This window comes from Mammaliicoccus sp. C-M13 (genome assembly GCF_022386845.1).
Classification (GTDB): Bacteria; Bacillota; Bacilli; order Staphylococcales; family Staphylococcaceae; genus Mammaliicoccus; species Mammaliicoccus lentus.
In genome coordinates this window covers 1-57,671 of the sequence record NZ_JAJNHQ010000006.1, presented here as the reverse complement: position 1 = coordinate 57,671, position 57,671 = coordinate 1, and the positions used below count along the sequence as shown (strand labels likewise).

The following is a 57,671-nucleotide window of genomic DNA, read 5'->3' as shown; positions in this document are numbered from 1 at the left end:
GATAATAGCTCCAGCTAACCAAGGAGCCACTTCAACAAGTGAGTTATAACCGTTTGCGATCCCATGTGCGACAACTGTTGAAATCGGTCCAATTACTAATAATGTTAAAGGTACCATGATGATAATAGCTAAAAATGGTACAAATAATGGTTTTATAACATCATTTATCACTTTATTTAAGTATTTTTCTAAATAAGATAAAATCCAAACTAATAGTAATGGTGGTAATACTGATGACGTATATGATGTTTCAGTCAAAGGCATTCCGAAAAATCTAACTGTTTCTCCGTCACCAATTCTATCAATAATACCTGTTAATTCTGGTGTAACTAATGCTGCTGAACAAGCAACAGCAATATATGTATTTACGTTAAAATGTTTAGACGCCGTAATGGCAATAAATATAGGCAAGAACGTAAATGGTGCCCATGAGATAAAGTTAAATACTTCGTACGTTCCAGTCTTTTCAAATGCTGGAATAATTAAATTAATTAAAATAAGTAAACCTTGAAGAATACCTGCTGCTGCGAGTATATAAATAAACGGTGCAAACACCGCAGACATCGTTGCAATAACTCTGTTTAAAACACTACCCTTATTTTCTGTATCTTTTTCTTCGTTACTTGATTTCCCAGTTAAAGCTTCAAAATATTTATAAACTTCTCCAACGTTATTCCCGATTACAATTTGAAACTGTCCATTATTTTCAACAACAGTAACCACACCGTCTATTTTTTTAACTTTTTCTTTAGCCGACGGATCAGAACGTTGTAATACTATTCTTAAGCGTGTGGCACAGTGCGTGCTCTTTACAATATTACCTTCGCCACCTATAGCATCTAAGATTTCTTGAGCGATTTTTTCATTTTTATTAGCCATGATTGACACCTCGATTATTTTTTAATCAACTCTGTATACACTTACATTATAATTATACCGGTACAATTTGTAAAGTACCATACAAATTTAGTTGGTGTATTTACTTATACAAATGCTATAATTATAGGTAATATAATAAAAGTGGGGATTAATATGCTTAAATACGAACAGATTGCTTCTCGCATCTCATCGCTTATTGAAGATGGACATTACGAAGCTGGGGATAAATTACCGAGCGTCGAAATATTAAAAACAGAATATGATGTAAGTAAAAGTACAATCATTAATGCACTGAAAAATCTAGAAAAAGAAGGCATGATTTATCAAGCTAGAGGAAGCGGCATTTATGTAAGAAATCCAAAGAGAGACGGGTATTTAAACCTGTTTACAGCTGACGGCTTTTCTGATGATTTAAAAGAACATGATGTTACAAGTAAAATCTTAAAAGTCACTGAAGTAAAGCCAGAATCTTATATACAAAATCAGCTAAAAATACCCGAAAATGAAACGGTATATTACGTAGAACGTATAAGATACGTGGATGGAAAAGTATTCTGTATAGAAACTTCATATTTCAATAAAAATGTAGTGCTATATATGAATGAGGAAATTGCAACTGGGTCTATTTTTCATTACATCGAAAATAATCTTAAAGTAAAAGTAGGATTTACAGATATTTATTTTAAAGTAGACAAACTCTCTAAAGACCAAGCAGAAAAATTAGAATTAAGCGAAGGAGAACCATCATTAGAATACACTCAAATATTCTACACAAGCACAGGTGTACCATTCGACTATTCTGACATCACATTCCACTACGAAAACTCAAGATTCTATATACCATCAATAAAATAAAAGTATATTTGCATGAAAAAAGGCTGTGACATAAATAAATGTCTCAGCCTTTTCTCTGATCTTGAATTATTTTTCTGTTGGATTAATGACATCTAGAAATTTGAATTGTCCGTCTTCATATTCAAACTCTAATATGCAACAATTACTAAACTTTATTCTTTGTACTGATTTTATTGGCAACCAGTCTTGTATGAACATAAACATCGCACCACCATGACTTACTGCTAGGATTGTTTCTGCGTCATCAGTGTTCATAACGTTTAATAATGTTTTGCTCATTCTTTTTTGTACATCTACACTTGATTCTCCACCGTATGCTACGAAAAAGTCTCCATATGATGTTTCTCCTTCTTTATGTGGTGGGTTTAACATTTCATTTTCCGCTTCGAATAAGCCGAAGTTCCATTCTTTAAGACCTTTCAATCTCGTGTATGGTCTATTTGGACAAATAATTTCTAGTGTATCTGAAGCTCTTTCTTGAGTAGATGAATATAACGATTGAAATTGAATGTTCTCTTTATCAAAATACTCTTTCGCCATCGTGGCTTGTTCTATTCCTAATTCAGTTAATGGCGAATCACTAGCACCTTGAATTTTATGTTTTTCGTTAAAAAGCGTTTGTCCATGTCGCATTATGTATAATTTTTTTCTCATTTACTACCATCCCTTTGTTTTGTGTTATTTATACCATATGTTAATTAAATTATAACTAAAGTCAAAAGTTTTACATAATTTTATTAATATAATATCGGACGAATCATATTAACCCCTATAAATAAGTAATTAAAATCAACTTTCATGAAATAATATTTAAATAAGTGTAATATCACTGTTTTTCATAAATTAATTCTATTGCTAAAAAAATCTTTTCGAGTATACTATTTATAGTTAGTTTAATTTTTATTACGGGAAGGAAAGATTTTATATGTCACAAGTATTATTTATAACAGCTCATCCACACGATGACACAGTGTCATTCTCAATGGCTACAGCTAAAGCTTTTATTGAAAGTTACAAAGTATCAAATCCAAATGATGAAGTTGTTCACATTGATTTATATAATGAATATATTCCTCAAATTGATGCGGATGTATTTGCTGGTTGGGGGAAACTACAATCGGGTCAAGAATTTGAAGCTTTATCAGAAGGCGAACAAGGGAAAGTTAAACGTCTAGAAGAATTAAGTAACCAGTTCGTGAATGCAGATAAATATGTATTCGTAACACCTTTCTGGAACTTCTCATTCCCTCCAGTAATGAAAGCATATTTAGATTCTGTTTCAGTAGCAGGTAAAACATTTAAATATACTGCTGAAGGTCCTGTTGGTTTATTACCAGATAAAAAAGCATTACATATCCAAGCACGTGGAGGATATTATTCAGAAGGTCCTGCAGCAGAGTTAGAAATGGGTGATCGTTATATCAAACAAATGATGGGCTTCTATGGTATTACTGACGTTGATAGCCTAATCGTTGAAGGACATAATGCTGAACCTAACAAAGCTGAAGAAATTAAAGCTGATGGTATCAAACGTGCTAAAGCTTTAGGTGAAACATTCTAATATAAATAAAATCTCTCTCTCCGTCAGTCTTCTAACTTTCAGATTGGGAGATTTTATTTATATTGTCATTATCTTTGTACGTTTTATAATGAAAGTATACAATTGATGTAAAGTATCATGAATCATATATAAGGGGATGAATGAAATGGATACATCATTTAATACAACTAAGGAATTTGCTAAAGCATTAGACACTGCAGATGTGTTGCATTACTTACGTGATCGTTTTTACATACAACCTAACGAAATTTATATGGATGGAAACTCATTAGGTTTAGCTTCTAAAGATGCGGAAGAAGCCTTGCTCAATGTTCTAGAAGTATGGAAAAAGGAAGGTATCAAAATTTGGAATACAGATGATAGCAAATACTATCATTATTCTAAACATATCGCTTCTTATATGGCGCCTTTAATCGGTGTCGACGCTAATGAAGTTGTTATTGTTGGTAGTACAACTTCTAATATTCACCAAGCGATTAGCACTTTTTATAAACCAACTAAAGATAAATATAAAATATTAGTAGATGACTTAAATTTCCCTACTGACCGTTATGCAGTTGATAGCCAAGTGAAGTTAAAAGGACTTAATCCTGAAGACGCAGTTAAAGTTGTGGAAAGCAGTGATGGTTCTTATATCGATGAAAATGCTTTAATCGACGCTATGACTGACGATGTTGCTCTCATTTTATTACCTACTGTACTTTATCGTAGTGCTCAAGTTTTAGACATGGAAAAAATCACGATGGCAGCAAAAGAACGTAATATTATTATCGGATGGGATTTATGTCATGCAATTGGTGCAATTGATATGGATTTAACACGAGTAGATGCCGACTTTGGTGTTTGGTGTACATACAAATACTTATCAGCTGGTCCAGGCTCAACAGCAGCTTTATATATTAATAAAAAGCATTTCTCAAAAATACCTGGTCTTGCAGGTTGGTTTGGAAATAAAGATGAAACTCAATTCCAGCTTAAACATGAATTTGAACATCAACAAGATGCTTCAGGTTGGCAAATAGGTACACCAAACTTATTCTCCATGGCACCTATTGAGGGTGTTTTGAAAATATTCAATGAAGTTGGCATGCATGATATTCGAACTAAATCGCTACATATCACTTCATATCTTATGTATTTAATAGATGAGAAGTTAACTCAATATGGATATGCAGTTGGAAATTTAAGAGAAGATTATTTACGTGGCGGTCATGTATGCCTTGTACATGATGAAGCTTATCGTATTAGTTTAGCTTTAAAAGACAAAGGCGTGATTCCTGATTTTAGAGAACCTAACGTCATTCGCCTAGCGCCTACTGCACTATATACAAGTTATGAAGAAGTATTAACAGTCGTTGATATTCTAGAAGAAATAGCACAGAAGCAATTATATGAACAATATAGTAATAAGCGCGGGTTAGTCGTATAACAATTTCTATTAATATAAGGAGCAACTGTTTATGTACAAAAAATACGGCGAGATCGTCCGATTTATCATAGTTGGCGGCATTAATACAGTTAACTATTATTGGATTTATTTATTGTTATTAAAAATACTACAATTCAATTATTTATTGAGTCATATTACAGCATTTATATTAAGCTTTATAATTTCATTTTATTTAAATTGTTATTTCGTATATCATGTTGAGCCAACAGTTAAGAAATTTTTACAATTCCCTTTAACTCAAATAGTAAATATGGGATTACAAACTTTATTGTTATACATTTTTGTACAATGGCTACATGTAAGTGAAATATTCGCACCATTCATAGGTCTCGTCATAACTGTTCCTGTAACTTTTATCATTTCAAAATGGATACTAGTAGAAAGAACATAAAATAATTCTTGTATGAGCAAATAAACTAAGAATCGTACTACTTATTGGATTCACTAACAATTTTGTGAAGTGCTGACGCCCAAGGAAATAGTATGCGTGAGAGACTACAGTCTCGAGCTATACCTTAGGCATGCATGCACGAATAAAATCTTTAACTTTCATAAAAAATAAGGCTGGGACATAAATACATGTCTCAGCCTCATTTATGATAATGGCAGTAGCTGACTGGATTGAAAATGCGCTTATATCAAGCTTTTTCCAACCCTAGTCATCCTTGCCGGGGTGGGACTACGAAATCTATTTATTAAAATGAGATTTCTGTCCCACTCCCATTTATTTTGAGTCAGGATTTATAATCCAAACTTGTTAACTTATAGCAACAGCAGTACAAATATTGGTACAACTGCTACGACCACTACACCAACTAATACGAGAGAAATACTGGCCATTGATTCTTCTACTTCTCCTAGTTCTTTCGCAGCAGCAACACCTAATGTATGTCCACTTGTTCCTAATGCTAAACCACGTGCAATTGGATTTGTTATGTTGAATAGTTTCAGCAATTTATTACCTAATGCCATAATAATAACTGCATTTAAAATAACTGCAAGTGATGTTAATTCTTTAATGCCTGAAATACCTTCAGATACTGGTAAAGCAATCGCTGTTGTTGCAGCTTGTGGTAACATTGAAGCGATAATATCATCACCGAATTGGAAAGCTTTCGCAACAATATAGATGATAACTAATGCTGAGACTGTACCTACTGCTATACCTCCCATAATATGATGCCAATGTTTCTTTAATACTTCACGCTTTTTATATAAAGGAATCGCAAAACAAATTGTTGCAGGTTCAAGGAAGAAGTTAATAATATCTCCCCCGATTTTATAATTTTCGTATGGTATGCCTGTAACTTTTAAAAATAGAATGCCTACTACCATACTGAAGAATAAAGGTGCGAATAGGAAAAATCCATTTGTTTTTTTAAATAATAGTGTTCCTAATAAAAATACGACAACTGATAAACCTATTCCGAAATATGGTGTATTTACGCCTAAATGTTCCATCATGCGTAATCACCTGCCACTCTTTTACGTTTAATATTTTTAGTTTGTTTAGCAGTTTTTTCACTTGGTTTCATAATAAGTTGTGAAAATATTCCTGTACAAACAAGTAATAAAATCGTGGAAATGATTATTAATAAAATAATTAAAATTGGACTTGAACTTAAAACACCCAGTGAATTAATAACGGAAATACCTGCTGGTACGAATAAAAACCCTATATTATTCGTTAACGCTGTACCAACCGCTTCTACTTGTTCTAATTTCACAATTCCCGTAGTAAGTGCAACAAACATCAATACTAACCCGATTACTGATGCTGGCATTGGTATAGGCATAAAGCTTTCTATAATATGTGATATCAATAATATGATTGATATCGTTAATACTTGTTGAAAGAAGTTATTAACTTGTTTCATAACGACAACCTCCTGTATTTATCTCTTAAGGTTATCTTAATATGAAAACCATTAAATAAAGCGTTTTCATTCCGAGATGCAATATTTAATATGTGAGTTACAATAAGTTGATGTCCAAATTACACCAATCCAATTTCCGCTTTAAACAACTTCATATATGATCGGCTTACTTGTAATTTTATACCATCTGTTAACGTCACTTGGTATGTGGAATTAAACCAATGTTCTACTGACTGAATATGCTTTTTATTGATAATACTAGCACGGTGGATACGGATAAATTTGGCATGGCTCAGTTTCTTTTCATAATAACTGAGTGGTTCGTTTGTTTCATATTTTGTTTCTGTCGTGTTAATTGTTGTAACACCTTGATTGACGGATATCGCTATAATATCTTCTATATTTAAAATGTAAATACGATCATTAATTTCAATAGGTAACACTTCAGTTCCGTCATGATTGGATTGTTCAACTACTGATTGTTGTTCACTACTAGTTAATTTATTTACAGCTTGTTCAATACGTGCTTTTTCAAAAGGCTTTAATATATAATCAGTAGCTTCTAATTCAAATGCCTGTACAGCAAAAGTATCATGGGCTGTTGCAAATATAATATGTGGAACATGTTTCATTTTATTAATTTTTTTAGCTAAATCTAGTCCGCTTTCTTCCATTAAATTAATATCTAAAAATATCACATCAAAATCATTTGATAATAAATGCTCTAATGTTTCTTCAACATTTTCTGCTTCTTTAATATCACTAAATGACCCAATTTGATTAAGTAAATATTTTAATTCATTACGTGCTAATGGTTCATCATCTACAATTAATGCTTGCATTACATATCCTCCTCTATATGTTTATACGGTATTTCAGTTTGGACTTCGGTGCCTAAATGACTAGTATGAATGCTAAGTTCTGCTGTTGGACCAAATAAACCGATTAGCCTTCTATTTAAATTTTCAAGTGCACTACCTGTTCCCGACTGTGATTCTACAATTACTTTACCGATTGTCCCCAACTTTTCTTCAGGAATGCCTTGACCATTATCTTTCACTGATAATTTAATTTTATGTTGTTCACTCGTGACTTCTACCCATATTCGATTGTCATCTTTTCTATTTGTAAAAGCATGCTTAATTGCATTCTCTACAAGAATTTGAATTACGAATGGTGGTATAAGTGCTGATTCATATTGCTCAGGAATATCACATTCAATAATAAAATGATCTGGATACCTTGCTTGTTCCAATGCAATATACGCTCTAACTTGCTCAAGTTCTTTAGAAATTGTAATTGTGTTATTTCTAGTACCTTGCAAATTAGAACGGAAAAACTGACTCATTTGTAATAATAGTTGTCTTGCTTTTTCATGATCAATTCTAACTAATGCAGAAATTGTATTCATAGCATTAAAGAAGAAATGTGGATTCACTTGTGCTTGTAAAGACTTGATTTCAGCGTCTTGAAGTAACTGTCTTTGTGTTTCAACAGCACCAAGCTCTAATTGGCTCGAGAATATTTTCGCTAATCCTTCAGCTAAACGTTTCTCAACGAATGTTAAATCATGATAATCAGTAAAATAAAGTTTAAGTGTTCCTACGATATCTCCTTGTATATATAGAGGTATTACGATTGCCGCTTCCAGTGGACAGTTAGGATGTTGGCACCCTATCTCTTTACTAGAATATACTTCTTTTTGTTGACCGGTATCAATTACGGCTTTAGACAAATCTGTAATGATTGTTTTATCTGGAGTGTGGTGATCACTAGCAATCCCTACATGCGCTAAAATATGTGTTTTATTTGTAATAGCTACAGCTGAAACTTTCATTAAATCTTTAATCACTTTAGCAGATTCGTTTGCTGAAGACTCTGTTAACCCCTCTTTAAAGTAAGGCAAGGTTTGATTGACGAGTTTCAATACATCTTGCGTTTGAATAGCTCTCATTTGCTCTTCTTGTTTTACAGTTGAAACAATAATGGACATAAATATTGCTGTTCCCAGTCCATTAATAATAATCATAGGTAATGCTATCAATTGAACAAGTTCTAGTGCATCTGCTTTTTGTGAGGAAAACACAAGAATACATATCATTTGAATAACTTCTGTAGATGCACCGATTAAAGCACTTTGTTTCACAGATAAATACCCTTTAGATTTCATCGCTCTTTGGCCGAAATAACCAGCCACTAAACCAATAACTATAGATGAAATTAAATAAGTGTATGCATCTGCTCCGCCAATGTAAACTCTAAATATACCTGATAATACACCTACAAATAAACCGACGAATGGTCCGCCGATCATACCTGCCACACCTATCGTTAATACACGTGTATTCGCCAGTGAAACTTCTGGTCCTAGATGAAGGTAAATCATGCTTGAAACCACTTCACCATTATTAATAGCTACACCTGTAAAGTTAGATAACAAGGCAAATGAAGAAAATACTATGATAAGTCTCCATTTAACGTACCATTGTTCACGCTCTCCCATCATATTTTTAAAATATGATGTATTCATTAAGATGTAAGCGACAAGTATAATGAGCCCTACTCTTTCTAGTAATAATACAAATAAATTTAACATAATAGCACCCTATATTTTTATTTTTAATTTAGTTTCTCATCCTCAAACATTTTACCATATGTCATTCATCTCAATCATATAAAGAGAAAATGTTATAATATGATATACAAGACATTTAAGATTCAAGGGGGATTTAGTGATGGATTTACAAAATGCTTTACCGAATGAAATAAGAGGTTTAATAAGACGTGGTGAATTAGAAATGCCTACTAGCGGGATGGCTAAAGGTTATGTACAAGCAAATGTCGTCATTTTACCATCAAAGTACGCCTATGACTTTTTGAAGTTTTGTTTTAGAAATCCTAAGACATGTCCGTTATTAGATGTTTCAGAAGAAGGTTCAACTTCATTTAAAAAATACGGTAAAGATGCTGATATTAGAACTGATGTAGGGTTATATAGAATGTATAAAGATGGTGTGTTAGTTGATACATATCAAGATATTAGGAACTTATATACAGAAGATATGGTGAGTTTCTTAATAGGATGTAGCTTTACGTTCGAACACGCTTTAATAGAAGCAGGCATTCCAATGAGACACATCGTAGAAAAACATAATGTACCCATGTATATTACAAATATTCCGGCGTCAACAAGCGGTGTTTTCAAAGGTAATATAACTGTGAGTATGCGACCAATGACAATGGCAGATGCGATTAAAGCAACAGAAATCACAACGCAATTTAAAGATGTTCACGGCACACCTATTCACATAGGAAAGCCTAGTGAAATTGAGATACAAGATATCAACACCCCAGACTTTGGTGACCCTGTAACAATTAAAAATAATGAGGTCCCTGTATTTTGGGGATGTGGCGTTACACCTCAATCTGTCGCACTTCAAGCTAAACCAGAAATTATGATTACACATGCCCCAGGACATATGTTTATAACTGATATTAAAGACAGCGAAATGAGCAATTCATAAATTTTTTTGAAATAAGAAGGGAGCGGAACTACCAGCCTGAGACCTTTATTTATGCCCCACATTGGTAGTACCACTCCGGCAATTGTTATTGTTTTTACAATTCTGTTCTAAGTTCCCAAAGTTCTGGAAAGAAGCTATGATCTATAACACGTTTTAAATAATTTACACCAGAGCTGCCACCAGTTCCTACTTTAAATCCTATAATTCTCTGCACAGTTTTCATATGACGGAATCGCCATTGACTATATCTATCCTCAACATCCGTTAATTTCTCTAGTAATTCATATAACTCAAAATATGTTTCTGCATTTAAATATATTTCTTTAAACGCTTCTTTCACTGATTCATTAGAAACATGATTGTCTGTCACTTTCCTATTTAATACTGATTCATCAATCTTAAAACCAGCCCTGTTTATAGCTTTAATCGTTTCATCGTATATACTTGGTTTTTCAAGCTGCGTTTTTAACAAATTATATATGTTAGCATCTTTTTCATATATTTTAAGCGCATGTGTCGTTTTATACCCGAGGCTATATTCAAGCATTCTATTTTGGTAAGATTGGAATCCTGAAGAACTACCTAAATCATCTCTAAACGTTAAATAATCACTCGGTGTCATCGTAGATAATACTTCCCATACTTGAATGAGTTGTTTTTGTATATTTCCTACTCGTGCTAACTTTTTAAACGCTTGTTTAAATTGATCATTTTTAACGTCATCACATGCAGAATTAATTTCATGAATTATGAGATTCATCCATAATTCTGAAACTTGATGAACGATAATAAACAATTTTTCGTCATGACTATCTGTTAATGTATGTTGTGCTGATAAAACTTTATCTAAACCTAAATATTCACTATAAGTCATATCTTCTGTAAAATCTGTCTTTACACTTTCCCCTTTGATTGAATCATCTTGAAAATTATTCATCCCTATTCCCCTTTCTTTTCAATAACTGCTCTAATCGGCGAACCATCTGCTCCCATTAAATTAAGTGGTAAACCTATAAAATGATAATAGCCAGCTGATACTTCTTCTAATAATAAATTTTCAATATTGATAATATCGTATTTATTAAAAGCGTGATGATTATCTAATTTTTTAGAATCTATATCATCTACTGAAGGAACATCTATACCAAACACTTTAATACCAATACTTGATAAATAAGCAATTGCATCTTCCGTTAGTACAGGTACATTTTCAGGAAAAATATTTGATTTCGCTTCATGTTTTGTTTTAATCATGATAATAGTCCCTTTAATGTCAAACTGTTCAAGTATTTCCCGAGAAATTAAATTCTCTTCAAAAACTTCTATCAATGTTGCCTCGCCTATTAATCGATTTACATCAATTTGATCTATCGTTATACCTTCATCATCAAAATGAAATGGTGCATCCATATGTGTTCCAATATGAGTACTTGTAGAAATACTCCCTATATTTACCGAGCCCGTTTCTGATTTAGTAGCAGACAATTCAAAATTAAAAGGCTCATCCCCCGGCCAGTGTGCAATTTCGTTTGATAGTTTTTGCGTAATATCAATCCACATACATATACTCCTTTACTTTGTAATCGCTAACATTATTTTATGATATAACTTCATTGTACATCAATTTAAGCAGAAGTTTTTGTTTTAAACATAAAAGGGTACAATTATATTGAGGTGAAATTTATGTCTTATATTCGTGTGCATGGTGCAAAACAAAATAATTTAAAAAACATAAATGTCGATATTCCTAAACATAAATTAACAGTGTTTACTGGTCGTTCAGGTTCAGGTAAGTCTTCTCTAGTCTTTAGCACATTAGCTGCTGAGTCTGAAAGGCTATTAAATGAAACATATTCAAGTTATATACAAAATCAATTAACACAATATGAAAAACCTGATGTTGATCAAATAGAACACTTGCCAGTAGCAATGGTCATTAATCAAAAAAGATTAGGCGGTAATTCTCGTTCAACAGTCGGTACTATATCAGATATTTATGCTTCTGTTAGATTGTTATGGTCAAGAATTGGTGAGCCATTTGTTGGCTATTCAAGTGTATTTTCATTCAATAACCCGAGTGGTATGTGTCCCACTTGCCAAGGACTAGGATATGTTGAAGATATAGATTTAAATGAACTACTGGATTATGACAAGTCATTAAATGAAGACGCTATTAAGTTCCCATCATTTCGTCCGGATAGCTGGAGAGGTAAACGTTATTTATACAGTGGTCTATTCGATAACGATAAAAAGCTAAAAGATTATACAAAAGAAGAAATGGATACATTTTTATATACAAAACCTAAAAAATTAAAAAATCCACCTGATAATTGGCCAAAAACTGCCAAATTCGAAGGTTTAATACACCGTTTTAGACGTTCATTTTTATTAAATGATAATTTTGAGAAAAAACGCTTTTTAGAAGATGTGAACAGGGTTGTTACAACACATAAATGCCCTACTTGTGATGGTAAACGTCTTAATAAAAAAGTGTTAAGCTGTAAAATTAACAACTTAGGCATTACAGACTTCACAGCATTACCGATAGATGAAGCTATTACATTCCTTGAAAATATTCAAGATAAAAAAGCTAACTACATCATTAAACCATTGCGTGAACAGTTACAAGCTTTGTCATACGTTGGACTTAATTATTTAACACTAGACCGTCAAACACCTTCTCTTTCAGGAGGAGAGTCACAAAGAATTAAATTAATCCGTCATCTAAACAGTCCTTTAACTGATTTAGTATATATTATCGACGAACCAAGTGTAGGACTTCACCCTGAAGATATTGAAAAAATTAACGACATTATGAAATCAATTAGAGATAAAGGCAATACTGTATTAGTAGTCGAGCATGATCCAGATGTCATTCGTATCGCTGATCATGTAATTGATATCGGTCCAGAAGCTGGAAAGCACGGTGGCGAAATTACATTCACCGGTACATATCAAGAACTGCTTGATACACATACTGCAACAGGTAAAGCTCTGAACCGATCTCATCATATTAAAAAGAACATTCGACAACCAGAAAACTTTCTCCATCTAAAAAACATTAATAACAATAACTTAAAAAATGTATCTATAGATATTCCTAAAAACATTTTATCTGTATTAACAGGTGTTGCAGGTTCAGGTAAAAGTTCTTTGCTAAAAGCTGGACTTTATAATCGTAGCGATACAACTTTTATAGATCAAAAACCTGTTCATGCATCAAACCGTTCTAATTTATTAACTTACATGGATTTATTTGATGAAGTCCGTGAGTTTTATAGTAATGAAACTGGATTGAAAAAGAGCATGTTTAGCTATAATTCAGAAGGTGCATGTCCCGAATGTAATGGTAAAGGCGTCATCAAGACAGAACTAGCTTTTATGCCTGACTTTTCACAAATTTGCGAAGTATGTAAAGGTACACGATATAGACCTGAAGTGTTAGCAGCAAAAGTAAATGGATATTCAATAGCCGATGTATTAGCTTTAACAGTTGAAGAAGGTATTGATATGTTCAGTCATAATCACAAGATTTATAGTCGCTTAAACCATTTACAGGCAACAGGACTACATTATATGACTTTAGGACAATCACTCGATACACTATCAGGTGGTGAAATACAAAGAGTTAAGTTAAGTAGATACCTTGATCAATCAGCAACTGATGAAATATTCGTATTCGATGAACCAACAACAGGATTGCATGAAGACGATATACCAACACTGTTGTCATGCTTCGAACAATTGATAGAACAAGGTAATACAGTTATCATCATAGAACATAACTTAACTATGATGACCCATGCGGACTGGATTATCGATGTAGGACCAGGAGCCGGCATGAACGGAGGACATATATTATATAGTGGACCACCACAAGGTATATTAGATATAGACAATTCATTTACAGCAAAACATTTAAAACGATATATAGATTAAAGAAGGTTAAAAAGCTGAGACATTTATTGATGTCTCAGCTTTTGTTGTTTTGAGCGCGAAGAAAAAGGTACTCTATTTGGATTATTGTCTTAGTTAATCCAAATAAATGGCTTTTATTGGATTTTCGGCTTAGTTAATCCAACTAAATTGGCTCTTATTGGATTTTTGGCTTAGTTAATCCAACTAAATGGCTCTTATTGGATTTTCGGCTTAGTTAATCCAACTAAATTGGCTCTTATTGGATTTTTGGCTTAGTTAATCCAATAAAATGGCTCTTATTGGATTATTGGCTTAGTTAATCCAACTAAATGGCTCTTATTGGATTCTTGGCTTAGTTAATCCAAAAAAAGTATAATCTCTAGCTTTTATATATTCTTGCCAAAAAGGAGTCGACAGAAATCTCATTTTCCTAATAAAATTTCTGTCTCTCTTCCTTCTTAATTTTCCATAGTCATTCTATTCACTTGAATATACCTAGTAAATATATAACGAACTAGTGGGCCCATAACAATAATTTGTAATGGTAATGCTACGATTAAATTTTTACCAAATATCGAAAGATAGTCTATAATCATTGAATTCGAAGTATATCCAATATGAATGTAAGTAGAAACTAAGCCGTAAATAGACATTAAAAATGCCATTCCTAATACCATACATATGGATATTGCTAAGACTGTATAGATTTTCTTGTTTGTATTTGCTGTTAATTTAAATGCTATCTTTTTAGCGTTAGGTCCTACAATAAACATATCTAATATAAAGGCAATAACAAATCCTATTGCAAAATCAGATATGCCTTCTATAAAAGTAATTTCCCCTATTGTTCCATTAATATAAAGATTATATATACTCATTACTAATACCATACCAAAACACATTATCAAGCCGAATTGTATATTTTCTTTTCTAGTTGTTGGCAATTTTATCATCCTTTTCTATTTATATCTTTATAGTATAGAGAGAATAAAATTTGCTCGTAAGTGAACTTTTTGTGAACATTTTTTAAAACTTAAACCCCCTCACTAGTTATATTAGTGAGGGGGTTAAGATTTCAATAGATTTAATTTTTATAAAGGTAACGATTGGTTATTTAATTCTAATACAACTTCATCTTTAATTGTGCATCCTTCTTCTAAAAGTTGTGTAATTTTATTGTCAAACTGTGGTAAGTACTCTTTATGTGCTATTAATAGTTCGTCTAGAACGCGCTTAGCTGTTTCTCCACTTGGTATAAGTGGATTTATAGTAAATGCTTGTAGCGCTAAGCCATAATCTCCTGTTACTGCCGCTTCTTCTACAGTTAACTCCATATTCTTCATTAACTGTAACCAACCTTTTTCTGCTGGTTTGAATGTTCCAAATGCTATAGGACGTGCACCTTCTGCTCCAATATAAGCTGAAACTTCTACCACGTCTTCTGGTGATAAATCTGGTACAGATCCTTGGTTTTTAGTAGAAACAACAATATGTGTATTTTTATTAGCATAGATAGATGCAATCGTTTCACACGCTGCTTCTGAATAATAAGCGCCACCACGTTGTTCTAACTGTTCTGGTTTGTGATCTAAGTTAACATCTTTATATAATTCGAATAATTCTTTTTCACTCTTTTTAACTTGCTGTGCTCGCGTTCCTACATTCTCATCATTGTATTCTTCTAGCATATTCTCAAGCATTTCTTCAGTTCTATAATAGTAGCGATGGTACCCACAAGGAATCATATTCATTTGTTTAAGTTGCTCTTTGAAGAATGGTATATCATGAATATTTGCTGGAATTCCTGAATCATTACTAAACATTTTATCAATAATTTCAGAAGTTACATCAACACCTTTAGTATCTTTTACGCGGTGCCAATGAAAATGATTTAAACCGGCAAACGAATAAATTAGTTCATTTATATCTTTTCCTAATAATTCAGGTTCAGCCATCATAGCACCTACTGGAACGTTACATAAGCCAATAACTTTTTCCCAGCCACCGTAACGAATAATTGAGTCAGTTACCATACCGCTTGGGTTCGCAAAATTAATTAACCATGCATTAGGACAAAGTGTTTTCATGTCCTCTACAACATCTAAAATAATTGGAATTGTACGGAATGCTTTAAAAATACCACCAGCACCATTCGTTTCTTGACCTACCATGCCGTAAGATAATGGTATTCTTTCATCTTTCACACGAGCGTCTAATCCACCCACTCTAAATTGTGTCGTTACAAAATCAGCATCTTTCAAAGCTTCTTTACGGTCGACTGTTAAATGAACTTTAACATCGTAAGGAGATGCATCCCACATTCTTTGAGCCATTTTACCTACAATTTCTAATTTTTCTTTACCTGATTCTATATCTACTAGCCAAATTTCTCTTATTGGAAGCTCTTCGTACCTTTTAATAAAACCTTCCATCAATTCTGGAGTATAACTACTTCCTCCACCTATTGTTACAATTTTTACACCTTTAACCATTGGAAAATCCCCCTTTACCTCAATAATAGATTCCTTTTAAAAATGTACAAGGCCTTAGCACGAATCAACTTTATGATTTACAATATTTTAAGAATTTTTAATTATTTTTGTAAATGTTGTTTACAAAAGCTATAATTAATTTGGTGATAAATATGCTATTAAGCGAGAAAATGAAAGAACAAGAACGTTTTTCTATTTCCGAAAGAACAGTTATTAGTTACATATTTAAAAATTGGGATGAAATACAAGATCAAACAGCAAAGCAAATTGCAGAAGAAGCCTATACTCACCCTTCCATATTAACGAGAATTGCTAAGAAACTAGGATATTCAGGTTGGGTTGATTTAAAAGAAGCTTTTGTTAAAGAAATGTATTACTTAAATAATAATTTTCACAATGTCGATGCTAACTTTCCATTTGATGAAACAGATAACTTCATGACAATTTCAAACAAGTTAGCCACTTTAAATGAAATGACAATAGAAGACACGTTGTCGTTAATCGACTATAATGCATTAAAAAAAGCAGTTGAATATTTAAATACAGCATCAGAAATTAAGATATTTTCATTAGAAAATAACCTTCAACTTTGTTATGCTTTCAAATCTCATATGATGAGAATCGGTAAAAAAGTTACGCTATGCACCTTTGACCAAGGTTACGAAGCATCAACCTGTTCGGAAGATACTTGCGTTATTATCATTTCTTACACAGGTGAAACTACAAATATTCTTAAACTGTTACCAATGATAAGAAAAAAGAAAGCAACTATCATATCGCTAACAAGTATAGGCGATAATACATTGGTTAAACAATCCGACTATCTATTCAGAATAACAACACGAGAAAAACTATATTCGAAAATTGGTAACTTCACATTAAATAACTCTATTACTTTCCTATTAGACATCTTTTACAGTTGTATCTTTTCAGAAGCATACAAAGATAATATTGAGTTCAAAGTAAATATATCTAAATATTATGATAGTAGAAAAAGTTCAAATAAAGTAATGAGAGAAGAAGAATGAATATGAGAATACGAAAAAAGTGGAACAGAAATCTTATTTTTTCTAATAAGGTTTCTGTTCCACTTCTTTCTAGTTTATAAAAATTATTTTTCCACATCTAAAAAGAATTGTGTCATTTTTTACGCACCATTTTCCGAGAAAAATATGTCTAAGTTATCTTGTGACTCTTTCGCATGAATTTTTGTAATTTCGAACATTTGTTGTTCATAAACTTTTAATACTTCAGTAAGATTATTAAAGTTTTTAAATGATTCTGCTAAAAGGTAAGCATCATACAAAGCCATATTTACACCTTCACCAGCGAATGGACTCATAAGATGCGCAGCATCACCAATGATTGTAATATTTGGTTGTGTTGCCCAAGTTAAACCAATAGGAAGTTTATAAATTCTACGGAATTTAATATCATCATAACTATATGCAATATAATTTTTAAGCTCTGAATCCCAGTCACTATATTCAGCTAACAATCTTTCTTTTAATGTGTCCAATGAAAGATTACGATATTCATCAAGTTTTTCATATTTGGTTTTGAAGCTGATGTATGCCATTATACGTCCGTCTCCATTACGTTGACCTAATATAGCTTGATCGCCACCTAAGCCAATTAGCTTACCATTTTTATTGAACTTAAGAAGATCTGGGTGTTCATTCTCATCAGAATTCATCTCAATCATAGAAATACCAGTATACTCAGGTTTAGCATTTGTTAAATGAGAGCGTATCTGAGAAAATGCACCATCTGCACCAATTACTAAATCTGTCATAACAGTTGTACCATTTTCAAATACTAGCTCAACTTCCCCATTATCTCGCTGTATCAGCTTTTCAAACTTAAAACCATATTTAATATTTTCCGGATGAATTTGTTCCATTATAATATCACATAATTTCCCACGATCGATTTCAGGCCTATTACCCTCACCTTCTGCATCTTCATCGTATAAAATTTCTCCGTCTTTATTTACAATACGTGTATCTTCACCTTCGTAACGCGCGTGCTTACGAAAATTCTCGAAAATACCAGCCTCTTTCAAAGGTAACTGTCCACTGTCATCATGAATATCTAGTGAACCACCTCCGTCACTATGCATATTTTGATAGCCACGTTCGTAAATAGTGAAAGAGAAACCTTGCCGCTGTAATAGTAGCCCTAGCATTAATCCACCTGGACCACCACCTACAATTGCTATATGTTTTAAATCTTGTTTCTTCATTATTAGTCATTCTTCTTTCAAGTTTTATTTTTCTTCCCTGAATTGTTGAAGTTTTTCTTTAGTTTCCTTAATTAATTGTTGAAACTGTTCATATTTTTTTTCATCTTGCATTGAGATTTTACCTGCCTACATAAATGATTTGAAAAGTTCTTGTAATTCACTTCTAGATTCTTTCATTTTTCCCATATCCATACTTTGGAATTGTTCCATACGTTTTGTAAATTCATCATTGTTTCCGTTCTCTTCTAAAAACTGCTTTCCTTCATCAGTAATCGTATAAACTTTTTTCTTGCCATCTTTAGAAATTGACACAAACTCACGATCTTCTAACATTTGTAAAATCGGATAAACACTGCCAGGACTCGCCGAATAGAAACCTTTAAATTTCGCTTCGAGGTCCTTAATAATTTGGTAGCCATGTTTCGGTTCTTCTAATAACAGATGTAATATAATGAACTGTAAATTGCCTTTTTTGAAAAATCTTTCATTACCTCTTGCAGCAGCGAACATTTTTTCAAAACCATCAAAGCCACGAGAGAAACCTCCGTCATCATGTTGCATCATTGCAAGTCTTCTACTGTGAAATTGTCTGTTGAACATTATTATCACCTTTCCCTTTTCGATATATCGTTATATTAACCGATATATCGTAATTTGATTAAAATAATTGGATTTTTATAATTGCACTTAACAAAAACATCAATAACTAGCTGATATAGCTATAAACAGATGTAATAAGAAAATATTTTGGTATAATTGAACCAACTACTTTATAAACTGTTATGAAGTTTATATCTATGAGATGAGGTTTTCTATATGTACAATCAAGAAATGACAACAATTAAAAATCAACTTTTGAATGAATATGCTGGTTATTTAGACAAAACTAAACTTATTCAAAACTTCCCTATTTTTTCTTCCTTTAAAGATAACGAAGATTTTTATTTTTCAATGACTTCTTATTTAAATGAATTTTATGATCCTCATTTGAAAATTATCGATAAAAAAGGACCGTATCCAAATATTCGTGTTCAACTATACGAAGATAAACTATATGTTATTGAATCTAAAAATAGTGATTTAAAAAAGGGTGCTATTATTGAGCGTATTGGAGACTTAAGCATCAAAGAAATTTTATTCTCTAATTCTGATCTGTTAAAGTCTGATAATCCTGAGAGGATGGAATGGACTGATGTTTTAAAAAAGTATAAATACATTAAACATAATTCTAAAGAAATTAATATTCTTTCTGAAGAACGTATTAATTTTTTTGAATCTTACTATACTATAGAAAAAAGTAGGAATTACTTATATATAAGACTCACAGATTTTATGGATACATATACAATAACGAATCTTATAAACTCACATAAACAAGTCATATTAGATTCTAATAATATCATAATAGATTTAAGAGGTAATAGAGGTGGCTCTGATTTTGCTCAATTTGCATTATTGCCATTATTAACAAATAATAACATCTCCACTCAGTATGATTATCCTTATTACCATAGATTTACTAAATCATATTGTGACAATAGATTATTTGAATTAAATAAAATGTTAGAACAACAACCATCATTAAAAGATAATGATGAATTTAATCAATTTTTAAACTTATTTACAGATTACTACGACAAAGGCTTAGTAAATATTAATATTCATAATGACAACGATTATATACATGGATTACGTGATGACTTACCTTCATTAAAAATATTATGCGACTTTGAATGTGCTAGTTCAGGTGAAGGTTTTGTATTAAGGCTTAAAGATTTTAAAAATGCTGAAATAATTGGTAGACCTACAAAAGGTATGAATGACTATAGTAATGTGATGATAGTCGATATTAATAACGACTATCAATTAATGGTTCCACATTCTAAGGATGGTGCAGTAGATGTGAATAAAGGTATGTCCAACAAAGGTGTAGAAGTAGATTATTATATTCCATGGACTCCTGAAGAACTGCACAAAGATATAATATTAGAAACAGCAATTGAAAGATTTAAATCCAGTTAATCTTTCTTTTAATTGGATTACCTTAAACCCACTAATTTTTCATACTAAAAAGACGTTAACAACCAGAACTGATTCAGTTAGGTCGTCAACGTCTTTTCTTTATATTTCATATTGCTTTATTTTTTCTTTTACGTAATCATAGTTGCCTTCGTATTTTGTTAATATTTGTTCTTTCAATAAGTACGTTATATTAAACAATTTATTCAAAAAGTACCTATCGTGAGAAACTGCTATAATCGTTCCATTATATTTTTCTAACGCATCTTCTATTGTTTCTTTAGAGTCTATATCTAAATGGTTTGTCGGTTCATCTAATATGAGCACATTAAAGTTTTGATTAACGATTTGCGCCCATCTTAATCTCATTTTTTCTCCACCACTAAGATATTTAATAGGTTTAAACACATCTTCACCATAAAATAAAAACTGTGCTAATATATGTCTTGCTTGACCTTCTGTCACATTCACAACTTCCCTAAATACTTCGATAACTGTTTCAGAATTTAAGTTTTCAAAAGTATGTTGTGATAAGTAACCAATTCTTAAATTAGGTGCAAGCTTTATTTTACCTTCATATTGTTCTTCGTTTCCTAATATTAATTTTAAGATTGTACTTTTACCTGTACCATTATCACCAATAATAGCTACGTGCTCTTTTCTTCTTATTAATAGGTTAATATTCTCAAATAAAATATCATCATACATTTTTGATATATTAACAAATTCAACAACATCGTTTGAAACACGTTGCCCTTCAGATAAATTCACATTCATTTTTTTATTTTCTAATATAGGCTTTTCAACTCTTTTTATTCTGTCCAATGCTTTTTCCATACTTTTCGCTCGTTTATACATCGCTGCATTTGGTGGCTTCGCTTGGCTCGCCCATAATCTCAATTGCTTAATAGATTCTTCCATTTTTTTAATCCGCTTTTGTTGAGTCTGATAAGCTTCAAATTCTCTAATTATACGAGCTTCTTTTTCTTTAACGAAGTAACTATAATTTCCGTTGTAGGTATGAAGCGTTCCTTGATCAATTTCTATAATTTGATTGACTGTTTCATCTAAAAAGTATCTATCATGAGAGACAATTACAATTGCTCCAGAGTATTGTTTAATAAAATCTGTTAACCAATCTATTGCTGAGATATCCAAATGATTTGTAGGTTCATCTAATAGAAGCAACTTAGGTTGTTTAAGTAGAATTTGTGCCAAGCCTACTTTCGTTCTCTCACCACCAGATAATTTACTCCATGTTGACTCCAATAAGTTACTTATCTTTAGTCCATGGCTAACTCTTCGGATTTGTGCATCTTTCTCGTAGCCACCATGTTCTTCATATAATTCTTGTAATTGACCATATTGTTTTAACAATTTATTTAAATCGTCTGGATTATTTGCCATTTTTAATTCTATATCACTCATTCGCCCAGCAATATTATTCAACTCTTCAAATACTTCTGACAAACATTCGTATATATTTTTATCGTCTTGATATTTCGGTAATTGATTTAAATAACCTATTGATAAATTTTTCTGCCAGCTGATTTGCCCCTCTGTCGGCGCTTCTACACCAGCCATCAATTTTAACAGCGTACTCTTACCTTCACCATTTCTTCCAACTAATCCTACGCAATCACCATCATTTAAATCATATTTTATATCGTCAAAAATAATATCTCCCATATAAGATTGCGTAACTTTCGATATATTTATAATATTCATATTTGCTTCCTCCAAATTGTACTATAAGGAAGCTAGTGCTAGATGTTCCTTATAACGATTTTTTTCTTCAAAAAAGACACACTCCACCAATTTTGGAGAAAAATCCGCAAATTTGTTGCGAACGATTACTATAAATCTGCAACTATTAGCTAAAAGAAACATCTAAAACACCTCCGTTCAAAAATAAGTTACTTCTATTATATATTCTATAACGTGTTTCTTCTATATATAGAGATAAATTAAAAAGTTTATTTTTATAAATACTTGCAATGCTATTGATTTCTATTTCAAACTCAATTATTCCTTCATATTTATTACAATAAGATTACAAAGATTACTGACTGATTACTGACTGATGACTAATGCTATAAGTCGATAAACCACCAGTAATAAAACTGATAATTCTGTATTTTGTAGTCAACTTCGCTTAAAACATACTCGCAGTAGTTCTCAACTTGTATGTAAATATTTCAGATTATTTATTAAAATAAAAATATAACATCATTTTAAAATTAATATTTCAGAGTAATGCTTAATTTTTTGTTCTTACTTTTTACCTTTAATTAATAAATTCAAATATCTTAATTTTTTATAATAAACTGTCACAACAGTTCTCAGAGAGTTTTTAGTCATAAAAAAATACCATATATACAGTTAAATAAGAAAGAGTGAAATAAAGTGTATTATTACAAAGTGTGACATGAAGCAATTTTTATTACAGAATCAATTTGACATTGTAACCTTTTGTTATTTGACTGTAATTTACAAAGGGCTCATATATGTTATTGTTGTCTTGTCCCATTTTCACAGGGAAGAATTTTTTAACTAACAAAGAAATTATCAGCTAACATTAATAATAAAATTATAAAATATTACGGAGGGTTTTTAAATTATGAAAAAAGCAATTTTATCTTCAACATTAGCAGTAGCAATCGGTGCAACAGGAGTAGCTTCAACTAACGTAGCAGACGCTTCAGAACAAAATGTAAACAAGGAAGAACTAGCTCAGTTAGCTCAAGCTAATGCACCACAACTTAACCAAGAAGCTATCCAAGAAGGCGCTTATGACATCAACTTTACTTTAGATGGTTTCGAATATAACTTCGAATCAGATGGTCATAACTTCACTTGGGGTTACCATGCAACTAATGCAGCAGACACTGAAGCTCAAGCTCCAGAAGCTACACAAGAGCCAGTTGCTGAACAACCTGCAGCTGAACAAACTCAAGCTCCAGCTGAAGAAACACAAGCTCCAGCTGCAACAGAACAAGAATCAAACAATGTTGAGGCTCCTCAAGTAGAAGCACCTAAACAAGAAGCTCAACAAACTCAAGAAACTAAAACTACACAAACTTCTTCAGCATCTGAAGGTTCAAATGTAGAAGTTAATGATCACTTAAAAGCAATCGCTGAACGTGAATCAGGCGGAGACCTAAAAGCTGTTAACCCATCTTCAGGTGCAGCAGGTAAATACCAATTCTTACAAAGTACTTGGGATTCAGTAGCTCCTGCAGAGTATAAAGGTGTATCACCAACAGAAGCTCCTGAAAGCGTACAAGACGCAGCTGCTGTTAAATTATACAATGAAGTTGGCGCTTCACAATGGGTTACTGCATAATATATAAGCAGTTATAAACTTTATTCAACAAAATAATCCAACGCCCTCGGCAATAGCTGAGGGCGTTTTTTATGCTTTATTAAATATTTCTTCTACATAATACTTAACTTCAGGAAATGAATCGTAACCATCTTCTTCACAAAAATGACCGTCATGATGCTTTTTAAATACTTTTGCATCTAATCTTTCTGCCAATGATTTACTTAATGGATAAGACACAGTAGGATCTTTCGTTGCACCTATAACGACTCTATATGGTACTACATCTTTAATTTTCTCATAATCTACATTTGTTGATTCTATAAACCCATCTAATTCAGGAAATTTTATTATCTTTTCATCAAATCCTGCAACTAGTACAAGACCTTTTATGTTAATATCACTTGTTACATTAGATATCATATCTAATACAGTGATTACTCCTAAACTATGAGCTACTATAATATTTTCACCACTAGATAAATCTATATTTTCTTTTAAAGTTTGTGACCATTCTTCTAGCTTAGGTTCTGTAGAATTAGGAAAATCAATTAAATGGCCATCTACCTCTGGAAATTGATTTTTTAACCAATCAAACCAATTTTTTTGGCTATTGGCGTTATACCCGTGTGCTATATATAAATGTTTACTCAATTAAATCACCTTCCAATGAATAATTCTTGCATATCAAACCTAGTATCGCCATTAGCATACCACCTACAGGAAATATGAGCCACCAAAAACTCGATAAAAACTCCCAACCATTCATTACTCTCTCATTTGTAGTATTAATAGTAGCTAATGTTAAAACAATCATATTTTGGTGAAATCGCTTTATACATATAAAATTATATGGTTTGTTATAATTATTAGTATAGATATTTTACAAAGGAGTGGGATTATGACAACACCAATTATAATTGATACTGATCCCGGTATTGATGATATTATCGCAATTTCAGCAGCTTTAAATTCATCAGAACTAGATGTTCGGTTAATCACATCTATTGGAGGAAACGTTGGAATTGAACATACGACTAGAAACGCAATTGACATTGTAGATTACTTTAAGAAGGAAGTACCTGTAGCTAAAGGTGTCAATAAACCTTTATTAAACGCTTTATCTACGGCTGAATATGTACATGGACACAATGGTATTGGTAATTATGAATTTAATACTTCACAACGTTCAAATATTTCAGAAGACAACGCTGTAATTGCTATGAGAAATGTGATTATGCAGTCTGATGAACCTATTACATTAATTCCAATAGGACCATTAACAAATATTTCTCTTTTATTTTCACTTTTCCCAGAAACGATTGAAAATGTAGAAAAAATAGTGTTAATGGGTGGCGCAGCTGTCGGTGGAAATGCTACGCCCGTAGCGGAATTTAATATATTCGCTGATCCTCATGCTGCTCACATTGTATTTAATCAAGATTTACCTATTGTGATGTGTGGATTAGATGTCACAAGAGAAACGATGATTAACCAAGATGATGTTGAACGTCTTGCTCAATTAGGTGATTTTGGAAAAATGATTACGACGATGCTCGATGTATACAACGATTCAAACTCTGGGGGTGCAAACCAACACATTATTCATGATCTTAGCACAATATTCTACTTATTGTATCCAGAAATTTACGAAACTAAAAAAGCAAATATTTCTGTTATAACAGAAGGACAAGCAGAAGGTTGTACATATACTGAATTTAATGAAGATGGTTTAGTAGATGTATGTATACATGCAGATAACGAAAAATTCAGATCATATTTTGTTGATTTTGTAGAAGATATTTATAAAGAATTTGGATAAATAAAAATGGACACTACAAATCTCACATATTAAATAAATGCTCCTAATCCTCGAGTAAAATATACACTGGATTAGGAGCATTATGTTGAGTAAGGAATTTCTACCTTATTCTCTTTTTTATTTTAAATATATATGAATTTTAGTATTCTCCTCTATCGACTCTATGATGGCCTCTTAAGAAATAAATAACTGTCATCAGTGATAAGAAGACAATACCTATAATAACTGATACTCTTGTTTCTGCATTAAATAACATACCTATCAATACTAATACAAAGAAAGCTAATGTTATATAATTTGTGAAAGGAGCGCCAGGCATTTTGAATGGATGTCCATCTAATTCTTCTGGATGATTTTTTCTAAATCTAATATGACTAAGTAAAATCATAAACCATGGCACCATACCTGGTAGTATAGACGCACTATATACATAAACGAATATATTTTCTGAGCCATCAATAATTAATGGTAATACGATGTTTAAAATAACACCTACAAAAATACCAACTGAAATTGCTAATACTGCAAAGAATGGTACACCTGTTCTCATAACTTTTGTAAATATGCGAGGCATTTGTCCTTTTTGAGCAAGTGTATAAACCATACGACTTGAACTGAAAATACCTGAGTTACAACCTGACATCGCTGCAGTAATAACAACAAAGTTAATTAATCCTGCTGCTATTGTAATACCTACTTTAGCGAATGTTGCAACGAAAGGACTACCTACATTTCCTAATTGGTCCCAAGGATAAACAGTTACGATTACAAAAATTGCACCTATGTAAAAGATTAAAATACGCCAAATTACGCCGTTTACTGCACTTTTAATATTTTTCTTAGGATCTTTTGTTTCTCCTGCTGTAATCCCTATTAATTCCACACCTTGATAGGATCCGACAACCATGGATAATGCAAAGAAGAAGCCTACTATACCTTTAGGGAAAAATCCACCGTGTTCTGTTAAATTACTTAAACCAATTGCATTTCCGCCATTACCAAATCCAAAGAATATAAGCCCGAAACCTGCAACTATCATTAAGATAATTGTGACTACTTTAATCATCGCAAACCAGAATTCAAACTCTCCAAAAGCTTTAACTGACACTAAGTTTGCAGTTGCTAAAGTTAGTACAACGATAACCCCTGGTATCCATGTTGGTAAGTCTGGCCACCAATACTGCATATATTGACCTACAGCTATTACTTCACTCATACCTACTACAATCCACTGGAATATATTACTCCATGCAGTTACATATCCTGCTACTGGATGTAAATAATCACTTGCATAGTTTGCAAATGAACCTGTTGTTGGGTATAAATAAACCATTTCTCCCATAGCTCTCATGACTATATATAAGAATAGCCCTGCTACTAAATATGCAAGTATTGCTGATGGTCCAGTCCATAAAATAGTGCTTGAAGCACCCATAAACAGACCTACACCAATTGTTCCACCAAGCGCTATCATCTGCACTTGACGAGAACTAAGACCCCTTTTTAAATGATTGTCTTCCATCTTTTCGTGTCACTCCCATACCTATTTACCAATTTTAAGTTTATTTTTTAAACTGCATGAGACAATTATACTATAAAGAGTGAGAAATAAAAGTATAACGAGAAAGCGTTTTCCGATTTATGTAAAAAATGTGGTGCAATGTTCATTAAATTGTAATATTTACCATAATTATTTTATTTATGTAAACAAAAAGATTACTCATACTATCTGTTGAGCAATCTTTTAAATTCATATTTTATTTAGTTTGTAAAGTTTGTTCTATTGTTCTATTACGTCCTGCTTGTGAACCAAAGAACATAATTAACAATGCGGTAAATAGTAAAACGCCAAATGATGTATTCCAACTGCCTGTAGCGTCATGTAATATTCCGAAGAACAATGGACCTATAGCGGCGAATAAATAACCAACAGCTTGAGACATACCTGATAGCTTAGCAGCTGTGTATCCATGTTCTGTTCTTAAACCAAAGAACGTGTTTACTAGACCAAAAGCTAAACCGCTCGCTATACCAAGTAAGACGATGCCTATAATCGCCCACTCAGGTTTAATCATTAACGATAAAATTCCTAGTACAAACAATAACCCTGTAATAAATGTGATTAAAAATTGTGATTTCATTTTTTCAGCAAATATTGGTGTTATAAATGTTAATGGTATAATTGCAAGCTGTAAAATTGATAGATATATACCAGCCGCATTTATTGAGATACCATTACTTAATAAAAACTCTGGAAGCCAGTTTATCAATGAATAAAATATTAATGATTGTCCACCCATTAATAACGTTATTTGCCATGATAATGGAGATTTCCAAACATTTATATTAGCATTGTTTTGTTGAGTAGAAATTTTTTCATGTTTTTTTAGTTGAAATGACCAAATAATAATACCGAGTAGTGTAACGACTCCTATTAAACTAATCGCAAAATTATAATTAAAACTTTTCACTAATGGAGCAGTTACATATGAAGAAACACTACCAAATATATTCATCGTAACAGTATAATAACCAGTCATTATACCTATACGTAATGGGAAATTCATTTTAATAATACCTGGTGTGAGTACATTTCCAAAAGCAATACCTACACCTATAAGTAGTGTACCTATGTATAACCAAGATACGCCTGTAATTGCTCTTAATACAATACCTAGAAAAATTAATATTAAAGCACCAAATACTGTACGCTCTAAACCAAACCTATGACTGATCTTAGCCGCAAATAGTGAAACTACTGCGAAAGATAATAACGGTAATATTGTAATAACACTTACAGTAGTATTAGATAAATCTAAACTCTCTTTAATAGAAGGTAATGCAATACCTACAGAAGTAATAGGCGCTCTTAAACTTGCTCCTATAAGCAAGATTCCTATAAACAACATCCAATTCGTTTTTTTATTATGTTGCCTTAAATCTTCTGACATAAAACATTCTCCTATTTTATATTTTCTGTTATAATGTACAAAACGTTCGTTATAAAGAACAAATCATATTGTACAGTACGTTCATTACATTGTAAACAGGAGTTGTTTAATTAATGCAAAATAACATCCATACGATTGTTGCACATAACCTTTCACAGTATCGAAACAATCAACAACTAAGTTTAAGTACCGTTTCAAAATTAACAGGCGTTAGTAAGACGATGCTTAACCAAATAGAAAATGGTCAATCCAATCCAACGATTACAACACTATGGAAAATAGCCAATGGTCTACACATACCTATATCAGATTTAATCTCTAATAAAAACGAAAATATTCATTGTATTTCAAAGTCAGACACCATACCTATTTATAATGAACATCAAACTGTTATTATTTATCCTTACTTTCCTTTTAATGTTGATAAACAATTTGAAATGTTCAACATGGAATTAGAAGAAAATGCTGAAATGGATTCAGAAGGCCATCATGTAGGTTCAGAAGAATATATCATCATACATAATGGTACGTTAGAACTTGATATTAATGGGATGACCAATACTATAACAAAAGATGATGCTATACATTTTTATTCTGATGTACCCCATACGTATCGTAATGTTGGTAGTGAACGCATCCACTTAACAGCTAGTATTCAATATAAAAAATAAACTTTATACATAAAACCCCTTCACTACTTTATTAGCGAAGGGGTTTTAATTTACTTAATCATTTAATATATCTTTCATTGTACGGTTCACACTACCAGCATATAGGCTACCAAATTTAACAAGGTGTACCATTAATAAATATAGCTCATAAAACTTTATACGTTCATTAGCGCCTTTACTTAGAGGTAATGCTTCATTATAAGCATCATAAAAGTCTTGTGTGAAACCTCCGAATACTCGTGTTGCGCCTAAATCAAATTCTCTGTCCCCATATAAAGGAGATGGGTCGAATAAAGCTGGTTTTCCGTCCGTTAAGAACATGTAATTGCCTGCCCATAAATCCCCATGTAATAACGAAGGTTTACTAGTGTGGTGTTCTAATTCTTCTAATATCGTTTCACGTACATTTTCGTAAGTGTCTAATTCGTCTTGTGACCAAAGTCCTCTATTCATAATTTCATCGCGAAGTTGATCAAGTCTTTGATGAACAAATAGTTCTGCCCATGTATCTTTCCAACCATTTTCGAATGTTATATCACTGCCTTCATAAGGCGTATCAAATCCAAATTTACCATTAGGTTCATAGTTACTATGCAATTTCGCTACTAATTGTCCTAATTCTTTCTGACTTCCAGACCGACCTTCTTCTAAGAAGTTCAGTAGTAAATACGCATCACCATTAATTTCACCATGCGCTTCTACTATAGGTGCTCTGACACCAGCCGCTTCAAAAGCTTCTAATCCCGCTATTTCGGCTGCATAAAAATCTTCTGAACGATTTTGTTGAACAAGTAAGAAATAGTCACCCTCTTTACTTTCAATTTTATAAGCGTCGTTCACATCACCACCACTTACTGGTGTTATTTTTTGTATATTCTCTATCGGTAATTGAGATTGCCAATCTTTATTCATGAAAATGCCTCACTTTCTTAAATTTATCATCATATATTATTAACTACCCTTTTTGTTTAAGACAAATCTAGGTCGTCATGTGCAATGCTAATTAGTATCTAAAGAGACTAGATTATTAGGTCGTCCTAAAGTTGTATTGTGCTAAATGTCTATCTCATTTAAAATAGTATTAATGTACAAAATACACAGAAGGAGCTTTATGCATCTTGAAGAAGGATACAAAGTTAATCATATCTTACTCTATTATTTTCATTATATTACTTGCTAGTGTACTAACACGATACATATATCCTCTCGATTATGCTGTTCACGATTTTATTGAATCAACAGCAACGATATTTAGATTAAACACTTATCTAACTGTTATTTCTTTTTTATTTTCACCTTCTCTTGTTGTTATTATGATAGCAATAATGTTGATTGGCATTTACTTTTATAAACGAACAGTATTTTCAACCTATACCATATTTGCTATAACATCACTTGTAGTTGGCACAGCCTTAAAATATATTATCCAAAGGCCAAGACCTTCAGAATTTATAGATGGCTTTAGCTTTCCTAGTTTACATACATTAACTTTATTCGTAGCTATCTTTATTGCTACATGCTTCTACGATAAAGCAATTGTAAAATGGATATTTGGTATATTAATTGTTTCTATGATGTGTTCAAGAATGTATTTAAACGCTCATTTCTTCTCAGACACATTCGCAAGTTTAATCATTGTCCATTCAATTTATATAATCATAGTTAACATGCAAAATAAAATTAAAGATAAACGTTTATTGGAAGAAAATAAGAGCAATAGTAAAATTCAAAACAACCAACAACAAAGCTAGTGTATAAACCCATAGCTCTAAAAAAGTCTACTAGTCCGTTAATTATAATTTAATGGATTAGTAGACTTTTTATGTATATACGATTTTGAAAGTGCATGTAAGCTTAAGGTGTTGCTCGACCCAGTAGTCTCTCACTCATACTATTCCTCCGATCGTCAGCACTTTGCAAAATCGTTCAAGGTGAAATATATAGAGCTAACGTGCTTGTTTATAGTCACTAGCTAGTTAGAATATGTAACGGGCTAGTCTTTTATTTCTTGCACGTTAGAGCACCCACTCTCTTCTAGTTTATTTCACTTTTATAATTTTTCAGGGTTTGAATACCATTCTTTTAAAAATTGGTATAATACGTCGCTAAAGTTTTCTAAGTCTTTTATTTTTATCTTTTCGTTTACTGAGTGTGCTTCTTTTAGCTCTCCAGGTCCATACAATATTGTTGGAATGTCAAAATAATTCAACCATCCTCCGTCTGTCACGGTCGTACTGATTCCCTGTTGTAGCTGACTTTCCATAACTTTCTCATGTGCTTTTGCTAACATTTTGAGTCCTGGGTGTTCTGTCGGTAACGTGAAACTAGGAAAAATCTCACCTTTGTCTTCGATCATGGAAGATCCGCCCCATTCAAATTGTAACGGGTTATCTCTCAACCAAATGTCCGCTTCTGCTACTTTATTTAAATATGATTCGATTTCTTCAACAACTTCTTGGTAATTTTCATTCGGTAAATAATGCACCGTAATCCATAATCGACATTGGTCTGCTATAAATGCAGGGTGACGCCCTCCTTCAATAACGGCTGGGTTAATTGTTGTTGTTCCACTTGGCATATTTGGATATTGTTTCATAACAGACCAATGTTGTTCTAATTCTTGCAATGCTTGTATTATTTTGCTCATTTTTTCTATTGCACTTGCTCCAAATAATCCTCCACCAGAATGTATCATCTGTTGTCTAGCACCATCATGTATGGTTTCTTTACTTTGTACAGTTATCCATCCAGTTATTACGCCACCTTGACCTTGTGCTATTTGATTACTAGTATCTAATACTATAGCTAAATCGGCTGCTTCAATTTGTTCGCAAGCATTCTTTGTACCTGCTTCTCCTACTTCTTCACCTACTACAGATTGAATGATAATATCGCCTTTCGGTTGAATATCTTCTTTACAAAGTTTTTCAATCACATATAATAACGTTCCAAATCCACCTTTCATGTCGCTTACACCACGACCATATAAATATTCATCTGCTTTCGTTAACTGAAATGGAGGATGCAACCATTCTGAAGTATCTCCAACTTCTGCTACATCTACATGACCATTTAAAATCAATTTAGGTGCATCTTTGTCCGTTCCTCTCAACACCGCATTAATGACACTATCATTTTCATATAATGGTATGCGTTCTATTTCAAAATTAAGTTCTTTAAGTAAATCTTCAATGTCATCTTGTAATGGATCAGTGTTGCGAGCAGGAGGACTTTCAGTATTAAACTTGATGAGCATATCGATTAAATCAAAATGTCTTTGGTTCATTTCTACTACCTGCCTTTAGTTTATTTTACTGGCACTGACCACGTTTCTAAATTCTCAGCCATCTCCCAGAACATATATTCATAGTAGCTCGTCTTTACGACTATATTTTCTAATCGCGCTAATTCTTCTTCAGTCTTACCTTCAGCTACTTTATCCATTAATTCAATACAATCTTCTTTAAATAAAGTAAATTCGTCAGATGAATACATTTTCACCCATTCTCCGTAAAGTGGATGATCTGTTGCTCCTTCAATATTTGCTAGTTTCAAACCAATATAATTATAGCTCCATGTACAAGTTAAAATAGCTGCAATCACATTTTCAATTCCACCTTGTTGAGCTAAATTCAGCATATAGCTTGTATATGCTACAGTAGTTTCTGCTGGTTCTGTTTCTTGTAGCTCCTCTTCAGAAATGTCGAATTGCTTAGCATATCCGCGGTGTAAATCCATTTCGGTATGCAACGTTCCATTTGCCAAATCTGCGTACGTTGTCATCATATTTAAGTCTGTAGATTTAGATGCTCCTATTAAAAATAATCTCGTATACTCAATTAAGTAAATATAATCTTGCCTTAACCAATGTTTAAACTTTTCTTGTTCCAACGTACCTTTACCTAACTTTTCAATAAATGGATGTTCTAAATAAGATGCCCAAATTGGTTCGACACGCTCAAATAATCTTTCTGTAAATTTCATGATATTTTCCTCCTTAAGAATATAAAAAAAAACGCTATTTCCCATTAGAAAATAGCGTGTACTCACATACAGATAAAGTTACGCCACTTTCCTACGCTAGTATCATCTAGATCAGGTTCAAGGAATTTTAAAGTTAACCTTTAATCTCAGCCTAAAAATAAGGCACTTCCAGTGGTTTCTTCGTATATTTAATTAGTTCGTAACACCAACATACATTCTTTTTATATTTTTTGCAAATTTCAATTTATTCACATGACTTTAAAAATGCTTTAGCACTTTTATTCACTTCTTTAAAATCAATACCTTGTTGCATAGCCGCAAATACACAACCACAATAGTATTGTCTAAAAATATCATATTCCTTACACATCGTAATTGATCTTTCATATCCTTTATTCTTCTTAAAATCACTCGGTAAATAATGAACATTATAAATACTTTGTACTTCCATACCTAATTCATTAATCAATTGAGCGTTCTTCTTAGGTGACAGTGTTAAAGCACTCGCAAAATAGTCATAGCCTAAGTTTACAGCCGCTTCAGCAACAAGTTCTAGACGCATTTCAAAACAAGCAGTACACCTTAGACCACCTTCATTCTCATCAGCAAGTTCTTTATCCTTTACCATTTTCATAAATTTATGTGGCTCATATGGCGCCTCTATATATTTGACATTCGTATTCATTTTCTCATTAAAAGCTGTAACAAAATCTTCTTGAACCTTAGCTCTTCTTTGATACTCAGCTTTAGGATGAATATTAGGATTCGCAAAATAAATCGCAACATCAGCATACTCCGTTAACAACTCTAACGTATAAGTACTACAAGGGGCACAACAACTATGAATTAAAATACTAGGTCTTTCCTCTCGACTCTCCCAATCACTTACCATTTTTCTCATTACTCTATCGTAATTAATCTTTTGATTTTTCATCTTATCAATAATGTTATTCGCAGTAATCAATCTCAACACTCCTTATGTTAAAAATTGTAAAATATATTTTATTTTATAACAATCAGTGATAAGAGGCAATTGTGTTAAGGTTGGATTAAGTATGAAGTTCGTTAATTATATAAAAACTAAATTCACTTTGTTTAAATTCTTATATTTCTTCTGTAACATCATAATTGGAGTTTAATTTTAGTATAACTTTTAAGTAAGGAGGTTAATTATGAGAAAGTACACTTTATTATTTACTTTAAGTTTAATTTGGGGCTCTCAATTTTTATTCATTGCTCTGATTACACATGATGCTTCTTCTATTACGATTTCTTTTTATAAAGCATTACTTGCTACTTTATTTTTATTTATAATGACATTATTCATGCGCAAAACGCCCTATAAAAAACAATGGGGTCTTTACATATTAATTGCTATTTTTGAAGTTGTTATTCCATTTATATTTATTGTGCAAGGTCAGCGTTATATTTCTAGTGGTATGGCTTCTATTATTATTGCATTAACACCTGTGTTCACATTGTTTATTTTAATTTTAATTAGACAACGTAAATTTAATTTAGTTGAGATTTTTGCTTTAATATTAGGTATTTTTGGTATTGTAATACTTTCTTGGAATCCTGAAAAGTTAGGTTTAGTAGAATATGTTTCACTAGGTCTATTATTAATTGCTTCATTGAGTTTTGCTATATCTTTAGTTCTTATGCAAAATTTACAAGATGACGTTCCAATCCATCATATGAGAAACGTTTTATCGATTGCGACCATTATTTTAATACCAATTACTATATTTTCTTCTAACACATTTACTTTACACTTTAATCCTTTACAGTGGTCTTCCTTGATCATACTTGGTTTAGTCCATTCTGCTTTAGCTTATGTTATTTATAACATTCTCGTTAGACAATACGATGCTGTGTTTGCTTCGTTATCAAATTATATTGTACCTGTCGTTGGAGTATTATTAGGCGTTTTAATATTACATGAGCATTTAACGCTTAACATTATAATTGGTAGCGCAGTTGTTTTATTATCATTGATTATTTCTCAACAAGTTAAAAGCGTCTAAAATATTTAAATTTCATAATAAAAAGTCTTGTTCTTAAATCAGAACAAGACTTTTTATACGTTATAATGTTATTGTTTTTCTTTTCTATATATATTCTCTTTCTTTTTTCCTTTTGCTAGTTCATCTATAAGCTTATCTAAGTATCTAATCTCTTGCATGATTGGTTCTTCTATATCTTCAACACGAATACCACAAATGACACCTTTAATTAATCTTCTATTTGGATTTAAATTTGGTGCTTCGTTAAAGAATGTTTCGAAGTCAGTTCCCACATCTAATATTTGTTCTAATTCCTTCTCATCATATCCTGTTAACCAAGTAATAGCTTCATCTACATCTTCTTTTGTTCTGCCTTTTTTCTCTACTTTTTTCACATAATGAGGATATACACTTGATACGCTCATTGAATATATTTTATGTTTTTCCATAATATCACTCCTTTAAATTCTATATTCTTGTTTTCATTTTCACTTGGCTTAAACTACTTGCTATTAAACCTAATATAAGAAGTATAGATGCAAAAATTAAAGCATGGTTATAATTGTTCGTATCTCCAATTAATATGCCGGCAAAGTAAGGTGCGATAACTTGTCCTAAACTATATATAAATGTAAGTATGGCTACAAAATTCATACCTTGAACAGCGCTTATAACTTGCCCTTTTGACATAAATAAAGTCGTTAAACCTAAAAATGTAGAACCAAATAAACAAGAACTAATAATAAGACTTATTATACTATGAGAAAATACAGGTAAAATTACGCCAATGATTTGTAACATAAACGCTAAATTGACAGCCTTTGCGTTTCCAATCTTATTACCTAATATCGACCATAATACACATGACGGGATTGCAGCTAAACCAACAAACATCCAACTTAAAGCAGCATATTCATGTAAATTTGGGATAGATTCCACGATTGCTACTAAAAATGTACCGGTAACAATATATCCAGCGCCTTCTAGTAAATATGCAATTGAGAAGAATACGAAAAACCATTTCGTATATGTCTCTTTATGAGGTACTTTTAAATCTTTCTGTCGCGTCTTTATAGGATCTTCAATCTCTTTCATTGAAAACACTACAATTGAGCCAATTATAAGTGATGAAACACCTAGTATTATCCAGGTTCCCGACCAATTTTGTGCACTAGTATAAAAATGTACAAATATACTGCTCGTAAAAATACCAATACCCACTCCACTATATAAGAAACCTGATAAATGTGATTTATTCCCTTTATTTAACGATTCTAATACTACATTTGAAGCCAATACAAAAACTGTACCACTCGTAACACCTGCTATAAATCTCAGTATATTCCATGTAATAAACTCACTTGTAAAGCCCATAAATAGTACGGAAATAATATTGATTAATAAATATATTTTTAAATCGATTACTTTACTTTTAAATATGTAAAACGTAGGTATCATTGCTCCTAATAAATATCCCAAATAATTAATTGTAGCTAATAATCCCGCATCTTGATTACTTAAATTCGTCGCTTTTTGCATAAATGGCAAAATAGGTGTATATGAAAAGCGACCTATCGCCATCACGATAAAAAGAGACAACATTCCGAGTAATAGTTGTTTATATGTTTTATTTACCGACAAAGTTGTACACCTCTTTCTAACTACTTAATATTATTATCTACTTCTTATCTATCATAAACAATATCAAATCTCATAAAATTCAATACAAAAACAGAGACAACTCTTGTCATTTTAAGAATCGCCTCTGTTTTTCATTTTATATTTTAATTATTATTTTTCTTCTTTTCTTTTTCTTTTACCAAATAAGAAGAACGCTCCAAATGCTGCTAGTAAAGATCCAAATAATGTTGTATTTACAATTTCTGATTCCCCAGTTTTAGGTAAAGCTTTTTTATTTTCTTTTTGTTTAGATTTCTCTTCTGCTTTTCCTTTATTATCTTTTTTCATCATTTCTTTACTATTTGTTTGTTTCATTGCCGACATATTAGATTGTTTTTCTGGCATACTTGATGTCATACTAGTTGTGTTTTTAGCGTCTTTCATCGGCATGTCTTTCACTTTGTTATTACATTCTTTTTCATCAGACTTCTCTTCTGATTTTGTAGCCATCGGTTTCTCTTCTACCTTCATTACTGGTTCTGATGGCGTTGGTTTCTCTTCTGGCTTCATTACTGGTTCTGACGGCATTAGTTTCTCTTCTGGCTTCGTTGCTGGTTCTGTTGGCATTGGTTTCCCTTCAGGCTTCATTGCTGGTTCTGATGGCATTGGTTTCTCTTCTGGCTTCGTTGCTGGTTCTGTTGGCATCGGTTTCTCTTCTGCTTTCATTGCTGGTTCTGTTGGCATTGGTTTCTCTTCTGGCTTCGTTGCTGGTTTATCCATGTTTGTCCCTGAATCAACAACATCACCTAAATCATTAATTCTAACGTGATAAGAACCTTCATATTCAACTTCAGGTGTAACTAAATGTATTTTGATAATTGTGTTATAAATATCTTTACCTTCTTCTAGAGGGAACATAATTGTTCTTTCATCTTTTTCTTTATCTCTATTTATAGTAAGTGGTCGTTTATATCCATCTTTACCTTCAACTTGGAAATCTTTCCACATAGAATCATGAGATAATGTCACAAGAAGCATCTTTTTACCATCTTGTTCGATCACTTGTACCGGTCGTTTCACTTCAAAATCCATATGTGATTGTTCTGGTTTCGAGCTGTGTAAGATTGTGATTTTTCTTTCATTCGGATTATTTATATCAACTTTTGTAATCGGTGCATTCTCAAACTCAGTTACAGCAGATTTTAACTCTTTATCTAATTTATTTTCTAGATCTTGTAATTCTTTTGTATAACTTTCTTTTTCTTTGTCATGTACTTTATTGATTAATTTTTTAAGTTCGCGTATTTTATCTTCTAAAGTTTTAGCATTATCATATTTTTCTCTATCTTTTTTCTTTTTATAATCAGATTGGCTATCATAATTATTTTTCTCATTTACGATTGGTTTTTCGAATACAATTTTACCTAATGGATATTCATTAACCATACCCAATGCTTTACCAGTACCTTTAATTTTAATTTCTTTTGTGTTTTCTTTTACTTTAACCCTTACTGTTGCAACTTCATTTTCAGTATCGTAAGAAACAACTTCATAATCTAATTTTTCTGTTCCATCAAATAAATCAAACTCTAACCATGTAGAAGGTCCATCCACCTTAAATTCTACAATTGGTTGCTTACCATCAAAAATAATATGAGCTGGATTTTTAATCATTAAACTGTAATAAGTTAATTTTTCATTTGTTTCATTATTGAAAATCGCATAATTAATTGGTCTCATTTCATCATTTAATTTTTTATCATGAATAGAAGGATTTTTAACATCTTCTCTTAATTTCGAAGTCTGTTCTTCTTTATTTGCTGACATATTATCATTTTTAGGTTCTTCTGCTGGTTTAGCTGGCTCTTTAACTGGTGGTGCTGGTACTTCATTATCGAAAAATAAACGAGTTGTATATTTATTATCATAGTTTATAAATGGCACAACAATATGTACTTTTGATGTTAATTCTTTTACACCAGGGTTTACTTCAGCTTGAACAGTACGCTTGTCTTTGTCTTCTGATAAAGTTTCTATGTTTAATTTATTTGTTCCGTCATATAATTCGAACATTTTCCACCATGAAGGGTTTTTTAGAGTGAATTGTACATATGATTTATCATTCTCATGTTTAACTTTTGAAGGATGTTCTAAATAGTCATCCATAACTGATTTATCTTCCGTTTTTTCTTTTTTAACAACAAATCCTAAATCTTGTAATTGATTGTTTGCATTAGCTTTTTCATTAACGTTACTATTATCTGCCTGTGAGGGTTGAGTAGTTGGCTTATTTACTTCTGGTTGTACTTGTTCATTTGAGTTTTCAGCAGCTTTATCCGCTACTCGTGGTTGTTCTGCTGTATTCGTGTTGGGTTGAGCATTTCCATTCTGATTATTTTCTACTGTGCTATTTTCTTTATTTGGTTGAACTGTAGATGCTTCAGACCCTGTAGGTTCTTTATCTGCTTTCTTCTCAACTGTTGTGGCATCTGCAGGTTTACTGTTATCCGCAATATTTTGTGGCGCTTCTGTTCTTGCACTATTAAGGTCATTTACTGGAGTAGCTTGGTCATCCATTGCATGAGCTTCATGGTTAATACCTATAAATAAAGTAGCTCCTATCGCTATGGATGCCGCGCCGCATGTGAATTTTCTAATTGAGTAGTGGTGTCTTGTCTTTGGTTCAGTTTGCTTCGTGATGTGATTTCGATGTTTTGACATGCTTAATCTCTCCTTAAATAAATTACAATGATAATGATAATCGTTATCATTAATTGCTTGAAAATATTATAGCATCTCAATTCCAGTTTTGAAATAATTTTTTGGATAATTTTGTAAATTATTATTCAGTTAAAAAAAGACCGCTTCTTTTTACAAGAAACGATCTACTATAAATATATATTTAAACTAGTTTTTTCTTAGTGAATTTATTCATAATCCATCTAATAAATAGTGCGATTGATATGACTATACCTATATAACCAAATATCGGATAGAAGAAATTAACTAAGTCTACGAAACCTACGAAGCTTAATCCGTAGCCAAATAATAATCCGACAATGAGTAACATGAGATATTTTTTTGAATATGCTTTTGTAAAACGTGTTAAGAATGGATACATTAAACCAACAATTGTATTATATATTACAAGCATCATAATAATAGCCATACAAAATCCTAAAATAGGATGAATTTTTTCTGCCAGTAGTAATGTTGGCAAGCCATATTCGTTAGATTCTTTTAAGTTAACAAGCATACCAACGTTTATTAGAAGCATCAATACAATAATAATGATACCTCCTATTAAAGGACCTCTTCTTGCTACTTTATGCGAACTAGCGCCCGATCCTACGATTGTTAAAAAACTAAACACTGTTGCCATATCTAGCCCAGCATATGTAATTGCGTCCCACCACCATAATCCTGTTGGAGTACGATCTATTTGTCTATACTCATTCACTTCAGAAAAAGGAATCGTTGGGTTGATAATATGGTACCCTGCAATAATTAAAACTAAAACAATTAAAAATGGTGTAATCGACCCTAATGCTTTCATAATGTTATCAAAGTTAAGCAATAAAGTTATGAATACTGCAATAGTCATAATCAAGGAACCTAGCCACGGCTCAATACCAAAACCATCTTGAAAGGCCGAACCCGCACCTGCAATCATAATGACAGAAAGACCGTACAAGAAGAAAATTAATATGTAATCAATTATGGTGCCTAGTTTGTTACCAAATATATTTACTAAGGAAACTTCATACGACTCTGTATCTAATCTGTATCCAACTTTTGAAACTTGTCGACCTACAAATATTACAATAATCGCAGTTAGTATAACGCCAGGGATGCTCCATAAGCCAAAATTCGTAAAGAATTGTAGAAGCTCTTGTCCTGTTGAAAAACCCGCACCTACAATTACGCCTGTATAAGCGAATGCTATTCCTATCGATTCTTTGTTGTGTGCTTTCACTTTAAAACTCTCCTTTAAATTTTCGCTATACAATTTTATCTTCCCTAATAAAATAAAATTATTCTAAAATTGTAAAATTATTTTGCACAACAGAAATAGTTGCTCATATTTCTTATAATCTCAGCATATATATAAAAGCTGATAAAACACGTTTAGTTACGCATTCTATCAGCTTAATAAGTTTTATAAAAATTCTTGTATCGTTTCTATAATTAAATATACGTTTAAGATACTTAATACAACAGCTAAAATCCAAGATATGATGTTAATCCAAGTTTTATTAGTAAATTGTTCCCCCATTATTTTAGGATTATTCGTCGCCATAATTAACGGAATAATACTAAAAGGCAATGCTAAACTTAAAAATACTTGTGTAAATATTAACATATCTTCTATTTTTGATTCACTTGAACCATATAACCATAAACAAATGAACACTGGAATAACAGCTATCACACGAGTTACTAATCTACGTACCCATGGTTTTAATTTAATATTTAAGAATCCTTCCATAACAATTTGTCCAGATAATGTACCTGTGATGGTAGAATTCTGTCCAGATGCTAGTAATGCGATTGCGAATAATGTACTCATCACAGCGCCACCTACAGCACCGCCAACGTTTGAATGGCTTAGAGCATGGTATAAATCAAAGAATCTACCTAATGCTTCGTTACTGCCATAGAATAATGCGGCACCTAGTACTAATAATAAACAATTAATCACAAATGCAATTGTTAATTGAATATTAGAATCTATAATAGCGTATTTTATAGCACTTTTTTTACCTTGATTATTTCTTTTATAATTTCTAGATTGAACGATAGATGAATGTAAATATAAGTTGTGTGGCATAATCGTCGCGCCAATTATACCTAAAGCTATATATAACACACCCTTATTCGTTACAATTTCAGAACTAGGGATAAATCCAGCAAATAATGAACTCGCATCAGGGGATGATAAATATACTTCAAATACGAATATTACGAGAACTGTAAATATTAATACACCAACAATTGCTTCTATTTTTCTGAAACCTAATTTTATAATCATCAGTAATAAAAAGACATCTAACACTGTAATTGTGACGCCTAATGCTAAAGGAATATTAAATAATAAATTAAGAGCTATGGCACTACCGATTACTTCGGCGATATCTGTTGCCATAATAGCTAATTCTGCTAACACCCATGAAAAAATGCCAAGTGGTTTATTCGACATATACTTTGTAACTTGTGCTAAATCCATACCACTCGCAACGCCTAAACGAGCACTCATACTTTGTAATAATATCGCTGCTAAACTTGATAATAAAATAATAAATAATAATATATATCCAAATTGTGCCCCGCCAGCCATAGATGTAATCCAGTTACCTGGATCCATGTATCCGACTGCTACTAGTAAGCCTGGTCCTAAATACATGAGAAATTTTCTAAAAGCATTTGCCTCAGAGTCAAAGGACACTGTACTATTAATTTCTTCTAAACTTCTGCCCATATCTAACACCTCTATATGAAGAGGATAAACCTATTAACTTGTTTTGTAAATATTTTTGTTAGGTGTACCTAAACTTTTATACTAGTTTGAAATTGCATATATAATCAAAAGCTCCTAATCCATTAGTTAAATATACTAGGATTAGGAGCTTTATTTTGATCTTAGGATTTATATCCCAAGATCATCTTTATAAATCATTACACTAAACTTAAACGTTAGAATCTTTTACTAAAGGATTATCTGGTTTAATAAAGAACCACATAATGATTGCAAATACTACTGGTACCATCATTAATTGTAATGTCATTGTCCAACCAATTCTATCAGCTAGGAAACCTGCTAATAATGGACTGAGTAATGCACCGATGTTACCCCACAAGTTCATCCAACCTGAAACTGTACCTGCAAAGTTACGACCTAAATCAGTAGCTGTAGCCCAGCTCATACCCATTGACAAACCTACACCACCTAAACAAAGTGATAACCAGAATATGTTCATAGCTAAACTATCTGTCGATAATGCAAAGTAAAGTGAGATACAGAATACAACAAATCCAGATATTGCGATTACGCCACGTGCCATAAATTTAGATTTACCGCTTGATAAAATTTTATCTGAAATAGTACCACCTAGCATAATCAATATAAACATTGCTAACCAAGGTGCACCTGCAATGAATCCCATTTTATTAAATTCTACATGATGTGTTTCGTGTATGTATGTAGGTAACCAAATTAAGAATAATGTGATAACAAACTGTACAACAAAGTATTGTGCTGCAATTGCGTAAAAACTGAATCTACTGAAAAATACTTTCCATGGAGCAGTAGTCTTATCAGTTTCTACTACATCACGCGTTTCCATAATATATCTTTGTTCAGCTTCGTTAACCATTTTATGTTGTTCAGGTAAGTCTTTCGCAATAATTGCCCAAAGTATAGCAATTACGATACCAACTAGACCGAATATATAAAACACTGCTTGCCAGCCAAAAGCGTTCATAATAGCAATTGTCACTATTGGTGCAATAACAGGTCCGAAATACGACCCTGCTAATAATGCAGAAGAGGCTCTACCTTTCTCATTTTTATTAAACCAATAACTGTTAAATACTGCGTTAGAAGGGTACATTGGCGCTTCACCGACACCGAATAAGAAACGTACAAGATATAATAATCCGTGATTCTTAATAATACCTGTTAAAATTGTGAAAGCACTCCACCAAAGTAGTGCAATTGTTAACATTTTCTTAGGGCCAAATTTCTCCGCTAAAATCCCTGAAGGTACTTGCATTAAAGCATAACCTAATGAGAAGAATGACGCTAATAAACCAAATTGCGTCTTGTTCATATTTAAATCTTCCATCATTGGTCCTGCAATTATAGAAATATTTGAACGGTCCATATATGCGATTATACCGATAATGAAAAATGCAATTGCAAAAAACCATCTAATATTAGTTCTTTTTTCCTTCATATTTATCCAACTTTCATAATTAATTTACTCATAAATTCATGTGGTCATATGATGACTTATTTAATAAATTGAATATAGCATAATAAGGAAACGCTTACAACATAAATTTTTATATTTTAAATTAAATATAGTTTGTGATTAATTGCACATAAATTAGGTTAACTAAAAATTCCTTTTATTTTTAATACTAAAAAAGCCAACCCACTAAATTTATTATCAATGGCTTGGCTTTTTATAATCTATTATTTTATTTATATGTCTCAAGACAATAACTCTCTACGCCACATTTTGGGCACTTTAATTTTCTAGTTTGATACGTATGATTTGAAGTAAACCACTCTGAAAATTTTGGTTTGAAATTCCTTTGACAATTTGGGCACACATATTGAACGACCTCATAATAACGCTTTGAAGCTATTACTGCATATAGTATGATAAATGGATAAACAATAATAATTGGTTTCCATTTCTTTTTTAATATAGCCATCAATATACTACTGTATTGTATAACTCCTACGCCTATTGATATTCCCATAAACTTTTTTCGAAAGTTTTGCATCTTTTGATGTTCTTCAGACTTATTTCTTAAATTTAAAATATTAGATACAGGATAATTACTTTCTTTACTAATACTCTCTTTTACAAACTTAATTTGTTTATGCTTTTGCTTATTATGCTCTATATTATCATCAAGTTGCAGTAACTTTTCATCTAACAACATATTGAGCGTTTTAATAGATTGCGTTGAATAAAGTAATTCTTTAATTTCTTTCAATGAAAAATTCATATCTTTCAATGTTGTAACAATTCGTAGTTGATTGAGTTCTTCTTCAGTATAAAATCTTCTATTATTTAAAATTGCGCTCGGCTTAACTAAACCTTTCTTATCATAATACTGCACAGTTCTAACTGTGATATCACATAATTCTGCTACTTCACCTGTAGTCCACTTCATATTTTGCCTCCTCATTTTTATAACGATCACTATATTAGTGTTAGTTTAATTGTATCTTGTGACCTTACGTTATAAGCAAGAAGAAAATACTTTTCCCTTAATATTATGTACAGATTAGACTGACGTATGTGTAAATTCAGCCCATGGATATTCTTTTGGTGGTTCTGATTCAACCGTAATCATTTCATCTTTAGTCGGGTGCTTAACACTTAAGCTAGATGCCCAAAGCGCAATTTGTTGCCCATGTTTATTTACGTGCTCCCCATATTTTTGATCACCATAAAGGGGTGTACCTTGATTAGCTAATTGAACTCTAATTTGATGAGATCTACCAGTTTTTAATTCTACTTCTAACATACTCAAATTATCTTTTTTACTTAACACTTTATATTCAAGTATCGCTTTTTTACCATCTTTATTCTTAGAACTAACGACACTTACAAGATTCTTCTTACGATCTTTGTATAAGTAATCCACTAATTCCCCTTGTTTATTAGGTAATGTTCCACGAATAATCGCTTTATATTTTCGATAAATTTGTTGTTTCCTCAATTCATTAGACAAACGAGACGCTGCTTTAGATGTACGCGCAAATACCATCACGCCTCCTACTGGTCTATCAAGTCTATGTACAAGTCCTAGGTATACATCACCAGGCTTATTATATTTTTCTTTAATATAACTTTTTAGCATGTTCAATAAATCCATATCTTTTGATGCATCTTCTTGAACTGCAATATTGACTGGCTTCTCCACTATGAGTAAATGATTATCCTCATATAGTACATTAATATGCACTAAAATCACTCCTATATAAATAATTAAAAATTCTTATCAACTTTAAAATTTTTGGGTTTATAAAAATTTAATAACATTCAATATAACATTGAAATATAAAAAATCAATAATAGATAAATGGAATAAAAATACATCATTTATAAAAAATAAATACGCTTATTATGTACATAATCACAATGGTGTACATAAATATAAATAACATTTGTGATTAAAGGTTGTACAACTCTTTGATGTACTGTGATAAATTGGATTTAACAACAAAGGAGGGAATCAATATACAGAAGGAAAACTTTAATATCATAACTGAAATGATCAAAAATCCAAAAATAAAAGGTAAAGATTTAGAATCGATGTTTAACATTTCTCGCAGACAACTAGGATACAGAATTCAAAAGTTAAATGATTGGTTGAAAGAACAAGACTATCCACAAATAGAAAGAACTAGTCAAGGTTTCTTTATAGTTGATGATTCAATTAAAGATTTTCTTAATATTCCTAGTGAAACTCTCCATCAAGAAAGTGAGCAGGTTTATACAGCCTATCAGCGCGCGCACCTCATTTTGTTGATGTTGTTTAGAGAAGATGAAGTACTATCTTTAAATCACTTCTCAATCGATTTAGAAGTAAGTAAGAATACCGTGCTCAATGACATTAAACAATTAAAGGAATTAATAAGCTCATACAATGTATCAATTAATTATTCACGCCAACAAGGATATTACTTATCTGGTAATGAGTTTGAAGTAAGACGCTTATTGATGAGATTAATTGATAAAGTATTCACTTTAAATATTTCAGAAAATGACGTAATCAATAGTTTAAATATAGAAGAAGACAAAATAATATTGATTAACAAACACATTAATAAAGTGGAACAATATTTAAATAATATGTTCATTGACGAAAGTACACTTACATTACCTTATAAACTTTACTTGATATTAAGGCGAATTAATCACGATAAGATAGTCGCACCATTTTCTATTGGTTATGATGATCTTTCAGATACTCAAGAATATCAAGCAACTGAAATTTTAACTTCAAATTATCAAGAAATACCTATGCAAGAAAAGTTGTTTATAACTTTACAATTATTATCAACGAGTGTTCAATGGTCAGAACTACATGATGTTCAACATCTGCCAGAACTTCAATATGCACTTGAAGAAATGATTGAGCAATTTGAAAAACTAACATTTATTACTTTTAAAGATAAAGAATCGTTAATTCATCAGCTTATGCATCATATGAAGCCTGCATTTTATCGTATTCGTTATCAATTATCTGATGTTGATAGCTTAACAAATTCACTAAAAGAAGATTATAAAGAGCTCTTTCACTTAGTTAAATTATCTTCTAAACCTTTAGAAAAGTTTCTTAACCAAGAATTACCGGATAAAGAAACAGTTTATTTAACAATGTTAATAGGTGGAAGTTTACGAAGGCAAGATGAAGATATCGATCAGAAAGTAAAAGCCGTTGTTGTTTGTACACAAGGAACTTCTATTTCGAAATTAATGTTGCAAGAATTAAGAAGTGTATTTCCAGAATTTATTTTTTTAGATGCTTTGTCACTTCGCGAATTTAATCAATACGATTTAGATTTTGATATCGTATTTTCGCCAATGCACATTATGACTAATAAAAAATTGTACATTACAAAAACGATTTTGACTGCTCAAGAGAAACACGAGCTAAGGCAACATGTTTTTGGTCAATTAAATAACACTTTAGAAACAGATATCCAAGCCGAAAAAATGCTTTCAATTATACGTGAACATGCCACGGTTCATAACGAAGCTGAACTGTTCAATCAAATTAAAGATCAATTTGAAGATACGTATGCATATTCATCCATTAAAGCATCTACTTTGTCTATAAATAGCAATTTAGATTTACAAGATTTATTGCCTGTAAACCATATTCATTTCACAAAAAATGTTATGAATATCGAGGAAGCTATTCAATTAGCAGCTGAACCCCTTGTCAAAATGCGGTATATCGATAATCAGTATATAGACTTGATGAACAATGCTTTTGACGATACTTATATGGTAATCAATCAAAATATAGCGATACCTCATGCTGATGGCGAGGACACTGTTAACCGTACTTCAATGAGTATGTTGGTACTAGAAGAACCTCTTAAATTAAGTACAGGGTTAGACGTTTATATCTTTGTAGTCATTGCTGCAGCTGATAAATTTAAACATTTACGTCCCCTACTACAATTAAGAGATTTGTCTCAAGATACTCAAAATATTCAACGTATTTCACAAACTCAATCTAAAAGAGAAGTTTATGAAATTATTAAGCATTACTCAAAAATAGATTAAAACAAAGGGGTTGCGTTATATGCAAGATTTGAAAATCGATATCTCGAATGTCCTTATAGATTTAGAGGCATCGACAAATGAAGAAGCATTAAGTAAGTTATCTGACCAAATGTATCAAAACGGATATGTTAAAGAATCTTATAAAGATGCTGTAATAGAAAGAGAACGTTCATTTGCAACAGGTTTACCAACTGTGTATTGTTCTGTGGCAATCCCGCATACCGACATTCAGCACGTACAATCTAAAGCAATCGGTATCGCTACGCTCAAAGAAACAGTTCCATTTGTCATTATGGGAGAAGAAAAAGAAACAACAGATGTGAAGTTAATTTTTATGCTAGCAATGGATAAAGAGGATGCTCAACTTTCATTACTTCAAAAATTAATGGGCATATTCCAAAATGATGAAATTTTAGAAACTATTGCAAACGCAACTGACAAAGAAACAATCGTAGAAACGATAGATAAAGAATTAAACGAAGTTTAAAAAATTAAAATATAACAGGAAAAGAATTTAAATATTAAATTCTTAAAATTAGGAGGAAATAATTATGAAACAAGTATTAGTAGCATGTGGAGCAGGTATCGCAACATCAACAGTGGTAAATAACGCAATCGAGGAAATGGCTAAAGAACACAATATTAAAGTAGATTTAAAACAAATTAAAATTTCAGAAGTTGGCGCATATGCGGATACAGCAGACCTTCTCGTTACAACAGCTATGACTCAAAAAGAATATGACTTCCCAGTAATTAATGCACGTAACTTCTTAACTGGTATTGGTGTAGAAGATACTAAACAAGAAATCTTAGACGCTTTACAAAAATAATAAGTTTTTAAAATCAAAATAACTAGCATGTGGTTGAAATTCACAACTTTGATATTTCAACCTCATTCTTCTAAAAAAGAGGATGGTGTAGGGTATGAGTGGTTTCGTAGATTTTATTCAAGCTTTTCTAGACTTAGGTGCAACGGTTATTCTACCGATTGTTATATTTTTACTAGGTTTATTCTTTAGACAAAAAGTTGGTGCAGCATTCCGTTCAGGTTTAACAATCGGTGTTGCATTCGTAGGTATATTTTTAGTTATTGATTTACTTGTAAATAACTTAGGACCAGCAGCACAAGCAATGGTTAAAAACTTAGGTGTAAGTTTAAATGTTATTGATGTAGGTTGGCCAGCAACTTCTTCAATCGCTTGGGCTTCAGTTATTGCAGCTTTTATCATTCCATTAGGTATCGTTATTAACGTCATTATGTTATTAACAAAGACTACAAAAACAATGAACGTAGATATATGGAACTTCTGGCATTACACATTCATGGGTGCCATGGTTTATGCAATTTCAGGTAGTATTTGGCAAGCTTTAGTCGCTGCTGCACTATTCCAAATTGTTTGTCTGAAAGTAGCAGACTGGACAGCTCCAATGATGAGCGAGTTCTATGATCTACCAGGTGTTTCAATTGCAACTGGTAGTACAATTTCATATGTTCCTGGGATTTTCTTAGTAAAAGGACTTCAAAAAATTCCTGGCATTAACAAATTAAACGCTGATCCAGAAACAATTCAAAAACGTTTCGGCGCATTTGGTGAATCTATATTTGTTGGTTTAGTTCTAGGTTTGATTATCGGTATATTAGCAGGTTATAACGCTGGAGATGTTATTAATTTAGGTATGTCGATGGCAGCAGTAATGGTATTAATGCCTCGTATGGTTAAGATTTTAATGGAAGGTTTAATGCCAGTTTCTGAATCTGCACGTACTTGGTTAAATAAACGATTCGGTGATCGTGAAATTTACATTGGTCTAGACGCAGCAGTTGCACTTGGCCACCCAGCAGTTATTTCAACTGCATTAATTTTAGTACCAATTACAGTTTTATTAGCAGTTATTTTACCTGGTAACCAAGTCTTACCATTTGGTGACTTAGCAACAATACCATTTATCGTTGCATTTATAGTAGGTGCCGCACGTGGTAACATCATACATTCTGTAATTGTCGGTACAATTATGGTTGCTATTTCTTTATACATCGCAACAGATGTAGCACCTATCTTTACTAGTATGGCAGATGGAACAAACGTCAAAATGCCATCAGGCTCATCACAAATCTCAAGTCTTGACCAAGGTGGTAACATCTTAAACTATATTATCTTCAAGTTCTTTAGTTTGTTTAATTAATAATAAGGGGATGAAAGTTCATGAAAGCATTAGTAAAAACTGAACCTGGATTTGGTAATTTAGAAATATTAGAAAAGGAAATTCCCACACCTTCTGAAAATGAAGTGAAAATAAAAGTTCATTATGCTGGTATTTGCGGTACTGATGTACACACGTATGAGGGTCACTATAAAGTAAACTACCCTGTTACATTAGGTCATGAATTTTCAGGAGAAATTGTCGAAGTAGGCTCAAATGTTAATGATTTTAAAGTTGGCGATCGTGTGACTTCAGAAACAACTTATTATATATGTGGGGAATGTGAATATTGTAAAACTGGTGACTACAACCTTTGTAACCATAGAAAAGGTCTAGGAACACAGCAAAATGGTGGATTTACTAATTATTTAGTTGCTCGTGCTGCAAGCGTTCATAAATTACCTGATAACGTATCTTATAAAGCCGCTTCTATGACAGAACCATTAGCTTGTGCTTACCATGCTGTTTCTAAAATCGATATTTATCAAGACGACACTGTTGTAGTTATGGGGCCAGGTCCTATAGGATTATTAGTCGCTCAAGTTGTGAAAAGTAAAGGCGGAAAAGTCATTATTACTGGCTTAGACAACGATAAAGCACGTTTAAAAAAAGCAGAAGAACTGAACTTAGATCACGTTGTTAACATCCAACATACTGATTTGAAAGAATACGTTAATGGTTTAACAGATGGTTATGGCGCTGATGTAGTATTAGAATGTTCAGGTGCTGTACCAGCTGCAAAACAAGGTCTTGATTTATTACGTAAAAAAGGCCGATATGTTCAAGTTGGTATTTTTAAAGACCCTGAAATTCCTTTTGATTTAGAAAAAATCGTACAAAAAGAAATTAGAGTTGTTGGTAGTAGAAGTCAAAAACCTGCAGATTGGGAACCTTCATTACAACTATTAAGCACTGGAGAAGTTAACGCTGAAGCGCTCGTTACTACTGAATTAGATATAACACAATGGGACGAAGGATATAACCACATTAAAGGTGGAGAAGGTATTAAAGTATTACTCCGCCCTATCCAATAAATTATTAAAGGAGATTATTGAATATGGTAGAACCAATGTTAGATTTTATGCTTGGACCAATGAGAGGTATTACTGATTTTTACATGAATAACTTACTCGTTTGTAATAGTGCTGTTTTCTTAAGTTACTTTGGAGCAAAGTTATTCAAGAAGAAAGAAGTTTCTGCTGACCAGTCATAACAATTTATAATCAAGGGAGGGTGAAACATTTGAAATCATTAAATTTATACGGTGTTGAAGATTTGAGATTTGAAGATACATTAAATCCTACTATCCAAACACCTACTGATGTCATTATTAAAGTAAAAGCAACTGGCATATGTGGATCAGACACTTCGCGCTATAAGAAACTTGGTCCTTACCGAGAAGGGATGACTTTCGGTCATGAATTCTCTGGTATAGTTGAAGAAATCGGAGATGAAGTTACACATGTTAAAGTTGGGGACTCGGTAACGGGTTGCCCTGCAATTGCATGTCACACTTGTCAGTATTGTGAAAAAGGTGAATACTCAAGATGTGAAAAACTCTATGTTATAGGTTCATATGTACCAGGTTGCTTTGCTGAATATGTCAAATTACCCTCACATAATGTGTTAAAATTACCTGATAACGTCGACTTTGATACAGCAGCTATGGTTGAGCCATCTGCTGTTGTATCACACGGTTTTTATCGTACCAATATGAAACCCGGTGCTACTGTAGCAGTGATGGGATGTGGTAGTATTGGCTTACTAGCTATCCAATGGGCAAAAATATTTGGCGCTACAACAATTATTGCTATCGATATAGATAGTCATAAATTAGAAATAGCTAAAGAACTCGGTGCAGACTATATCATTAACTCAAAAGATAAATCACTCGAAGACGCAATATCAGAAATCAATTGTAAAATAGATGTCGCTGTAGAATCTGCTGGATCACCTTTTACTATCGGACAAGTACTAACACTCCCTACTAAAGGTGGAGAGGTATTACTATTAGGCATACCTTATGCAGATATCGAATTAGAACGCACACATTTTGAAAAAATATTACGCAACGAATTAAACGTTTTAGGTTCATGGAATGGTCTATCTGCCCCATTTCCTGGGAAAGAATGGACTGCAACATTACATTATATGGCTACTGGAGAAATCCAAGTTGAACCTATCATTTCAGATAAGTTACCATTAAGTGAAGGTCCAGATACATTTTATAACTTAGTTAATAAGAAGAAACATTACGACAAAGTTATATTCCATCCATAATTTCAACATTGCCATATATCAATAATAAGCAAAGGTAGCGGGATTGGGATTGAAAAAAGTTTGATAAATAATTCCTAACTCAAAATAAATAACATCTCATTGCACTGATTTATTCAGTTAGAAATGAGATGTTATTTTTATATAATCTACTACGATTTTGTTCGTGCATGCTTGTTTAGGTTATGAGTCTAGGATTCAATATCTCAGGCCTTTTGTTATATTGGCAGTAGCTGACTGGATTAGGACTATTCCCTAAAGCGTCAGTGCTTTACAAAATCGTGGGAAGTAATGTGCTAACGGGCTTGTTCACAACCACTTGCTCGTTAGAAAATGTAATGGGCTTGTCTTATATTTCTTGCACGTTAGAGCCTCATATCAGATATTTTTGGTGTAAAATTACTTTGAAATAATGAAGATTAATGCGCTAACGGGCTTGTTCACAACCACTTGCTCGTTAGAAAATGTAACGAGCTTGTCTTATATTTCTTGCACGTTAGAGCCTCGTATCAGATGTGTTCAATGTAAAATTACATTAAAATAAGGAAGGATATTGCGCTAACCGGCTTGTTCACAACCACTAGCACGTTAGAAAATGTAACGGGCTTGTCTTATATTTCTTGCACGTTAGAAGTTACTCACGCTGACACAACAAAAGTCCAAAACAATTGTTATGCCCCGGATCCGATTTCGTTGTTGTTTACAATGAAGCGTAATGTATTGTCATATTTATTTTAGTTGTATCATTACCTTTATTGCGGTAACTGTGCTGACAGTTTGCTTTGAATTTAATTGAATCATTCTTTTCTAGATAATAAATTTGATTATTAACTACTAGTTCTAGTTCTCCTTCATATACAGTTAAATATTCTGTTGCACCGTTTGTATGTCGTTCACTTTCTAAAAATCCACCCGGTTCAATTTCAACCATATAGATTTCAAATTGTTTATCTTGTTCAAATGAGAAATATGGATAAACTTTATATTTATCACTATCCATCGTTATTTCGTGTAACTCTGATTTTTTAATGACTTCAATATCTTCAGTTTGCTCTTCTATTAAAGAAGTAAATGACAATTTTAATCCGTTAGATATTTTCCAAATAGTTGAGATGGATGGTGTTGAATCCAATCTTTCAATTTGTCCAAGCATTGTTTTGCTAACGCCTGTCATTGTTGCTACTTTATCTAAAGTTAGCCCTTCATTTTTTCGATATTTTTTAAGATTTTCTGCTATTATTTCATGAATCTCTCTCATACAATTTCACCTTCTTATTTACAATATAACGCACTAAAATTATAATATAAAGCACAACAACTATAACGAATATAAAAACGTTATAGCATATTTAGGGAGGTTTTTAAATGCTCGTTCTGTCTATGACCATTTACGCTGTAGTTTCTAGTTTCACGCCTGGCCCTAACAATATAATGTCTCTTTTTTATTCCAAACATAACGGCATGATTGGTTCTTTAAGATTTTGTATCGGTGTCGGTTTAGGTTTCTTTTTATTATTACTTATTTCAAACTTTTTTAGTTCATTTTTATATCAAGTATTCCCTAAAGTTCAATTATTTATGAAGATTTTTGGTGCTGTGTATTTATTATATTTAGCTTATAAAATTGCTACAAGTAAAAGTACAGATGAAAATGGTTTTAGCGAAAAATATAATAACATTAAATTTGGAATGGCTCTTCAATTCATCAATCCTAAAGGTACAATTTATGCATTGAGTGTTGTCGCAGCTTTTGTTACACCTAATTTTGAAGATCCATTATTGCAATTTATACTGCTTATTTATTTAGCTTTAATTGGTTTCTTAGGAACATTTAGTTGGAGCGTTTTTGGTAGCATCTTCAAAAAATTTATAAAACAATATGAATTAATGTTTAATCTTATAATGGCATTACTACTCGTTTATACTGCTATAAGCATCCTATATGTATAAAAAGAGGCATTATTTAAAACAATGCCTCTTTTTTAATATTAACTATTTTGTTTAGAAAATGCTTTACCAATTGCGTCTAATTTTACTGGTGCGTCTGAAGCTGCCATTTTCACTTCGACAAAATGCATTTGATTTGGTTTTGAATTAATGTTTAATAATGTTTTTTCTAAGTCTTCAGATGTTTCTACATCATGTATAGCGACTTTATCTTTCCCACCGAACACTGCTGGTAGTAGTTTATAATCCCACATTTGAATGTCATTATATGGTTGGTTTTCACCATGAATTTTACGTTCAACAGTATAACCATCATTATTTATCACGAATATAACAGGTTTTAAATCTTCTCTAATCATCGTTGAAAGATCTTGTACTGTTAATTGTAATGAACCATCACCTATTAATAAAATATTTCTTCTATATAAATCAGCAAGTTGTGTACCTAAAGTTGCTGGTAAAGTATATCCGATTGAACCCCATAAAGGTTGTCCTATAAATGTATTATCTTTGTATAAATTTAAATCATAAGCCCCGAAGAATGACGTTCCTTGTTCAGCTAACACAACATCATCAATACCTATAAACTCTTGCATCATTTTAAAGTATGTTTCTTGCATTAACGGTTCGTTATTCACTGTATAGTTACCTTTTGCTGCACGTTTAAGCTTTGGATATGATGCTTTATTTTCATAATTCACATCAAGTAAACCATTTATAAGATTTGGCAACGTGATATCAAATATTTTTGTTTCATTTAATTTGAAATTGTAATGATTAATCATTACGACATCATCAATATCAAAACCAAATGAATACCCTGCCGTAGCTGAGTCTGTTAATTTTGCACCGATATTTAATATTGCATCACTATTATCTACATAATTTCTAATGTTTTCTTCAGCGATACTACCATCATAAATTCCCATATATAACGGACTTTCTTCATTAAATGCACCTTTACCTAAAGATAATTGTGCTACTGGTATTTGCGTTAATTGTGCAAATTCGTTTAATTGTTCATGCAGTTTAAAACTATTTATTTCATGTCCTGCGATAATAACAGGTTGTTTAGCAGATTGAAGTTTTTCTTGAACCATCTTAACAATATTAGAAACATCTTGTTGTTCCGGTTCAGCTAATTTAAATCCTTCTGTAATTTCAATTTCAGATTGTGCTACATCAATAGGTAAATGTATGTGTACTGGTTTCTTTTCAGATAGTGCAGCATTAATCAAGCGTGGAATTTCTTGTTGTGCATTCTCTGTTGTAATATACCCTTGAGCTGTTGTAATTTCTTCATACATTTTTCTATAGTTATCGAATTGTCCTTCTCCTAAAGAATGGTGTACATATTTTCCTGCATTTTCAACTACAGTACTAGGTGCCCCAGTAATTTGAATGACAGGTACACGTTCAGCATATGAGCCTGCAATCCCGTTTACAGCACTTAATTCACCTACTCCAAAAGTCGTTACCATTGCAGCAATTCCATTCAATCTTGCATAACCGTCAGCTGCGTAGCTTGCATTCAATTCATTCGTATTACCAACCCAATCTAAATTTTCATGGCTTATAATATCATCTAAAAATGCTAAGTTAAAATCACCAGGAACACCAAAAACTTTGTTTACCCCAGCTTCACTTAAACAATCCATTAAATATTCCCCAACACGTTTTTTCATGTCCATTCCACCTTTATATATTGAATAACTATTTAGGTCAATTATATTGACCTATTAGTGTAAAAAAATATCTTTGGATATTTCTTATAGTTTCTTTAATCTATCTAACAATTACTATTGTATGCCTTTATACTAATTAAGTCAATTAACTTGACCTATAAATGCGTTTTATTCTTTTTTCTATTATAATGAACAAAAAGGAGACGACACTATGGATAATAAAAATAATTATGATCATATGCTTTTTTACTTCGCATACAAAACATTTATAAATACAGCAGACGACATCATTAAAGATCACGGAATGAGTAGACAACATCATAGATTTTTATTCTTTATTGATCAGCTACCTGGCATTACGATTAAAGACTTACTCGAAACATTAGAAATATCTAAACAAGCTTCGCATGCATCATTGAAAATGCTTAAAGAAAAAGGACTTATAAGAGATGCCGACTCACCAAACGATAAACGTGTAAAATGTCTATACCCAACTGAAGAAGGCAGTGCACTAGTAAACAAATTAAACCGTGCCCAAAATGAATTACTACAAGAAACATTTGGAGAAGCAGGAACAGACTGGCATGAAGTAATGGAGCAACTTGCGGACCATCGTTCAGGATTCAAAAATATAAAGTCACTTAAACCAAAAGATAAATAATCATTACCTACAGAAAAAGGTGTTCATTTCAGAATAAAACTGTACGAATAGGAGAACACACTATGTTAAGCAAAATCAAATATCTTATCTCATTAACACTTTTCATTATGTTTTGTGGCTGGGTAATATCAGATTCTATAGATTGGTTAGCTCTCATTTTTATAATATTCTTTATGACGATTTTCCTTTTTGTATTCCAAATACGGGATGAATCGTTTAGAACATTTAAAGTAAAAGATGCGTTAATTTATATACTTCCATTTATAATAATATCTACAGTTATACACTTTTTAGTACCTATAGGCGCAACGAAGAATATCTTACTTGTTTCATTAGCGGTTATATTAGTAATAATACAACTGGTAATAAAAAAGCGTAAAAAGAATGCAACTTCAAAACCGACTAAATAAAAAGACCCCTCCAATTCTCTAGATTTAATCTCGGATTGAAGTGAACCCTGTCAAGTAGACAACTAAATAATAAAAATGTCTTTTTGGTCAAATTCATAGCTAAGCTATGGATTTGGCCATTTTTAATGTAATTCGATTAGTATTATAAAAATGGATATATTTAGCTAATTCTATTACTGCCTGTTCATAATTTATAAAAGAAAAGTTCTTATTTCCTTTATAAATTTCACTTTTCATCATTCCCC

Annotated in this window: 53 protein-coding genes, 1 pseudogene and 1 riboswitch (1 of these 55 running past the window's edge); of the genes and pseudogenes, 23 read left to right on the top strand and 31 right to left on the bottom strand. The window is 32.0% G+C overall.

Features of this window, described 5'->3' with window-relative positions; translation table 11 throughout:
• Positions 1 to 879 carry the beginning of a beta-glucoside-specific PTS transporter subunit IIABC gene (locus tag LQ615_RS06135; RefSeq protein WP_239703918.1) on the bottom strand. The gene continues 1,005 nt to the left of window position 1, outside the view, so the window shows 879 of its 1,884 coding nt (coding positions 1–879); the start codon lies at positions 877 to 879; its stop codon lies off the left edge, out of view.
• A gap of 153 nt (positions 880 to 1,032) precedes the next feature.
• On the opposite strand from LQ615_RS06135, the gene LQ615_RS06130 reads away from it, so the two are divergent.
• Positions 1,033 to 1,734: a GntR family transcriptional regulator gene (locus LQ615_RS06130; RefSeq protein ID WP_064204645.1), complete on the top strand. Its 702-nt coding sequence runs from the start codon at positions 1,033 to 1,035 to the stop codon at positions 1,732 to 1,734.
• 66 nt (positions 1,735 to 1,800) lie between these two features.
• Here the strand turns inward: LQ615_RS06130 and LQ615_RS06125 are convergent, their stop codons facing one another.
• Positions 1,801 to 2,388 (bottom strand): histidine phosphatase family protein, encoded by a 588-nt coding sequence (locus tag LQ615_RS06125; protein WP_064211609.1) that lies wholly within the window; start codon positions 2,386 to 2,388, stop codon positions 1,801 to 1,803.
• Positions 2,389 to 2,659: 271 nt separating this feature from the next.
• Between LQ615_RS06125 and LQ615_RS06120 the strand changes: the two genes are divergently transcribed.
• The 3 genes from LQ615_RS06120 to LQ615_RS06110 all read left to right on the top strand — a co-directional run bounded on the left by LQ615_RS06120 (position 2,660) and on the right by LQ615_RS06110 (position 5,136).
• Positions 2,660 to 3,295: an FMN-dependent NADH-azoreductase gene (locus LQ615_RS06120; protein ID WP_064211608.1), complete on the top strand. Its 636-nt coding sequence runs from the start codon at positions 2,660 to 2,662 to the stop codon at positions 3,293 to 3,295.
• 145 nt (positions 3,296 to 3,440) lie between these two features.
• Complete coding sequence (gene kynU / locus LQ615_RS06115) at positions 3,441 to 4,724, top strand: kynureninase (RefSeq protein ID WP_218729581.1); 1,284 nt, start codon at positions 3,441 to 3,443, stop codon at positions 4,722 to 4,724.
• Positions 4,725 to 4,755: 31 nt separating this feature from the next.
• On the top strand, positions 4,756 to 5,136 hold the full coding sequence (locus tag LQ615_RS06110) for a GtrA family protein (RefSeq protein WP_016999547.1): 381 nt from the start codon (positions 4,756 to 4,758) through the stop codon (positions 5,134 to 5,136).
• A gap of 371 nt (positions 5,137 to 5,507) precedes the next feature.
• On the opposite strand, the gene lrgB is transcribed toward LQ615_RS06110, so the two are convergent.
• From lrgB to LQ615_RS06090, 4 genes are all read right to left on the bottom strand, one after another.
• Positions 5,508 to 6,209 (bottom strand): antiholin-like protein LrgB, encoded by a 702-nt coding sequence (lrgB, locus tag LQ615_RS06105; protein ID WP_017001191.1) that lies wholly within the window; start codon positions 6,207 to 6,209, stop codon positions 5,508 to 5,510.
• On the bottom strand, positions 6,206 to 6,622 hold the full coding sequence (lrgA, locus tag LQ615_RS06100) for an antiholin-like murein hydrolase modulator LrgA (protein WP_017001192.1): 417 nt from the start codon (positions 6,620 to 6,622) through the stop codon (positions 6,206 to 6,208). The genes lrgB and lrgA overlap by 4 nt, the downstream gene beginning before the upstream one ends.
• A 119-nt stretch (positions 6,623 to 6,741) precedes the next feature.
• Positions 6,742 to 7,464, bottom strand: a complete 723-nt coding sequence (locus LQ615_RS06095) for a response regulator transcription factor LytR (protein ID WP_218729582.1) — start codon at positions 7,462 to 7,464, stop codon at positions 6,742 to 6,744.
• On the bottom strand, positions 7,464 to 9,218 hold the full coding sequence (locus tag LQ615_RS06090) for a sensor histidine kinase (RefSeq protein ID WP_218729583.1): 1,755 nt from the start codon (positions 9,216 to 9,218) through the stop codon (positions 7,464 to 7,466). The genes LQ615_RS06095 and LQ615_RS06090 overlap by 1 nt, the downstream gene beginning before the upstream one ends.
• A gap of 139 nt (positions 9,219 to 9,357) precedes the next feature.
• On the opposite strand from LQ615_RS06090, the gene LQ615_RS06085 reads away from it, so the two are divergent.
• Complete coding sequence (locus LQ615_RS06085) at positions 9,358 to 10,146, top strand: putative hydro-lyase (protein ID WP_218729584.1); 789 nt, start codon at positions 9,358 to 9,360, stop codon at positions 10,144 to 10,146.
• Between the two features lie 94 nt (positions 10,147 to 10,240).
• On the opposite strand, the gene LQ615_RS06080 is transcribed toward LQ615_RS06085, so the two are convergent.
• Entirely contained in the window at positions 10,241 to 11,083 is an 843-nt protein-coding gene (locus LQ615_RS06080; RefSeq protein WP_064204640.1) for a tryptophan 2,3-dioxygenase, read from the bottom strand.
• Positions 11,084 to 11,085: 2 nt separating this feature from the next.
• Entirely contained in the window at positions 11,086 to 11,706 is a 621-nt protein-coding gene (locus tag LQ615_RS06075; RefSeq protein ID WP_218729585.1) for a cyclase family protein, read from the bottom strand.
• A gap of 123 nt (positions 11,707 to 11,829) precedes the next feature.
• Between LQ615_RS06075 and LQ615_RS06070 the strand changes: the two genes are divergently transcribed.
• Positions 11,830 to 14,085 carry an ATP-binding cassette domain-containing protein gene (locus LQ615_RS06070; protein ID WP_239703919.1) on the top strand — a complete coding sequence of 752 codons (2,256 nt, stop codon included), beginning with the start codon at positions 11,830 to 11,832 and terminating at the stop codon, positions 14,083 to 14,085.
• A 437-nt stretch (positions 14,086 to 14,522) separates the two neighbouring features.
• On the opposite strand, the gene LQ615_RS06065 is transcribed toward LQ615_RS06070, so the two are convergent.
• A complete protein-coding gene (locus LQ615_RS06065; RefSeq protein WP_306299592.1) occupies positions 14,523 to 15,017 on the bottom strand; it encodes a DUF2798 domain-containing protein in 495 nt (164 codons plus the stop codon).
• A 138-nt stretch (positions 15,018 to 15,155) separates the two neighbouring features.
• Positions 15,156 to 16,556: a 6-phospho-beta-glucosidase gene (locus LQ615_RS06060; protein WP_103269177.1), complete on the bottom strand. Its 1,401-nt coding sequence runs from the start codon at positions 16,554 to 16,556 to the stop codon at positions 15,156 to 15,158.
• Positions 16,557 to 16,708: 152 nt separating this feature from the next.
• On the opposite strand from LQ615_RS06060, the gene LQ615_RS06055 reads away from it, so the two are divergent.
• Positions 16,709 to 17,584, top strand: a complete 876-nt coding sequence (locus LQ615_RS06055; RefSeq protein WP_017000217.1) for a MurR/RpiR family transcriptional regulator — start codon at positions 16,709 to 16,711, stop codon at positions 17,582 to 17,584.
• Positions 17,585 to 17,703: 119 nt separating this feature from the next.
• Here LQ615_RS06055 and LQ615_RS06050 read toward each other — a convergent pair whose 3' ends face one another.
• Together LQ615_RS06050 and LQ615_RS06045 are read right to left on the bottom strand one after the other, a co-directional pair.
• Entirely contained in the window at positions 17,704 to 18,801 is a 1,098-nt protein-coding gene (locus tag LQ615_RS06050) for an FAD-dependent oxidoreductase (protein ID WP_239703920.1), read from the bottom strand.
• A 24-nt stretch (positions 18,802 to 18,825) separates the two neighbouring features.
• A pseudogene (locus LQ615_RS06045) lies at positions 18,826 to 19,401 on the bottom strand (PadR family transcriptional regulator).
• Between the two features lie 216 nt (positions 19,402 to 19,617).
• On the opposite strand from LQ615_RS06045, the gene LQ615_RS06040 reads away from it, so the two are divergent.
• Complete coding sequence (locus tag LQ615_RS06040) at positions 19,618 to 20,823, top strand: S41 family peptidase (RefSeq protein WP_103269174.1); 1,206 nt, start codon at positions 19,618 to 19,620, stop codon at positions 20,821 to 20,823.
• Positions 20,824 to 20,922: 99 nt separating this feature from the next.
• On the opposite strand, the gene abc-f is transcribed toward LQ615_RS06040, so the two are convergent.
• Positions 20,923 to 22,548: a ribosomal protection-like ABC-F family protein gene (gene abc-f, locus LQ615_RS06035; RefSeq protein WP_239703921.1), complete on the bottom strand. Its 1,626-nt coding sequence runs from the start codon at positions 22,546 to 22,548 to the stop codon at positions 20,923 to 20,925.
• Positions 22,549 to 23,440: 892 nt separating this feature from the next.
• Between abc-f and LQ615_RS06030 the strand changes: the two genes are divergently transcribed.
• Positions 23,441 to 24,166, top strand: coding sequence for a transglycosylase family protein (locus LQ615_RS06030; RefSeq protein ID WP_239703922.1), 726 nt, complete (start codon positions 23,441 to 23,443; stop codon positions 24,164 to 24,166).
• Between the two features lie 69 nt (positions 24,167 to 24,235).
• Here LQ615_RS06030 and LQ615_RS06025 read toward each other — a convergent pair whose 3' ends face one another.
• Complete coding sequence (locus tag LQ615_RS06025) at positions 24,236 to 24,799, bottom strand: RBBP9/YdeN family alpha/beta hydrolase (RefSeq protein ID WP_103269171.1); 564 nt, start codon at positions 24,797 to 24,799, stop codon at positions 24,236 to 24,238.
• Positions 24,800 to 25,046: 247 nt separating this feature from the next.
• Here LQ615_RS06025 and LQ615_RS06020 point away from each other — a divergent pair, with 247 nt between their 5' ends.
• The gene (locus LQ615_RS06020) at positions 25,047 to 25,967 is read left to right on the top strand and encodes a nucleoside hydrolase (protein ID WP_239703923.1); all 921 of its coding nucleotides are present in this window, start codon (positions 25,047 to 25,049) and stop codon (positions 25,965 to 25,967) included.
• A 139-nt stretch (positions 25,968 to 26,106) separates the two neighbouring features.
• Here the strand turns inward: LQ615_RS06020 and LQ615_RS06015 are convergent, their stop codons facing one another.
• Together LQ615_RS06015 and LQ615_RS06010 are read right to left on the bottom strand one after the other, a co-directional pair.
• Positions 26,107 to 27,489: an amino acid permease gene (locus LQ615_RS06015; RefSeq protein WP_239703924.1), complete on the bottom strand. Its 1,383-nt coding sequence runs from the start codon at positions 27,487 to 27,489 to the stop codon at positions 26,107 to 26,109.
• A gap of 235 nt (positions 27,490 to 27,724) precedes the next feature.
• The gene (locus LQ615_RS06010; RefSeq protein ID WP_064211788.1) at positions 27,725 to 28,918 is read right to left on the bottom strand and encodes a CynX/NimT family MFS transporter; all 1,194 of its coding nucleotides are present in this window, start codon (positions 28,916 to 28,918) and stop codon (positions 27,725 to 27,727) included.
• 113 nt (positions 28,919 to 29,031) lie between these two features.
• On the opposite strand from LQ615_RS06010, the gene LQ615_RS06005 reads away from it, so the two are divergent.
• Positions 29,032 to 29,589: a helix-turn-helix domain-containing protein gene (locus tag LQ615_RS06005; RefSeq protein WP_103269169.1), complete on the top strand. Its 558-nt coding sequence runs from the start codon at positions 29,032 to 29,034 to the stop codon at positions 29,587 to 29,589.
• 54 nt (positions 29,590 to 29,643) lie between these two features.
• Here the strand turns inward: LQ615_RS06005 and LQ615_RS06000 are convergent, their stop codons facing one another.
• The gene (locus LQ615_RS06000; protein ID WP_017000205.1) at positions 29,644 to 30,501 is read right to left on the bottom strand and encodes a fructosamine kinase family protein; all 858 of its coding nucleotides are present in this window, start codon (positions 30,499 to 30,501) and stop codon (positions 29,644 to 29,646) included.
• Positions 30,502 to 30,707: 206 nt separating this feature from the next.
• On the opposite strand from LQ615_RS06000, the gene LQ615_RS05995 reads away from it, so the two are divergent.
• On the top strand, positions 30,708 to 31,340 hold the full coding sequence (locus LQ615_RS05995; RefSeq protein WP_239703925.1) for a phosphatase PAP2 family protein: 633 nt from the start codon (positions 30,708 to 30,710) through the stop codon (positions 31,338 to 31,340).
• Between the two features lie 299 nt (positions 31,341 to 31,639).
• On the opposite strand, the gene LQ615_RS05990 is transcribed toward LQ615_RS05995, so the two are convergent.
• The 3 genes from LQ615_RS05990 to LQ615_RS05980 form a co-directional block, all read right to left on the bottom strand.
• A complete protein-coding gene (locus LQ615_RS05990) occupies positions 31,640 to 32,875 on the bottom strand; it encodes an acetylornithine deacetylase (RefSeq protein ID WP_103269167.1) in 1,236 nt (411 codons plus the stop codon).
• Between the two features lie 20 nt (positions 32,876 to 32,895).
• Positions 32,896 to 33,573: a thiaminase II gene (gene tenA / locus LQ615_RS05985; protein WP_064204625.1), complete on the bottom strand. Its 678-nt coding sequence runs from the start codon at positions 33,571 to 33,573 to the stop codon at positions 32,896 to 32,898.
• 71 nt (positions 33,574 to 33,644) lie between these two features.
• Positions 33,645 to 33,753, bottom strand: a riboswitch (TPP riboswitch).
• A 64-nt stretch (positions 33,754 to 33,817) separates the two neighbouring features.
• Positions 33,818 to 34,537: an epoxyqueuosine reductase QueH gene (locus LQ615_RS05980; protein ID WP_239713536.1), complete on the bottom strand. Its 720-nt coding sequence runs from the start codon at positions 34,535 to 34,537 to the stop codon at positions 33,818 to 33,820.
• A gap of 208 nt (positions 34,538 to 34,745) precedes the next feature.
• On the opposite strand from LQ615_RS05980, the gene LQ615_RS05975 reads away from it, so the two are divergent.
• Positions 34,746 to 35,600: a DMT family transporter gene (locus LQ615_RS05975; protein ID WP_239703927.1), complete on the top strand. Its 855-nt coding sequence runs from the start codon at positions 34,746 to 34,748 to the stop codon at positions 35,598 to 35,600.
• A 68-nt stretch (positions 35,601 to 35,668) separates the two neighbouring features.
• Here the strand turns inward: LQ615_RS05975 and LQ615_RS05970 are convergent, their stop codons facing one another.
• The 8 genes from LQ615_RS05970 to LQ615_RS05935 form a co-directional block, all read right to left on the bottom strand.
• Complete coding sequence (locus LQ615_RS05970; RefSeq protein WP_239703928.1) at positions 35,669 to 36,028, bottom strand: DUF2200 domain-containing protein; 360 nt, start codon at positions 36,026 to 36,028, stop codon at positions 35,669 to 35,671.
• Positions 36,029 to 36,047: 19 nt separating this feature from the next.
• Positions 36,048 to 37,220 carry a YbfB/YjiJ family MFS transporter gene (locus LQ615_RS05965; RefSeq protein WP_135021616.1) on the bottom strand — a complete coding sequence of 391 codons (1,173 nt, stop codon included), beginning with the start codon at positions 37,218 to 37,220 and terminating at the stop codon, positions 36,048 to 36,050.
• A 150-nt stretch (positions 37,221 to 37,370) separates the two neighbouring features.
• Positions 37,371 to 39,920 (bottom strand): NEAT domain-containing protein, encoded by a 2,550-nt coding sequence (locus tag LQ615_RS05960; RefSeq protein ID WP_239703929.1) that lies wholly within the window; start codon positions 39,918 to 39,920, stop codon positions 37,371 to 37,373.
• Positions 39,921 to 40,101: 181 nt separating this feature from the next.
• Positions 40,102 to 41,175, bottom strand: a complete 1,074-nt coding sequence (locus LQ615_RS05955; protein WP_239703930.1) for a YkvI family membrane protein — start codon at positions 41,173 to 41,175, stop codon at positions 40,102 to 40,104.
• Positions 41,176 to 41,358: 183 nt separating this feature from the next.
• On the bottom strand, positions 41,359 to 42,678 hold the full coding sequence (locus LQ615_RS05950; protein ID WP_239703931.1) for an Nramp family divalent metal transporter: 1,320 nt from the start codon (positions 42,676 to 42,678) through the stop codon (positions 41,359 to 41,361).
• A gap of 208 nt (positions 42,679 to 42,886) precedes the next feature.
• Positions 42,887 to 44,155 (bottom strand): pyruvate MFS transporter, encoded by a 1,269-nt coding sequence (locus tag LQ615_RS05945; RefSeq protein ID WP_017000194.1) that lies wholly within the window; start codon positions 44,153 to 44,155, stop codon positions 42,887 to 42,889.
• 247 nt (positions 44,156 to 44,402) lie between these two features.
• Positions 44,403 to 45,110 carry a MerR family transcriptional regulator gene (locus LQ615_RS05940; RefSeq protein WP_017000193.1) on the bottom strand — a complete coding sequence of 236 codons (708 nt, stop codon included), beginning with the start codon at positions 45,108 to 45,110 and terminating at the stop codon, positions 44,403 to 44,405.
• A gap of 114 nt (positions 45,111 to 45,224) precedes the next feature.
• Positions 45,225 to 45,908, bottom strand: a complete 684-nt coding sequence (locus tag LQ615_RS05935) for an RluA family pseudouridine synthase (RefSeq protein WP_017000192.1) — start codon at positions 45,906 to 45,908, stop codon at positions 45,225 to 45,227.
• A 230-nt stretch (positions 45,909 to 46,138) separates the two neighbouring features.
• Here LQ615_RS05935 and LQ615_RS05930 point away from each other — a divergent pair, with 230 nt between their 5' ends.
• The 7 genes from LQ615_RS05930 to LQ615_RS05900 all read left to right on the top strand — a co-directional run bounded on the left by LQ615_RS05930 (position 46,139) and on the right by LQ615_RS05900 (position 52,726).
• Entirely contained in the window at positions 46,139 to 48,244 is a 2,106-nt protein-coding gene (locus tag LQ615_RS05930; RefSeq protein WP_050988905.1) for a BglG family transcription antiterminator, read from the top strand.
• Between the two features lie 19 nt (positions 48,245 to 48,263).
• Complete coding sequence (locus LQ615_RS05925) at positions 48,264 to 48,731, top strand: PTS sugar transporter subunit IIA (protein ID WP_017000190.1); 468 nt, start codon at positions 48,264 to 48,266, stop codon at positions 48,729 to 48,731.
• Positions 48,732 to 48,795: 64 nt separating this feature from the next.
• Positions 48,796 to 49,074 (top strand): PTS sugar transporter subunit IIB, encoded by a 279-nt coding sequence (locus LQ615_RS05920; RefSeq protein ID WP_017000189.1) that lies wholly within the window; start codon positions 48,796 to 48,798, stop codon positions 49,072 to 49,074.
• A 94-nt stretch (positions 49,075 to 49,168) separates the two neighbouring features.
• The gene (locus tag LQ615_RS05915) at positions 49,169 to 50,428 is read left to right on the top strand and encodes a PTS galactitol transporter subunit IIC (protein ID WP_017000188.1); all 1,260 of its coding nucleotides are present in this window, start codon (positions 49,169 to 49,171) and stop codon (positions 50,426 to 50,428) included.
• A gap of 20 nt (positions 50,429 to 50,448) precedes the next feature.
• A complete protein-coding gene (locus tag LQ615_RS05910; RefSeq protein ID WP_017000187.1) occupies positions 50,449 to 51,480 on the top strand; it encodes a zinc-binding dehydrogenase in 1,032 nt (343 codons plus the stop codon).
• A gap of 23 nt (positions 51,481 to 51,503) precedes the next feature.
• Positions 51,504 to 51,659, top strand: coding sequence for a hypothetical protein (locus LQ615_RS05905; protein WP_017000186.1), 156 nt, complete (start codon positions 51,504 to 51,506; stop codon positions 51,657 to 51,659).
• 29 nt (positions 51,660 to 51,688) lie between these two features.
• A complete protein-coding gene (locus LQ615_RS05900; protein WP_017000185.1) occupies positions 51,689 to 52,726 on the top strand; it encodes a galactitol-1-phosphate 5-dehydrogenase in 1,038 nt (345 codons plus the stop codon).
• 697 nt (positions 52,727 to 53,423) lie between these two features.
• Here LQ615_RS05900 and LQ615_RS05895 read toward each other — a convergent pair.
• Entirely contained in the window at positions 53,424 to 53,981 is a 558-nt protein-coding gene (locus LQ615_RS05895; protein WP_016999879.1) for a helix-turn-helix domain-containing protein, read from the bottom strand.
• A 107-nt stretch (positions 53,982 to 54,088) separates the two neighbouring features.
• Here LQ615_RS05895 and LQ615_RS05890 point away from each other — a divergent pair, with 107 nt between their 5' ends.
• Entirely contained in the window at positions 54,089 to 54,673 is a 585-nt protein-coding gene (locus LQ615_RS05890) for a LysE family transporter (protein WP_135032441.1), read from the top strand.
• A 38-nt stretch (positions 54,674 to 54,711) separates the two neighbouring features.
• Here the strand turns inward: LQ615_RS05890 and LQ615_RS05885 are convergent, their stop codons facing one another.
• On the bottom strand, positions 54,712 to 56,355 hold the full coding sequence (locus tag LQ615_RS05885; RefSeq protein WP_135032442.1) for an alpha-keto acid decarboxylase family protein: 1,644 nt from the start codon (positions 56,353 to 56,355) through the stop codon (positions 54,712 to 54,714).
• 211 nt (positions 56,356 to 56,566) lie between these two features.
• Here LQ615_RS05885 and LQ615_RS05880 point away from each other — a divergent pair, with 211 nt between their 5' ends.
• Complete coding sequence (locus LQ615_RS05880) at positions 56,567 to 57,016, top strand: MarR family winged helix-turn-helix transcriptional regulator (protein WP_016999873.1); 450 nt, start codon at positions 56,567 to 56,569, stop codon at positions 57,014 to 57,016.
• Between the two features lie 62 nt (positions 57,017 to 57,078).
• Positions 57,079 to 57,426 carry a hypothetical protein gene (locus LQ615_RS05875; RefSeq protein ID WP_135032443.1) on the top strand — a complete coding sequence of 116 codons (348 nt, stop codon included), beginning with the start codon at positions 57,079 to 57,081 and terminating at the stop codon, positions 57,424 to 57,426.
• A gap of 99 nt (positions 57,427 to 57,525) precedes the next feature.
• On the opposite strand, the gene LQ615_RS13575 is transcribed toward LQ615_RS05875, so the two are convergent.
• Positions 57,526 to 57,663, bottom strand: a complete 138-nt coding sequence (locus tag LQ615_RS13575; RefSeq protein WP_369964887.1) for an IS3 family transposase — start codon at positions 57,661 to 57,663, stop codon at positions 57,526 to 57,528.
• Positions 57,664 to 57,671 lie beyond the last annotated feature (8 nt).

Excerpts from the sequence above, each read along its gene's own strand:
- LQ615_RS06130 (WP_064204645.1), top strand. The coding sequence starts at position 1,033 with ATGCTTAAATACGAACAGATTGCTTCTCGCATCTCATCGCTTATTGAA.
- LQ615_RS06125 (WP_064211609.1), bottom strand. The coding sequence starts at position 2,388 with ATGAGAAAAAAATTATACATAATGCGACATGGACAAACGCTTTTTAAC.
- LQ615_RS06120 (WP_064211608.1), top strand. The coding sequence starts at position 2,660 with ATGTCACAAGTATTATTTATAACAGCTCATCCACACGATGACACAGTG.
- kynU (WP_218729581.1), top strand. The coding sequence starts at position 3,441 with ATGGATACATCATTTAATACAACTAAGGAATTTGCTAAAGCATTAGAC.
- LQ615_RS06110 (WP_016999547.1), top strand. The coding sequence starts at position 4,756 with ATGTACAAAAAATACGGCGAGATCGTCCGATTTATCATAGTTGGCGGC.
- lrgB (WP_017001191.1), bottom strand. The coding sequence starts at position 6,209 with ATGATGGAACATTTAGGCGTAAATACACCATATTTCGGAATAGGTTTA.
- lrgA (WP_017001192.1), bottom strand. The coding sequence starts at position 6,622 with ATGAAACAAGTTAATAACTTCTTTCAACAAGTATTAACGATATCAATC.
- LQ615_RS06095 (WP_218729582.1), bottom strand. The coding sequence starts at position 7,464 with ATGCAAGCATTAATTGTAGATGATGAACCATTAGCACGTAATGAATTA.
- LQ615_RS06090 (WP_218729583.1), bottom strand. The coding sequence starts at position 9,218 with ATGTTAAATTTATTTGTATTATTACTAGAAAGAGTAGGGCTCATTATA.
- LQ615_RS06085 (WP_218729584.1), top strand. The coding sequence starts at position 9,358 with ATGGATTTACAAAATGCTTTACCGAATGAAATAAGAGGTTTAATAAGA.
- LQ615_RS06080 (WP_064204640.1), bottom strand. The coding sequence starts at position 11,083 with ATGAATAATTTTCAAGATGATTCAATCAAAGGGGAAAGTGTAAAGACA.
- LQ615_RS06075 (WP_218729585.1), bottom strand. The coding sequence starts at position 11,706 with ATGTGGATTGATATTACGCAAAAACTATCAAACGAAATTGCACACTGG.
- LQ615_RS06070 (WP_239703919.1), top strand. The coding sequence starts at position 11,830 with ATGTCTTATATTCGTGTGCATGGTGCAAAACAAAATAATTTAAAAAAC.
- LQ615_RS06065 (WP_306299592.1), bottom strand. The coding sequence starts at position 15,017 with ATGATAAAATTGCCAACAACTAGAAAAGAAAATATACAATTCGGCTTG.
- LQ615_RS06060 (WP_103269177.1), bottom strand. The coding sequence starts at position 16,556 with ATGGTTAAAGGTGTAAAAATTGTAACAATAGGTGGAGGAAGTAGTTAT.
- LQ615_RS06055 (WP_017000217.1), top strand. The coding sequence starts at position 16,709 with ATGCTATTAAGCGAGAAAATGAAAGAACAAGAACGTTTTTCTATTTCC.
- LQ615_RS06050 (WP_239703920.1), bottom strand. The coding sequence starts at position 18,801 with ATGAAGAAACAAGATTTAAAACATATAGCAATTGTAGGTGGTGGTCCA.
- LQ615_RS06040 (WP_103269174.1), top strand. The coding sequence starts at position 19,618 with ATGTACAATCAAGAAATGACAACAATTAAAAATCAACTTTTGAATGAA.
- abc-f (WP_239703921.1), bottom strand. The coding sequence starts at position 22,548 with ATGAATATTATAAATATATCGAAAGTTACGCAATCTTATATGGGAGAT.
- LQ615_RS06030 (WP_239703922.1), top strand. The coding sequence starts at position 23,441 with ATGAAAAAAGCAATTTTATCTTCAACATTAGCAGTAGCAATCGGTGCA.
- LQ615_RS06020 (WP_239703923.1), top strand. The coding sequence starts at position 25,047 with ATGACAACACCAATTATAATTGATACTGATCCCGGTATTGATGATATT.
- LQ615_RS06015 (WP_239703924.1), bottom strand. The coding sequence starts at position 27,489 with ATGGAAGACAATCATTTAAAAAGGGGTCTTAGTTCTCGTCAAGTGCAG.
- LQ615_RS06010 (WP_064211788.1), bottom strand. The coding sequence starts at position 28,918 with ATGTCAGAAGATTTAAGGCAACATAATAAAAAAACGAATTGGATGTTG.
- LQ615_RS06005 (WP_103269169.1), top strand. The coding sequence starts at position 29,032 with ATGCAAAATAACATCCATACGATTGTTGCACATAACCTTTCACAGTAT.
- LQ615_RS06000 (WP_017000205.1), bottom strand. The coding sequence starts at position 30,501 with ATGAATAAAGATTGGCAATCTCAATTACCGATAGAGAATATACAAAAA.
- LQ615_RS05990 (WP_103269167.1), bottom strand. The coding sequence starts at position 32,875 with ATGAACCAAAGACATTTTGATTTAATCGATATGCTCATCAAGTTTAAT.
- tenA (WP_064204625.1), bottom strand. The coding sequence starts at position 33,573 with ATGAAATTTACAGAAAGATTATTTGAGCGTGTCGAACCAATTTGGGCA.
- LQ615_RS05975 (WP_239703927.1), top strand. The coding sequence starts at position 34,746 with ATGAGAAAGTACACTTTATTATTTACTTTAAGTTTAATTTGGGGCTCT.
- LQ615_RS05970 (WP_239703928.1), bottom strand. The coding sequence starts at position 36,028 with ATGGAAAAACATAAAATATATTCAATGAGCGTATCAAGTGTATATCCT.
- LQ615_RS05960 (WP_239703929.1), bottom strand. The coding sequence starts at position 39,920 with ATGTCAAAACATCGAAATCACATCACGAAGCAAACTGAACCAAAGACA.
- LQ615_RS05950 (WP_239703931.1), bottom strand. The coding sequence starts at position 42,678 with ATGGGCAGAAGTTTAGAAGAAATTAATAGTACAGTGTCCTTTGACTCT.
- LQ615_RS05945 (WP_017000194.1), bottom strand. The coding sequence starts at position 44,155 with ATGAAGGAAAAAAGAACTAATATTAGATGGTTTTTTGCAATTGCATTT.
- LQ615_RS05940 (WP_017000193.1), bottom strand. The coding sequence starts at position 45,110 with ATGAAGTGGACTACAGGTGAAGTAGCAGAATTATGTGATATCACAGTT.
- LQ615_RS05930 (WP_050988905.1), top strand. The coding sequence starts at position 46,139 with ATGTACTGTGATAAATTGGATTTAACAACAAAGGAGGGAATCAATATA.
- LQ615_RS05925 (WP_017000190.1), top strand. The coding sequence starts at position 48,264 with ATGCAAGATTTGAAAATCGATATCTCGAATGTCCTTATAGATTTAGAG.
- LQ615_RS05920 (WP_017000189.1), top strand. The coding sequence starts at position 48,796 with ATGAAACAAGTATTAGTAGCATGTGGAGCAGGTATCGCAACATCAACA.
- LQ615_RS05915 (WP_017000188.1), top strand. The coding sequence starts at position 49,169 with ATGAGTGGTTTCGTAGATTTTATTCAAGCTTTTCTAGACTTAGGTGCA.
- LQ615_RS05910 (WP_017000187.1), top strand. The coding sequence starts at position 50,449 with ATGAAAGCATTAGTAAAAACTGAACCTGGATTTGGTAATTTAGAAATA.
- LQ615_RS05905 (WP_017000186.1), top strand. The coding sequence starts at position 51,504 with ATGGTAGAACCAATGTTAGATTTTATGCTTGGACCAATGAGAGGTATT.
- LQ615_RS05895 (WP_016999879.1), bottom strand. The coding sequence starts at position 53,981 with ATGAGAGAGATTCATGAAATAATAGCAGAAAATCTTAAAAAATATCGA.
- LQ615_RS05890 (WP_135032441.1), top strand. The coding sequence starts at position 54,089 with ATGCTCGTTCTGTCTATGACCATTTACGCTGTAGTTTCTAGTTTCACG.
- LQ615_RS05885 (WP_135032442.1), bottom strand. The coding sequence starts at position 56,355 with ATGAAAAAACGTGTTGGGGAATATTTAATGGATTGTTTAAGTGAAGCT.
- LQ615_RS05880 (WP_016999873.1), top strand. The coding sequence starts at position 56,567 with ATGGATAATAAAAATAATTATGATCATATGCTTTTTTACTTCGCATAC.
- LQ615_RS05875 (WP_135032443.1), top strand. The coding sequence starts at position 57,079 with ATGTTAAGCAAAATCAAATATCTTATCTCATTAACACTTTTCATTATG.
- LQ615_RS13575 (WP_369964887.1), bottom strand. The coding sequence starts at position 57,663 with ATGAAAAGTGAAATTTATAAAGGAAATAAGAACTTTTCTTTTATAAAT.